Below are 57,671 nucleotides of genomic sequence, written 5' to 3'. Positions count from 1 at the left end.
TCTTATGCAGTTGCTTTTGCACAATAACAATCAGCTCGTCGGCTTGTTTAATTGGCAGGTTACGTATTTTCTTTAAAAACTCACTGCTAGGTGACTTCTTAAATAGCGGCACCAGTAATTTATTTAATGGCGCTATGATTTTGTTTTCGGCTAATACTTGGCAATAAGCAAATAATACTGTTTCTTGCTGTTTAACCTTACGGCCCAGCGCATGCCAATTATCATGCAAAGCTTTGCTATCATGCTGCTTGATACTGTCATTAAAGCTACCGTAATAGGCTTGTTGTTGCCAAGCTTGTACAGTCTCATCGGTAATGGTCTTGTCTTTACGTGCTGCTGATAGGTATTGTACCGCTTGTTCAAAGCGCTGTTCAATGATGCATAAATCGATTTCCAGCGCTAATAAGCGAGCATCATGCCCAATGTGTTTGTGGTTTTCATCAATGAGCTTACGAGCTTTAGCGTAGGTATCAGTCTTATTTTGATTCATTAATAATTTAATATTAACAATCACGCTTTCTAAACCGAGGTCTTTGATTTTAATGGTTTCTTTTTCTAGCAAGGCTAAATAATGATTAGTATTGCTATCAAGGTCGAGTTTGGCTGATGCTGAAGCAGCAAGTAGGTAAGCACTTTGTTTACGTTTTGATGGAATAGCACTCTTGGAGAACAACGCTTCAGCTTGGCTATAGTCTTCTAACATATAAGCGGCCAGACCTTTGTTAAAGTTGGCAATGCCACGACGTTGTCCGGCAAAGGCAATCTTATTCCAAGTACCAAAACTGAAGTTTAAACCGCCGCGCACCAGCTTTAAGCTAACAATTAAGGCAATGAATAACAGTGTTAACATAATACCGGCTGATAACACTGTTAATTCAATGGTGGTGTTACCCATGGCGATAAGGATGTAACCTTTTTCATCAATTAAAAAAGGACTTATTGCCATTACGCTAAGAAAAATGACTAAGGCAATGATAATGCGGATCATAACTGACCTCCGTCCATTTCATCACTTTTAGCTTGTGCAGCTTCTGTTGGTATAAGAGCTTGTTCAATATCCGTTGTGTCGGCATGTTTAGGTGCAGCTTGCTCAGTGTTGCTCTTGTCGAATTTAGGAGCTTGTCGCTGCGTTCCTTGTTTAGTGTCATTAAGTAAACGTTTCATTGCCGCTAACGAGCGTAAATCACTGGGATAATCATAATGGATAGTCTGTTGCTTTAGCTGCTCTATGGCTTGATAGAACCTTTGGTTTACCGGTAAGTCCATATCAAAAAATTCATTTAGCCATTGCTGAATATCAAGTAATGTTTGTTGATAAACCTCAGATTTTTGCTCGCTGGCTGCCCATTGCACAAGTTGTACTTTTAGGCTTAGATTTTGTTTTAAATGCTGCTGTTGCTCAGGTGCCATTAACGGCTCAACCATACCGGTTCTTCGGCGCACGGTAATAAAGTCGTTGAGGAATTTTTGCCAAGTTTTAGCGAGGTTTTCTTGCCAATCACCGATATCATCAGATAGAACGAAGTCTTCTTTGGTTTTATCTAGTGCTTCAGCTAAGTTCACGCCAGCAAGTTCTAATGTGGGCACCTGTTTATTAAGTGCCATCAAGGTTAAAACGGCTTCTTGATTTGTCAGTGTTGGCATTAATGCTAAGCTTTCAATATCTTCATTAATTAAAGCTCGCACAGGTAGGAACTTAGGCTGATCTAACTCTTTCAGGCGATTATCAGCATCGCGCAGTAAACCAATTGCCGCTTTCGTATCACGTTCTAGCCACATGGTACGCGCGGCTACGCGTACTAAATATTCTGCTTCATGTATTAACCAATCACTTGGCTGGCGCTGACTTACTTGTTGCTCCAGCTGCTGTATTTGAGTCGTTAATCGTTGGATCTGAGCATCACTATCCAAGTGTGCTTTTTGAGCACTTTGTTGTGATTGGTTACTCGCACTATGTTGTTGTTGCAATTGGCGGTTAAATTCTGCGCTTAAGTTACTTTTTAACTGTGCTTGGCTTTGTTGTATTGCTTGCTGATTTTGTTGGCTCAAGCTTAATAGTTGCGCGTTAGTTTGCTGCTGTTGCCAAATATAATGGCCAATAGAAGCGAAAATACTTATCGAGGCAAGTACAAGGGCAATAGTTGCGGTTTTATTCGAGGCTTTGTTAGTTGCTGGAGCCGTCTTTGCTGTGGCTGATTGCTTAGTTTTCGAGCTTGCAACTGATTTTTTTAGCTCAGCTTTTGCCGGCGTGGCCTTGGCATTACTGCCAGATGAAAGTTTAGCTGCCTCTTGCTGCTCGGTGTCGCCCTTTGCAGATAGTTTGTTTTCAGAGACTTCTTTATCCGACATGATTTTATATTCCATCGTTATTTACTTTAGTTATCTGCTTTATTTCTTTACTTTAGTTATGGGCTTACGAACAAGAGAGTGCTTGCAAGGTATCGCTAAGCACTTTCGAATTAGCACTATGGGTATTAAGTACCCGTGTTAAACCTAAGTCTTTGGCATTTTTTTCAATTCGGTCACTGACCACTAGCCACAAACATTGGCATTGCCAATAATTATCTCTGTTATCTGTAGCACTGGCTAGGTATTTTATTAAGGCTAATAATATATCGTTACTGGTAACGACAATACAGTTAATTTGTTGAGCTCGCCATTGCTCAGCGATATTTATCGGTAATGTTCGCCATACACGTTGGTAACTCTCGATATAACTAACCTTAGCACCACGTTGCCTTAAACTATTGGCAATATGTTCTCGTCCACCATTGCCGCGAAAAATCACTACTGCCTTACCACTAACATTAGCCAGTTTAGGCAAATTCAATAAACCTTCGCTGTGCTCTTGCTGAGAAGGGGGCGTTATAACACAAGTAATACCTATTGCTTGTAGCGCTTTTTGCGTGGCATTACCGACAGCAAAATAGCTGTGTTGTTGGCTTTCTCTAAGAGAATAGCAGGCGTGAGCAAATTCTACGGCGGCAACACTAACAAAGATCAGTATATCAGCGTGTTGTAGCACTGTGGCTATGTCGTTAGCGCTGGCATTGCTTTGGTAATCGAATAGGGTTTGGCTGGTATTGGCTATGCCTTGTTGATCAAGTAACAAGGCGAGTTGTTGGGCTTTAGCTTTGGGCCTAGTAATTAAGACCTTGAGTGGCTTACTTGGCATAAGTAAAGCTGGCTCAGATGTAGGCGTCTCAAGTGCGGTCACTTGAGACGCTGCTTTTATTTTTTGCGTAACGGTTTTAGCTATTTTCGTCATTATTATCTGAATAAACTTGCTGTAAAATTTTATCTGCGCCACGGCTAAGTAACTCTTGCGCAAGTTTATTACCAAGCGCTTCACCTTCGGCAACTGGGCCTGTGATGTCACTTTCAATCATTTCACTACCGTCAACCGCACCGACTAAACCACGCAAGTGGATTTCTTTGCCATCAGCTGAAATGACACCGTAGCTAGCAATAGGTACCTGACAACCACCTTCAAGGGCTTTATTCATCGCGCGTTCTGCTAAAACACGAATACGGGTAGTTGCACATTCTAATGGTGCTAATAAGGCTTTAATAGTTTCATCATCGTTGCGGCACTCTATGCCTACAGCGCCTTGGCCATTTGCCGGTAGCATTTCTTCTGGTTCGATAAACTGGGCAATACGCTCAGGCATTGCTAAACGAATTAAGCCAGCAGCCGCTAAGATGATGGCATCGTATTGACCTTCGTCTAGTTTTCTTAAGCGGGTGTTTACATTGCCACGTAAATCACGAATATCTAAATCGGGACGGCTGGCTTTCAATTGACACTGACGACGTAAGCTTGAGGTGCCAACAATAGCGCCTTGCGGTAAATCGGCTAATGTTTTGATGGTATTAGAAACAAAAGCATCGCGGGGGTCTTCACGCGGGCATATCACTTCTAATCCTAAGCCTTCAGGGAAGTCTACCGGAACATCTTTCATTGAATGAACAGCAATATCAGCACGACCGTCAAGCATGGCTACTTCAAGCTCTTTAACAAATAAGCCTTTACCACCGACCTTGGCTAATGGCGTGTCTAAAATGATATCGCCCTTAGTTGTCATAGGTACTAGTTCAACCTTAATGCCCTCATGAAAATGCTCAAGTTGAGCTTTAACATATTCAGCTTGCCATAAGGCGAGAGCGCTTTTTCGTGTAGCAATTCGTACTGTAGTGTTAGTCATTCAATTTATCCAAATATATAATATTTACTGTGCCGAAAGTGTTATTTCAGTATCAGCTTGTTTGCTGACTGCATTTGATAAAAACTGCCAAAACTCATCGCCACTGCGCTTATCTGTCCAACTCTCGTTGTTAAAGGTAAAGTGGTGACCATTGAATTTTGTTGCTACCCATATTTCATGTAAGGGTGCTTGTTTGTTTATTATTACTTTGCTGGTATTTAGAAAAGTCAGCGTTAATAATCCGCCAACTCCTTCGTAATCTATATCGACACCAGAGTCTTCAATCGCTTCTTCTATCGCGAGAAGAAGTTCATCGGCGATCAAGTTGTATTGGCTATCGTTCATTGCCTATCCTTTAAATATCATTATTTGTCTAAGTGAGTATTATTGTAGAGAAGCATGTGAGTATAATAGCAATCAGACAAAATAAATATAGATATAGAGCGGTTAAGTTAGGCTAAAAAGCTTGATTTAAACGACTTTCATGGCAAAAAAACATCATGCGCACCAATAGACTCAGATACCTACAACAAAAGTTACATCGTACTTTACATATCAAATCGATTTTACTGGCTATACTCGCCGCTATTTTGTTCTCAGCATGTGGTATTAAAGGTGACTTGTATCAAACTCCTGAGCAAGAAGTTACCGAGCAAAGTAGCGAACAAGATAAAGTGACAAAACAGCGTGATGAAAGCTATGAGAAACCAGTAACAACGCTCGATGAAGCAGAGAAAAATCCAGCTGTTCAGCAGCCGATAGCACAAGCTACTATTCCCGCAGTTAAACAGTCAACAGAGCAAATTAAAGAGTAATCCTAATGTTAGTCAATTTTTCTAAAATGCATGGTTTAGGTAATGACTTTTTAGTGCTTGATAATGTCACGCAGAACGTTTTTTTATCGCCAGAACAAATCGCTAAATTTGCTGACAGAAACTTCGGTGTCGGTTTTGATCAACTGTTAGTGGTTGAACCTCCCTATGATCCAGATTTAGACTTTCATTACCGTATTTATAATGCCGATGGTAGTGAAGTAGGACAGTGTGGTAATGGTGCGCGCTGTTTTGCGAAGTTCGTTCGTATGAAAGGTTTATGTAATAAACATAAAATTAAAGTCTCGACCAGTACCGGCAAGATGAATCTACATATAGAGCGTGATGGTAATATTTCCGTCACTATGCCAGTACCACAGTTTGAGCCGAAACAAATCCCTTTTAATGCCCAGAAAATGGAAGGTACCTATATTCTGCGTAGTGAAAGTGAAACTGTTTTATGTGGCGTGGTATCAATGGGTAATCCACATTGCGTCGTTACCGTTGATAATGTAGCTGAAGCGAAAGTTGCCTCACTCGGCCAAGAATTATCAACCCATGAACGTTTCCCTAAAGATGCCAATGTCGGCTTTATGGAAATAGTCTCACCTAATTATATTAAATTAAGAGTCTATGAGCGCGGCGCAGCAGAAACTTTAGCTTGTGGTAGTGGTGCTTGTGCGGCGGTTGTTGTTGGCTATATGCAGAAAAAACTAGCTAAACAAGTAACCGTAGAGTTGCCTGGTGGTAAGTTACGCATATTTTGGCAAGGACCGGGTCACCCGGTGAAAATGTCAGGACCAGCTACACACGTTTTTGATGGTCAAATATCTATATAAGCCGCTATTCTCCTTAACCACATTATCAATGGCATCCCATGAAAAAAGAATCTAATAAAATGAATGATGTACAACAAGCTATCAATAGCGAAGATCTGCCATTAACCGATGAGTTAGTGGTAAGTTATTTACAAGATAACCCCGAGTTTTTTAATCGTAATAATAGTTTAATGACCAGTTTACGTTTAAATGATGTGCAACGTGGCACTGTCTCTTTAGTCGAGCGTCAGCAGCAGCAACTTCGCCAAAAAGTGCATGGCTTAGAAGATGAAATTACTCAGTTAATGTCGGTGGCTAATCATAATGAGCAGTTGTTTGTGCTTTATAGTGATCTCTATTTACGCCTACTTGATTGCCAATCAGCGGCAGAACTGCTCGATTGTTTACATCAAGCGACTACTGAGTTGTTATCTCTATCCGCGTTCAAATTGTGGTTAGTGCCGACAAATAACATCGCGCTTGCTCACCACTGCATATCAAGCAATGATTGTGCTGGTGTAATGCAAAATCGGTTAACTAATGATGAATACTATTTTGGTCGCTTACAAGAAAGTGAACAAAAGCTCATTTTCTCTAAGCCGTGTTCAGGCTCAGTGGTATTGATTAAGTTAACTCATGAAGAGCAAGTGCTTGGTTTTATCGCTATTAGTAGTGAAGATGCCCATCATTTTGATCCACGTATGGATACCTTGTTACTTAATCAATTCAAGCGGCTAGTGGCAAAATTGTTACAGCAACAGTTGGCGTTATAAGTATTATTAGGGTTATTTAAGACTATGCAATTTTACCGACGTTTAACCACGATTAAGGCCATCAGCTTTGATTTAGATGACACCTTATATAATAACCGTCCGGTAATGCTGGCCATTGAAAAACAGATGGTGCATTACTTTACTGAAAAGTTTGCCACATTGTTACCAGATAAAGCACCGGAGCTAGTGCCTGAGCCAAAACAGGTTTTTAATCGACGTTTCTGGGCACCATATCGTCAGCAAGCCATAGCTACCACACCTGAGCTTGCACATGATGTTGTTAGAGTTCGTTATGAGACTTATCGTTTAGGTTTGCTGGCGCAAAGTATTCCTGCAGCAGAGGCAGTGAAAGAAGCGCAAGCGGGCTTAGATTATTTTATTAGCTTACGTAGTGACTTTATCGTACCGAAAGCGAGTCATGAACTGTTAGCTGCTTTAAGCAAGAAATACCCATTAGTGGCAATCAGTAACGGTAATGTAGATACCAAAGCTTTAGGCATTGATCACTATTTCCAGCATATATACCATGCGGGTTTTCAAACTGGCTATGGTGATGATAAAAGTGAATACCAGCTAAGACAAAAACCGGCCCCAGATATGTTCACTTTGGTTTGTGCTCAGTTAGCCATTCCTGCTGAGCAACTATTGCATGTTGGTGATTGTGGCTTTGCTGATATTCACGGTGCGTTAAATGCAGGTTGCCAAACCGCTTGGTTACCGCAATACGGTGTTGGTAAAGCTTTGCAACAAATACCTCATATTGAATTACTTCAAGTAAGTGAACTGTCGCAACTACTACTGAAAAAACCTCTTAGTCTTTAAAAACTTAATCAGTTAGTTAAGCACCACGGAGTGAATCGCTATTCGCTAAGCCAGATAATGTTATATTAGCTGGTAAGCTTCAGTCTTGTATAACATTGGCATAGTAATAGTAAAGCCAGTGCCTTGCTGGCTCGGCTGAGTATATTTAATTGAACCCTGTAATTTTTGCGTTACTTGGTTATAGACAATAGGCATACCTAAGCCAGTGCAGTTGCTATTGCGCTTAGTGGTATAAAACAGATCAAACATCTTATCTTTTGCTTCATAACTTAAACCTAAACCATTATCAAAGTAATCAATAATTAACTGATCATTACTAGTACTAACTTGTATGGTGATACATGGGCTGTCAGTGTCATTAAAGGCATGGGTTAGTGAATTCTCAATGAGCTGCGTCAGTACATCGATGATAACGTCTTTATAACTCATCACCATAACTTCATCCTTAAAAGCCAAGGTTAATTGCGTATTGTGGCTCTTTAGCACACTTTGGTAGGAGTCGCTTAATGTTTGAATGAGCTTATTAGCAGAGAATTTTTTAGCTTGTCCTGGTTCACCGTATGTTGATAGTGATTTAAAATTATTAATAAGCCTAATTGATTTATTTAAACTGCTATTGAGTAGTTCTACCCCTAATCGACAGGCTTGCTCACAACGTAGTAATTCACTGCGGGTTATTTTCTGCGACTTTATTTTAATAAAGAGCTTTTCTATTTCATTTTCTATTTGGCTTATGGACGTGACCATAATCCCTAACGGGGTATTGAGTTCATGAGCAACGCCAGTAACTAAACTGACCATAGAAGCCATTTTCTCTGAAGCGATCAATTTTTCTTGGGTGTTTTTTAAATTAAGCAGTGCTAATTCAAGTTCTTTATTGGAGGCGGCTAATGCTTGTGTTCTATCAATAACCTTATCTTCTAGGCTGAGGTTGAGTTCATTTAGCTGTTGTGTTTTTTCGGAAACTTTGGCGTTATAACGTTGAAAGCGATTTTTAATATTATTAGCAAACGCTATCGAGATGAAAAAAAGTAGCAGGGAAATGGTGGCGCCTATGGCAAGTGCTTGTACCAACTCTTGTTGGTTTTTTTTGTTTAAAGCCTGTTTTTTTGCCAGTATGACATTTTCAATATCATCTAAGTAAGCGCCGGAGCCAATGGCCCAGTGCCAATCTTTAAATCCTTTGATAAAGGATGTTTTTTGTGCGGGTAAGCCAGTGTTTTTCTCAGTGGAGCCGATGTATGACAGGTAACCTTCACCGTTATGGGCCGCTTTGATAATTTCTTGGGTAATAAAAACGCCATTACCGTCGATCAGATCCAGCCTATTTTTACCGACATGTTCTTGTACCACATGGCTAAGAACAACCCCTGCTTTATTAACGACAAAAATATAGCCATCATTACCGTATTCAACTCGACTAATACGTTCTAGTATTTCTTTTTTAAGCTCATTTTCATAATCGATTACATAGTCACCGGTGCCAATAAACCAGTTAAAAGGGGCGAAGTATTTGCTGTAACCAATCTTTTCATATTCTGTTTTAGTGTCTGCGGGTTTTTTCCACCACCAGCGTAAGAAACCCTCCCCTTGACTGGTGGCAATAGTACTAAGATCGCGGATAACATAGCTGCCGTTTACATCTTTAAAATCCCACAGCTGGGTATTTTGCAGATGTGGCAAGATAGGATGCATTACCGATAAACCATCGGTTTGATAAATAAAGAAGTAGCCTCGACCTTTACTAAAACGTATATCCCTTAGTGCATCACTAATAAGTAATTTTATCTCTTGGGCACTTTTATCTTGGTTGTTTCTATATATGGAGCTGGCGATTGCATGGGCTTCATGTACTCTTTCTTGCAGCTTGGTCTTTATTTTTTTAATTGATTGGGCTTTTTCACTTTTGATCAGATCATGAACTTTCAACACTTCATTTTTAATGAGCATGGTTCTTTCAAGAATAGAGTCAGCTCTTATTCGGTCGACTTCAAGATTAAAGTGGCTGTTGTTATGCTGAAAAATAGAGACGATGGCAATCAATGACAGCACTAAGATAAACAACGGTGCTAGCTTAACCGTACGAAGAATCTTAATTTCATCTTTATTTAGCATGAATTTTCTCAGTACTAAAAATAGAGTTAAAACTAAAACTAAAACTAAATATATATATAAGGTGAGTACTTACTGGGAATTTCATCATAGTATATTGAAAAAAAACCGCAGTTGAACGGTCTAAGGCCTCTGTTTTATATGCTTATTTATCCTTGTTATTAGGTATTCATTCCATGAATATAGACAATCAGTGTAGCGAAATTGAGCAGTAGTAGCGAGCGATATTGTGCCTTAATAGCACTGTAAAAATAAACAGCGGATAACAACAACTAGCCCTTAATGGTGGTATACTTTTGCTTCTTATTTAGCACCACTATCTATTTCATTAGATAATGCCACCGCAAGAAAGGCTTTTAACCCTATGGACGTTTCAGAATTACTCGACTCTCTTAATGATAAGCAACGTGAAGTTGTTGCTGCCCCTAAGCAAAATATGCTTATTTTGGCTGGCGCAGGTAGTGGTAAAACTCGAGTCTTAGTGCAGCGTATAGCCTGGTTAATGCAGGTCGAAGGGGTTTCCTCACACAGCATATTAGCGGTAACCTTTACCAATAAAGCGGCGGCCGAAATGCGTGCTCGTGTTGAGCAGGTAGTCGATGGCAATACCCATGGTATGTGGATTGGTACCTTCCATGGTTTAGCGCATCGTTTGTTACGCATGCATTTTCAAGAAGCTAATTTACCGCAAAGCTTTCAAGTATTAGACAGTGATGATCAATTACGTCTAATCAAAAGAATCGTTAGGTCGCTAGAACTGGATGAGAAAAAATGGCCACCCAAGCAATTTGTTTGGTATATCAATGGCAAGAAAGATGAAGGGCTACGCCCACAGCATATAGATGCCCAGTTTGACCCAACAGAAGAATTGTTTGTTAAAGTTTATAAAGCTTATCAAGAGACCTGTGATCGTGCTGGCTTAGTCGATTTTGCTGAACTATTACTACGCGCTCATGAATTATGGTTGAAAAACCCTGAGTTGTTAGAGCATTACCAACAACGCTTTGGTCATATTTTGGTGGACGAATTTCAAGATACCAACGCCATTCAATATGCTTGGCTAACCATGCTAGGTAAAGCGCGCAGTAAGGTAATGATTGTTGGTGATGATGATCAATCTATTTATGGCTGGCGTGGTGCGAAAATAGAAAATATCGAGCGATTCTTAAAAGAATATGAAGGTGCTAAAACTATTCGTCTCGAGCAAAATTATCGCTCAACCGCCAATATCTTAACTGCTGCCAACCAATTGATTAGCAACAATACTAACCGTATGGGTAAAGAGTTGTGGACCGATGGTGAGGCCGGTGAAAAGATCTCAATTTATACAGCTTTTAATGAAATAGATGAAGCGCGCTTTATCGCCGGACGTATTAAACAATGGCGTGATGATGGCGGCAAGCTTGATGAAATAGCGATACTGTATCGCTCTAATGCGCAATCACGTTTACTTGAGGAAGCATTATTACAAGGGCAATTGCCATATCGTATCTATGGTGGTCAACGATTCTTCGATCGACAAGAAATCAAAGATGCCCTTGCTTACCTGCGGATTATTAATAACCGTGATGATGATGCTGCCTTTGAGCGTATTATTAATACGCCAACGCGTGGCATTGGTAATCAAACCTTATCTTTAGTTAGAGATGCTGCCCGGGGTATGGAAGTAACAATGTGGCAGGCATGTCAGCAAATGTTAAAAGCAGAGCAGCTTAAGGGCAGAGGCGCTAAAACGATTACTGCCTTTATCCAGCTTATTGAGCAATTAGAAGATGATACCGAGAATTTAGATCTTGATCAGCAAGCTAACTTTATCATTAATAATAGTGGCTTAAAGGCCATGTACCAAGCTGAAAAGGGTGAGCGTGCCGCGCAACGCATAGAAAACTTGAATGAGCTGGTTACCGCCTGTCAAACCTTTGAAAGTGATCCTGAGTTAGTCGAAGAGCAAACACCATTAACCGCTTTTCTAACCCATGCTGCATTAGAGTCAGGTGAGTCACAAGCCGACGAATTTGAAGCAGCAGTACAGTTAATGACTATGCATTCGGCCAAGGGGCTAGAATTTCCTTTAGTCTTTATAGCCGGTCTTGAAGAAGGTATGTTCCCATCGCAACAATCGGTTGAAGAAATAGGACGTTTAGAAGAAGAGCGCCGTTTGTGTTATGTCGGCATGACAAGAGCAATGCGTAAGCTATACTTATGCCATGCGGAAAGTCGTCGCTTATATGGACAAGAAAAAAACCATAAAGCCAGTCGATTCTTACGTGAATTACCTGAAGATTGTATTGAAGAAATTCGTATGCAGTCGCAAGTGAAACGCCCAAGTAAAGTCGGTAGATTCTCTAACACATTTACCCTTGAAACCTTTGAAAATACTGGATTTAAGTTGGGTCAACAGGTTAAACATGCTAAGTTTGGTGAAGGTGTAGTACTTAACTATGAAGGTAGTGGTGCTCAGTCGCGTATTCAGGTGAATTTTGCCGATGTTGGTAGCAAGTGGCTAGTAGTGGAATATGCCAATTTACAAACTGTCTAAGGGAGTCTTATTGAACTTAGTCTTGGCTAACTTGGTAGTGAGTTAGCTTAGTGCTTAACCTTAATGAATATTCAGCATTGAACCTAATTTCTATAATGTAGCCGATTTAAACTCGAAGGTATTGTAATGTCTCAGAGACTATTAGTAATAGAAGACAGTAAACCTATAGCGACCGTTATCAAACAGATAGCTCGCTCATTGAAATTTGAAGTGGTCATAGCTACCACCTTGGCCGAAGTAGAAAGTATTCTATCTGTTGATACCGGTTTTTTTGCCGCGACCATAGACTACGCTCTACCTGATGCACTTGATGGTGAAGCCATAGCTTGTGTGTTATCTCACGGTATTCCTGGCATAGTTATGACAGGTAAAATGGACGATGAAACTCGGCAGAAAATATTATCGCAGCCGGTTATTGATTATATTCCCAAAGAGAATAGCCAAGCTTTTCTGTATTTAAAGCGCATTTTACATTGGCAGCAAACTAACCATCAAAATACTATTTTAGTGGTTGATGACTCATCGGCAGCGCGTAATCATATTGTTGAATTATTAAAACGTCGTAACTTTACTGTGGTAACGGCGAATCATGGTGTTCAAGCATTAGAGAAGCTAGCTCAGCATAAAAATATTAAAATGGTCATTACCGATTTAGAAATGCCGGTAATGGATGGTATTGAGCTAACCAATGAAATTCGCCGTATTTACACGCGCGAGCAATTAGCGGTAATCGGTATTTCCGGTGCGAGTAACGGTATTCATTCAGCCCGTTTTATAAAAAATGGTGCCGATGACTTTTTACGCAAACCCTTCTGCCCAGAAGAATTTTATTGTCGTATTACTCAAAACATCGAAAGTTTGAATAATATTGCTAAAATTCAGCATGCCGCCAATACGGATTATTTAACAGAGCTTGCTAATCGCCGAGCTTTCTTCCGTAGTGCTGAATTACGTATTAAAGAATATGTCAGTAAAAAAGTACCTTACTGTTTAGCTATGATAGATATCGACTTCTTTAAGAAAGTGAATGATAGCTACGGCCATGATGCCGGTGACCAGGTATTAAAAGTAGTGGCACTTTATATGCGCAAGCATTTTGGCGCTGGCTTGACCGCACGTTTGGGTGGTGAAGAGTTTGCGGTGTTATTACATGGCTTAGATACAGACAACTTATATAACAAGTTAGATGACTTTAGACGAGAAATTGCCGTATCAACTATTCCGGTAGGTGATACACCAATAGCAATAACCTTAAGTTTAGGTGTTGTTTTTGATAGTCATGATGAGTTCGCTAAACAATTGAATGAAGCGGATAATGCGCTATATTTAGCAAAAGAAAATGGTCGTAACCAAGTGGTTATCTCAGGCGCTGAACTCGAAGATTAGTTAGTCGCTCAGAAACTGTATATTTCAAAAAAACGCTTATTCTCCTACTGAGAATGAGCGTTTTTTTTGCTGGTAATTATTGTTGGTAATTGCTGCTGGTAATTAAAGTGCTAGCGTTAAGCTCGTTTTCTCAATGAATCCACGCTATAGAGTATTAAGGCTGCCCAGATGAAAACAAAGGTGATCAGTTCAGCACTTTTCATGGTTTCCTGATAATAAAAAGTTGCCAATAAAAACATAATACTGGGTCCCAAATATTGAAAAAATCCTAAAGTCGATAAAGCTAATCGTTTTGCTGCCGCAGTAAAAAACAGTAAAGGCGCGGTAGTGACTACGCCGGCCATGATCAAAGTGAAATTCAAGTCAGTGGTATTTAATGCCATATTACTGGTACTGCTTTCAACAAAGAAAAACCAATAAATTAAGGCTATGGGCAGCATTAACAGTGACTCAATAAATAAGCCAATAAATGAATTTACCGGCAATTTCTTTCTTATTAAGCCATAAATGGCAAACGTACTGGCAAGAGCCAATGAAATCATGGGCAGAGTACCTAATGCGACCAGTTGCACCAATACGCCAGTAAAGGCTAAACCAACGGCGATTAATTGATTTCTACGTAAACGTTCGTGAAAAAACAACATGCCGAGGACAACATTGAAGAGAGGGTTAATGTAGTAACCTAAGCTGGCATCAAGCAAATGGTTATTGTTAATGGCCCAGATAAAAAGAAACCAATTCACTGCGAGAAAGCTAGCCGATAAAGACAGTAACAGTAATACCTTTGGCTGACGGAAAACAGCAACCAGCTGCGACCATTTCTTCATAGCGATAATCATCACCAGCAAAAATAATGCGGACCAAATAACCCTATGCATTAATATTTCACCGGGCTCAATTTCGCTGAGTAATTTAAAATAAATCGGTGCAAAGCCCCATAGCAGATATGCGCATAACGCACTTACGGCGCCGTTACGATTGCTATTGGCTTCAAGTTGAGCGGAAGTTGTTGTACTCATGAGTTATTCATTCCAGGGGCAAGATATAGGAAATGCTGGATAATAACATGACCTGAAGTGGAGTCAGTAGTAAAAGCTCAGTAGTCACTGCTCGCACTGTAAACTTGTCAATACTACTATTGTAAGCTTTTCTATTAGGAACATAGGATTGCAGCCAAGTTAAAAATATATTTTTCAGTACTAGGTTTTCACTGCACCGCTGAGTTAAAATGGCGTTATTACTCCTAAGAAAATTAGTCGATACCTTATTGAATTCCCCAGTAGCAAATACAGCAGCCAGTGCAGAAATCAGCAGCCAAGCTAATACAGAAAATAATGCATTATTGCTTGAAACCTTAAAACACCATTTTGGTTATGAGAGTTTTCGTGCCGGGCAAGCTGAAATTATAAATAACCTGCTACAAGGGCGAGACTCATTGGTATTAATGCCAACGGGTGGTGGTAAGTCGTTATGTTACCAACTGCCGGCAATATTATTACCCGGTGTTACTATCGTTGTGTCGCCGTTAATTGCCTTGATGAAAGATCAAGTCGACGGCTTAACTCACCAAGGCATATCGGCGGCGTTTATCAACTCTAGCTTAGAGCAAAGCGAGATCAGTGATATATTTGCTCGCTTAGGGCGAGGGGAAATCAAGTTACTGTATGTAGCACCGGAACGTTTAACTAATTATTATTTTTTACAAAGCTTAAACCAACTGCCATTAAGCTTATTTGCCATTGATGAGGCGCACTGTATTTCTCAGTGGGGCCATGACTTCAGACCTGCTTATACAAAATTACAGTGTTTAAAACAGAACTTCCCGACAGTACCCGTGATGGCATTAACTGCTACGGCAGATGTCACTACTCGTAAAGATATTTTAAACCAGTTAGCGCTGCCTAATCCTTATATTCACCTTGATAGCTTCGATCGACCTAATATCCGCTTTACCTTAGCGCCGAAATATAACGGCGAAAAGCAGCTATTGGGTTATATCAAGAAAAGGGCAGAAGATAGCGGTATTATTTATTGTAATAGTCGTTGGCAAGTAGAGAAATTGTCGAAGTATTTGGCCGCTTGTGGCATTAATTGTGCCGCCTACCATGCCGGTTTAGAAAACGAAATTCGCTCGATAGTACAAGAAGGCTTTACCAAAGATAATATTCAAATAGTGATCGCTACCGTTGCCTTTGGCTTGGGTATTAATAAACCTAATGTGCGTTATGTAATCCATTATGAGCCACCACGTACTTTAGAGTCTTATTATCAAGAAATTGGCCGAGCTGGGCGCGATGGTTTAGACGCCGAAGCGTTATTTTTGGTTGATGAGAAAGATGTCGCTCGCATTAAAAAACGCATTAGTGAAGGTGATAACCCTGAGCGAGTGAATGTTGAAATGCAACGTTTTGCCGCTATGGATGCTTTTATTGACGCACAAACTTGTCGCCGACAAGTGGTACTGAATTATTTTGCTGAATATACCGAAAAAGGCTGTGGCAACTGCGATATTTGTCTCGATCCACCTAGTCAATTTGATGGCACTATAGAAGCACAAAAAGTATTGTCATGTGTTTATCGTATCAAGCAACAAGGTGATATTAACCATGTTATTGCGGTATTACGCGGCGAGCTTTCCGATAAAATTAAACAATTAGGCCACGATAAAGTTTCTACTTTTGGTTTAGGCAAGGGTAAAACAGCCGGTTATTGGTACTCAATTATTGGTCAGCTAATACACTTGGGCTATTTGCAGCAAGATATCGAACAACAATCAATTTTATGTTTAACACAAGCTTCAGGTGTTGTGTTAAAAGCGCAAGAGCCATTGATGCTAGCGAGTCCACGTCTGCAAAAAGCTAGTTATTGGCAACAAAAAAGCCCACAAAAAAGTTATGACCGCGCTTTATTCGCCAAATTGCGAGAATTGCGCAAAGGTATTGCTGATGGCGAAGATATTGCGCCTTTCATTGTCTTCAATGATGCCACCTTATCTGAATTGGCGCGGGTAAAACCGAAAACTTCAAGGGAAATGCTCAGTATTAGTGGTATAGGGGAAGTGAAATTATCCCGTTATGGCCAGCCATTTTTGGCCTTAATTAAAGAACATAACTAAGCGGTATCGCTAAGGAACATAGCTAAGACATTAGCTAGATCACTTGAAGTATTTATGAATAAAATTTTACTAACCTTATTGTTAACCTTGATAACAACTAATCTCAGTGCAAAAACTAATAATTATGGCAATGCCACAGTTGCCGAAGTAACCAGTATTTATGATGGTGATACTTTTAGAGCCAACATTATCGGCTTCCCAACGATTGTCGGTGAACATATGTCGATCCGAATTAACGGTATAGATACCCCTGAATTACGCGGTAAATGTCCTCGAGAGAAAGCGCAAGCAAAGCTCGCTAAGCAATTTACCGTTAAGCACTTACGATCGGCTAAACGCATCACCCTTAAAAATATCAAGCGTGGTAAATATTTTCGCTTAATTGCCGATGTGTATGTTGATGGTGTTAACTTAGCTGAACAGTTAATTAAGAATAATCATGCGGTTGAATACCAAGGTAAAACGAAAAAGAACTGGTGTAATTAACCTGAGTTCTGGATAAATTGTTACTAGTAAAAGAGCATAAAAAAGCCACTGAACTTAAATAAGTTAGTGGCTTAGTATTATAGAAAACTGAGCGAGCCCAGGACAAAAAAGAAAACTACTCTTTTTCAGCTGCTTCAGTTTTCTCAGATGATTTTTCGTTAGCTTGAGCTTGTTCTTGCTCTTTTTTTTCATCATGGCCTTCGCCACCACAACCACCACAACAACCCATAATTTACTCCAGTTATTAAAATAGAAATCAATTAGTATTGTTGAATAGTACCTGAGTGATTTACTCAGGTACTTGATCGAGATCAGCTTTACTCATATAAGATAAAGGTTAACTAAAACCTTATTACTTAGGTAAAGCAGTAAAACCCATGTTGAACAGGGTAAAAGCATAGATATCAGCGTACTGCTCAATAGTTTTAGATACTGGCGTACCTGCACCATGTCCGGCATTTGTTTCAATGCGGATTAATGTCGGCGCATTACCAGCTTGTTTGGCTTGTAACTCTGCAACAAACTTAAATGAATGTGCAGGCACTACTCGGTCATCATGATCACCTGTAGTTACCATAGTTGCAGGGTAGCTAACACCGGCTTTAACATTATGAACTGGTGAGTAACCCTGTAAGTACTTGAACATTTCTTCACTTTGCTCAGCAGTACCGTAATCGTATGCCCAACCTGCGCCCGCAGTGAAGGTATGATATCTAAGCATATCTAATACACCAACGGCTGGTAAGGCTACCTTCATTAGATCAGGACGCTGCGTCATAACAGCACCGACTAATAAACCACCATTTGAGCCACCATTAATGGCTAAGTAATCACTCGAAGTATAATCTTGCGAAATTAAGTATTCACCCGCAGCAATAAAGTCATCAAAAACATTTTGTTTGTCTAACTGAGTACCTGCTTTATGCCACTTCTTACCGTATTCACCACCGCCACGTAAGTTAGCAACCGCATAGATACCACCTTGCTCTAACCATACTGCGCGAGAAACACTAAATCGTGGTGTTAAGCTAACGTTGAAGCCACCGTAACCATATAAAATAGTTGGGTTTTTACCATTCAGTTCAAGACCTTTTTTATAGGTAATGATCATAGGTACCTTGGTACCATCTTTTGAAGGGTAGAATACTTGTTTTGACTCATAAGCTGCACTATCAAATTTAGCGCCAGACTTACGATAAACATCACTATTACCTTTGTCTATATTGTAGCTATAGATGGTGCCTGGGGTTTTGTAGTTACTAAATGAGTAATACAAGGTAGTTTCATCTTTACTGCCTTCAAGCGCTGAAGAGCTACCAACACCGGGTAAGTTGATTTCACGTACTTGTTTACCTTGATAGTCATATTGGTAAACTTTCGAAATGGCATCAACCATATACTCAGTAAAGAAGTAACCACCGCCTGTTGAAGCGCTTAATACGTATTCTGTTTCAGCAATAAAGTCAGTCCAGTTTTTGCTTGCTGGCGCTTTAGCATTTACCGTAACAATTTTCTTATTCGGCGCATTTAAGTTAGTCACTAAAAATAGCTTGTCACCTTCATTTTCAAGCACATAGGTATCAGCATCAAAGTTATCGATAATGGTGACTAATGGGCTATTTGGCTTGGTTAAATCTTTAAGGTAAAGATCATTACCGGATGTTGATTTTGCACCTGAGATCAGTAAGAAGCGGTTATCTTCGGTAACGGTACCACCAACGTAACGACGCTTTTGCTCTGCAGTATTACCAAAAATAATTTTATCGCTTTTCTGCGCTTGACCTAAAACATGGTAATAAAGCTTATGTTGATCGGTTTTGGCTGATAACTCACTGCCTTTAGGCTTGTCATAACTTGAGTAGTAAAAGCCTTCATTTTTAAACCACGAGATGCCAGAGAATTTAACGTCAACTAGTGGTGCTTCTAGCACTTGCTTAGTTTCAACATCAATAATGATGATTTTACGCCAGTCACTACCGCCTTCAGAAATAGCATAAGCGGCAATTGAACCATCTTTTGAGAAGCTAAGCTGTCCCATAGAGGTAGTACCGTCTTCACTGAAGGTATTAGGATCTAAAAATACTTCCGCTTCGCCACCGTCTTTTTGACGATAAACAACATATTGATTTTGTAGGCCATCATTTTTATAAAAATAGGTATAGTTACCTTCTTTAAAAGGAGCTCCTACTTTTTCGTAGTTCCATAATTCAGCTAAACGAGACTTAAGCTCATCGCGGTAGGGTATTTGTGCTAAGTAATCAAAAGTTACTTTGTTTTCAGCTTCTACCCAAGCACCGGTTTCTTCACTACGATCATCTTCTAACCAACGGTATGGGTCAGCAACATCAGTACCGAAGTAATTATCAACTACGTCACCTTTTTGAGTGGTAGGGTAAGTGACTTTTTGTTGTGCTGCGGCAATAGTATCTGCCGACTTTTCGACACTGTTACCAGTACAACCTGCTAATACGCTAGTAACCAAGATACTGGTCATGAAAAGGCTATGTTTGTTCATTTGAGTCTCGCTTGTTGAAGTGAGTATTACGCAGCTACTACTGCTTATCAGGTTATTATTTGGTAATTACCTAATATTTCGCTAGTACTTAGCCACATATTGACATTTAGTTTACAAATCGCTTAGCAGTGTAGCAGAAGAGAGTTGAGCAAGACTATGGCTTACCTCATTGAAAGATGAGGCAAGCGGCAGCATTTTGTTACAGGGTGTTACTGGCTGCTGTTAGAGGATAAAACTAACGATTTTCTAGGCGATTAAAGTCGAGTAAACCGGCAGATTCTGGCTGGTTAGTTTTATACCAAAGATGTATTTCATCAGCATATTGCCAGAACTGTGGGTTGGTTCGGCGAATAGCAAATTTGCCTTTAAGTTTTTGATAATCTTGCTCGGTTTTTATCGCAGTAAAGCGGCTGACAAACTCAGTGAGTTGAGCTTGTTCAACCTTATAAAAAGCGTTGGGATAAGTACCAACAATACCGCGTAATACTGCAAGGGTGTCTTCTGCTGGCAGCCGTCTATTTTCTTCAGAAAATAAGTGCGCGACATTGCTGTGTGCGGAGTTATTGATCAAACTATAAACGTGTTTTTTATCGCCATTGGTTACCATTACATAACTTACTTGCGGTAATAAGGCGACGCTTGCTCCGGGCATACTTGCTAAGTCTGCTATCAGTTTATCGCTAGCACTTAGTGGCAATGACGTGAGGTTAAACTGGTTCACTTGGCGATTTTTGGTGTAATTAGCGACGAATTGAAAAAGCTCTTTTTTCGGGTTACTTGTTTGGTAGTTAAGCCCTGTTTCAGGTAACTGATAGAAATCGTCTGAAAAAATATAATCTTTAACTGTATCACTGGTGCCTCGATACCAATATTCATGCACTGATTTACGTTGTTCTTTCGGCAGTAAGCTAATGAAATTACTCTCAGCTTCCATACGTAAAAAGTCCATATAAAGACGAGTTTTTAATTGATGAGCAACATTGCCATAAACATCAAATCCAGCCACTAATAAATAATGAATACGCTCTAATAAGGGGTAAGTTATCAGCCAAGCCGTTTTAGGTGTTGGGCCAATAAAACCTTTTAACACCGAAGCACTGTCATAGTGTCTAAAGACCGTTAAGCTGGCGTTTGGGTTGCCTTTCCCTGACCAAATTAAATCGAGGTTTATATCGTTGGTTTGTAAGTTAAGCTCTTCTATATAAGCTAATTTATTTTTTACATATTCCTGCTGGCGATTAGCGTATTGGCGCCAGTACAGTAGCGACATGGCTTTATCACTGGTAGCCGCGGGTAATTGTAATAAATCAGTATTGGCCTTAATGAATTTTTCATTAGGGTAATTATCAAAACTATCTGGGTTAAGGAAGAATACCCAAAAGTTATCTTCAATCACGTTTAACGCAATTTGGCCTCGACATACTGGCCCCTTAATAAAGTTCATGATGGAGAACTGCGCTTGATCTAATAAAAATTGATAACGCAACTTATCGGGAATGGCTTGAAAGGTTTTAAAGGGATTTGAGGCATTAGCTAGCTGGTAATCAGGTAGCGAATTCACCACATAATCTGGCTGATAAAAAAGTTCATTAAGTCGGGAAAACTTTGCTGCGCCAAACGGGTAGGGCATATGGCGCTTGGCAATAATGCTATCGTTATGTTTAATCAGTCGATAAAACACCTCTGGCTTATCAACTACTGCATTAGTACGACCATCGGCATAAGGTGAATCAAAAGGTCGGCGGGTAGTAATAACCGCGATTTTTTCGCCACTGGCGGTAGTTGAGCGCACCAGTTTGAAATAACTTGTTTGTGCCTTATCAAAATATAAATTGGCTAGGTATAAATGCTCATATAAATAACGCGCAATGAGCTGTTCTTTTGCAGAACTACCATTAAGTAATTTTTCCCAACGGTTAATCATTTGTTGTTCTGCGCTAGTCGGCGGTGTTGTTGCTGGCATGATTGCGCCTTGGGCCAACCAAGTAGTTAGTTTGCTATGTTCTTGCGCTGATAATCCAGGCAAGGCATAAGGCATACCACCAAGCGGGAAGTTACTCTTGTATTGCTCAAATTCTTCAATGGTTGGGCACTGCTGGCTTCTATCGAGTGAAACATCGAAGCTGTCATTCAGTAATGCTTCGTTGGGCAGAGGATGCTGTTTCTTTAGCTGTACCATTTGATAGAGTAAACCGGCTTGAGTATTAGCCTGCTCAGTTTGTTGGCGCTCATTAAGTACCGAAAAAAAGCCTTGCTGGCGCAATGGCGCTAAGCTCTCGCGATTCAACTCAGTTAATTTGCTTAAACTGTCGCTAATGTTGGCGGTAAGTAAACGTTCACCACTATAAACTATGGCCTTATTGGCACCACGCTCAATACCGGCGCGGCTTTCCATTTTTAACTGGCAAGGAGCATCGTAACAGCCGTGACAAACAACACAGCGATTTTCGATAATAGGCTGTATTTGTTGATTAAAGTGTATTGCTTGCGCTGTGGTCGCCTTTGGCTGGCTTAGCCTATTGTCGACATGACTAGGGCCATATAACTTATCAAATTCCATTACGCCTAAAGTGGCACAACCGGAAAGAAATAGAAAAATAAATAGCCATTGGAACTTACCCATGAGAAACCTTAACTTGCAGAAATGTGTGCATATGTGGTTAAGTTTAAGCTATGTTGATGAATACTGTAAAGATTGTAACCAGTATTTATCAACATTGAATGGGCTTATCATTGCTGCTTAGTAGCGGTTTCTTAGCTCAGGCACATCAGTGTGATATTGCACAAATTCGACTTCATAACCATCTGCATCCAGGAAATAGATGTTTTCTCGATATTCATCAGGGGTACCGTCTTTATGAATGGGGAAGCCTGCTTGTGTTATCCGCGCTATGGTGCCTTTTAGGTCACTGGTGACATAAGCAAAATGCGCTAAGCCTACTTGATGACCGGTTAGATCTCTATTGTCACCAACGCCATTATCGGCCAAGGCAATGTATTGATAATCATCACCAAAATGTAACCAGTTTCTCGGCTTTCCTGACCATTCACCTTTGTCACCGCCACGTACATGCCAGTGTGGAAAAGCGGCGCGGTAAAAAGCTAAACTTTTTTCTATATCGCTAACAACTAAGTTAATGTGTTCTAAAGTGATCATTGTGCTCTCCTTTACGTTTTAAACGTATGCTTTTTATAGTAGTTTATTTGCTTATGCTTGGTATGTTTTATCAACTCGCCATGGTGGGTTTAAACGGTGCTCTCCGGCCCAATAGAGTTTTATTTTATTACCACTGGGATCATGTAATATCGCCTCGCGCCACAGGTAAGATTGCGCAATAGGCAATTGCTTAAATTCAATGCCTCGGCTCTTTATAGTCTCTACCCATTCGTCTAATTCTTGATGCTCAAAGTAAATAGTGGTACCGCTACTTAGCTTGTTTTGCTCAGTAGTTAGCGTATCAGCTTCTGTTAAGGTTAATGAAAACGTAGCGCCGTCATCAGGGCAAGCGAAACGAGCATAATGTGGCGTATCCACAATTTGAAGGAAACCTAAACGACGATAAAACTCAGTACTTTCGTCCATATTGATGACCGTAAGGGTGACTTGGTTTAAATTCATAATAACTCCTCGTTGTTTTAACTGATTCTTATTGTTTGTGCTTTATTTACATGCCGTATGGGTATAAGTGTTCATCGTTATAAGTGTTGCCTTGCAAGGTTTCACGTAAAGATTTCATCGCTTGGCTGTAATGCAGTAAAGTATGTAAACTATAACCAATGCGATGACGCATACTTTTATCTCGGCGAGTTATCGCTTCATCTTTTTGCTGATCATCTTTATTAATTGTATTTAGAATTTCTTCAACATTTCTAATAATTAGGTGATCGGGAATAGCAACTAACTTGTTATTGGAAAAGGCATTCATGCGTAATTCTGCAATAGGGTAAGCGCCACTTATGCCATTAACCACAGACACCAGCAGTACCGGTTTATGGCCGATATCAGTGGCTTGCGCCATCATCAATAAATTTTTTAATAACGGTGAGGCTGTGCCACCCCATTCTGGGGTAATAAGTATTAAGGCATCCATCGCTTGTAATTGAACATTAATGGCCAGCCAATCACTATCATCTTGTTGTTTACTCATCTCTTCACCATCCCACATGGGCAGGCGCTGTTTACATAATTCAATATGCCGAACGCTACTAAATTGACCGCTGTTGTCAGCTAGGTATTCAGCAACTTTAGCGCTTTGTGACTGAGTACGTTGACTGGCACTGATAATAACTAAATTCATCACAATTTTTTCCCGGTATTAAGTAAAGCTTTTCATTTATTTAATAAGGTAAACACTTTACTAAAGAAGATCAAGTAAAATATAAACAAAAAACTTTACTTAATATTGTACTAGACGATGAAATCATGGCGGAAATGGGTAATAATGGCGCTATACATAACCTTTCGGTCGGAGATCTAATGAAGACTCATGAAAAAATAATTCAGCTATTAAAGACCCAAGGGCCGTTAACGGCAAAAATATTGGCGAGTGAATTGGCTCTTACCACCATGGGGGTGCGTCAGCATGTACAAGGTTTGGAAGACTCGGGCGATGTGGTTTTTAAAGATGAAAAAGCAGCTCGTGGCAGACCAACACGTTATTGGTCATTAACAGATAAAGGCAATAGTCGCTTTGCTGATCGTCATGATGAATTAACCGTGCAGTTACTGGACTCTGTCATCACTTTATTTGGTGATGATGGTATGGAAAAATTGATCAGCCATCGAGAAGAAACGGCGATGGCCAATTATAGATTAGCCCTTGCCGATCGCTTTGGTATTGAAGAAAAGTTGCAAACCTTAGCTAAACTGCGCAGTGATGAAGGTTATATGGCAACAGTAGAGCAGCATGACGGCATATATTGGTTAATGGAAAACCATTGCCCGATTTGTGCGGCAGCCACTAAGTGCTTAAGTTTCTGCCGCTCAGAATTACAGATGTTTCAAACCTTAATGAGTGAAGTTGCCGAGGTCAGTCGCGAAGAACATATTGTCGATGGCGCAAGGCGTTGTGCTTATAAGGTAACTGCCACTTAACGTAGGCACTGACTTAGTTAACACTCCGGTGTTAATTTTCTGCTCATTTATCTGCAGGGTAAATAATACCTTGTTGTTTTCTTGCCTGTTCTATCACAGTTAATACCTGCTTCGAAAGCTGCCAGCTATTCACTGAAGATTCATTGTTACCACTTTCTATTAAATCGATAAAATGGCTAAGTTCGTAGGTCATTCTATTATCAGTTTGCGCCAATGTTAACGTTTGGCAACTCCCGTCATTTAAATGCAAAGAAACTTCATTGAACAATGATGAATGTTGCCACATTAAATAACCATTTTCGCCCTGGATTTCGCAAACATTGCTGCCATTACTCAGTTTCGAGTAACTTATATGTACTTGTAAAGCGGCTTGGTTATTATCTGTATCTGGGAAATCGTAATTCAATAATAGATCGCCATAACCATCAACCCCCGTTGGTAATTTATAACTATGACCTATTACCTCTGCCGGTAAACCAAACAAATCTATTGCCAAATATAAGGGATAAATACCAATATCCATTAAAGCACCATTGCCAAAATTTAAATTAAAGGTATTTGGATTTTCACCCCGTAAATACGCTGGATACCTAGACGAAAATTGACAAAATGATGCGCTATATTTTCGTATGTTGCCAAGTGCATTTAACTGTTTTTTTATTTGCTGGTAGTTAGGCAGAAAAGTCACCAGCATTGCTTCCATAAAAGTAACCTTGTTTGCTTTAGCGGCGGCAACCATTTGTGCAAGCTCAGCACAGGTAATTGCCACAGGTTTTTCACAGAGTACATGTTTACCGCCCTTAAGCATGGTAATACTTTGCTGTGCGTGAAAGTTGTTGGGTGAGGCAATATATACGGCATCAATAAGGTTGCTGTCTGCTAATAAGGCTAAATCAGTAAAACAATGTGCAATGTTATGCTTATTGGCAAAAGCTTGTGCCGTTGTTTGATGGCGAGAATAAACAGCCACTAAATTAAAGCGAGGATCTTGCCTTGCCGCCTCAATAAAAGCGTCAGAGATCTTACTGGTACCGATAACGGCAAAATTAATCATGTTAAAGCAGCCTTAAAAAACATATTTCGGGCTGAAAATTATTACATGCAGTGGTTGAAGAGTCTATCAAGCCACCTTGTTTGTTATTGACAAGGTGGCTTGGGTGGGAGTTATTAGGCACTTTCTTTATGATAGTGGCGCAGCGCATGCTCTTTTTGTCGGCCCTGGCTAAAGGAAGTAACCCGTTTTAAATAGCCAATAACCCGAGTACCGTGATCTATGTTGTCACTGCCGCAACTTGAACAGACATGCAAAGTGCGTTTATCAATTTTTTCACAGTCATTACAAATAGTAATCTTCACGTTGATGCAAAAATAATTACAGCCTGTAGCTGCGGCAACATTGAAGAGTTTTAAATAAGCCTCGGCAGATAAGGCCTCATCTAAGTTTAAATGTAGCGCTGAGCCACCATCAAGGTACTGAATCATTTCTTTGCCGTGCATAACAAACTTGTCGAGATGGTTGGTTTCATCATCCTCAACCACATAGAAGTACGAGTTATAACAATCACGTGCTACCTGATAGCCGTCCTTCTTATCCCATTTAGCATTTTTTATACCGAGGTTTTCCGCAGGGACAAACTCGGTATTAAACATATAGCCAAATTCTTTTTTCGCCGCTTGGTTAGCTTGATAAATCACTTTTAACTGTGCACTAACAAACTGTTTATATTCATCATTATTACCAACAACAAGGTTTGAAAATTCAGCGGCTTCTGCCATACCATTAATGCCTATGGTGAGAAATTGTTTATCTAAAGAGATAAAGCCAGCGTCATAGACCGATAAAGCGCCTTGCTCTTTGTACTCTTCCATCAACTTGCGATAAGCCACCTGATACTTTTGTATTTTTTCAATTTCTGTTTTTAAGTCACGACCGTCTTGCACTAAGCGGTTCATGTTAATGGTAATAACGTTAATTGAACCGGTAGCAACGCCACCTGCGCCTAGGGTATAGGAGAAAGTATTGTCGGATATTTCATTACGTAATCGACAGCACGAAGCCAATGAATCAGCACTATCAGATAAGTAGATAAAGAATGAATTACCCTCGGCTTTTTGCTGTGCTAATTTTTGCGCAAAGGCTTGATCTTTACATTGGCCATTTTTAGTTAACATAGCTGCAGTAACTACAGGGAAGGTGAGTACTGCTTGCTCTCGCTCTTTATTGAGCCAGCCTAAAAAGAAGTGTTGTAACTGATCAACGGTCTGCCAATTAGGTTTACTAAAGTCAGGGAAAACAAATTCACTGAACATTGAAGCAAAATAGTATTGATCAAATAATGAAACATTCCAAAATACACTCTGATAACCACGCGCTGCCGCGGGTTGATTAATGGCATAGACCACATGCTGTAAGTGATTTTCTATCTCAGATTTGTGCGTATTTAGGTAGTCATTACCGTATTCAAGGCGGGAAAAATAATCAAAATAAGTAAGGAACTCCACTGTGGCTACCGCACCAGCAAATTGTGCTGAAATCGCAAAAATAAGATTAACAAAAGAACCACAAAAAGACGCTAAATGTTTCGGTGCTTTCGACTCGCCGCCTAACTTAGTTAGTCCATCAAGCAAAAATGGATACATGCTAATAGAGGTGCAGTAAGGCTTTAAACTGGTTTCATCATGAACATAAATTTCATGATCTTCTATTTGACGTAGGTACTCTTTGGCTAAATCAGCATCAAAGGTATCGCGTATTTTGTCATGCACCAAGGCGCGGTTAATTTGCACAAAGCAGTCTTTTAATAATTCAGCTTCAAGCGTGGCAATGTTTTTATGGCTAACATTGGCATTGGCATCAATTTTAGAGCCATCAGCGGCATTTTTTGCCGAAAAATAGTCTTTAATGAAGTCTTTCTTATGAGTGATTTGTTCTTGGTTAAGCCGCAACATTGTTTGTTCCTTTTGTAGTGAGCAAGTTGAATTGATTTGCGTCGATATTATTTTTAGTGAATAAGTAATTTAATTTTTTACCCGTAGATAAATCACGGAAAATTTGATTGGTGGTACTGCTTGCTAAACCACCGAGTTCAGGTCGCCAGGCTCCTGTTTTTAAAAAATTAAGGTGTTGAGTAATTCTAAGATCAATATACTTTTCACCAGCTTCTTCACCTGAATAAAGGCAGGTCTTCAGGCCAAAGTTTTTAGCGATAAGCAGTTTTTCAATTAAGGCACTTGGTTGCCATTCACCGCCAAAAAAGACCACGCAGCTGATTAAACCTTGGTACTTTTTAAGGTATTGAATAAAGAGTTGATTGGTGAGCTTTAGGCCATTTTTCTGATCCCATAACTCGGTACTGTGACAACCCTTACAGCCAACTTTGCAACCAGTGATGCTAAAACATAAACTGATCTCATTAGGGACTTCTTGAAAAACGACACTGGGTGTTATGCAGTTAAAATCCATCTATTTACCTATATATAGGTGTTATTGTTTTGTTAGGCACAATATATAGTATTTGTTAGGTCTGCTTTATTGATCTAGAACATACAAATTAGGGTCAGTTTAGAAATAAACACAATATATAGTGTGTAAAGTTAAAGGCCACACACACTATGTGGGTTTTTAAGATGGAATATGCTTGCTAATTGATGAACTGATTGACTAAGTGATTGGATGAGAAAACCCTAGCTTGAGCGGCTAGGGTATTGCTGTGTCTTTACTTAGTATTTTAACTCAGAGTTGATGGGGCCCAACACTGTTAGTTTTTGCAAAATGCTGTAAAAGCTGCTGGTTCATTGGTAAAGTTTTGTTCTTTCGCTAATAGCCAAGGGCGCTCACATTGATTAGTGTTAGTACACCAAGCGTAGCCGGCGGAGCTTTTACAACCGTGCTGATCTTGGTCATCACCAACTAAATTCAATAGATTGAAAACAGTTTTACCTTCTTTAATGGTAGTTAGCACTTTATTATTTTTAATCTCTCTAACTTCCTGCTTTAACGGGTTATTTTCAACAATAACAAAGTCCGCTAATAAACCTTCCTTGATCATGCCTTTACGGTTTTCTTCAAAGAACTGATAGGCAGGACCTGTGGTTAAAGCTTGTAAGGCACTATAGGCATCAATACGTTGTTCAGCACCAATAATCGCGCCAGATCTTGATTCACGTGCCATGGCTGACCACATGATAAAAAATGGGTCTAATGGTGTAACATTAAAATCAGAATGGTTGGAAGTAATAAGCCCTGCCTCTTTGGCAGCCTTCATAGGGCTGATAAAATCTGCTTGTTTTTTACCAATATTTTTAACATGTACATCACCCCAAAAATAGGTGTGCATAGAAAAATATGAAGGTGTTAAACCTAGTTCGACATACTTAGCTAAGTGCTCTGGTCGTTGAAATTGAGAATGGACAATAACGGTGCGCCTGTCGTCTTTGGCGGTGATACCGGCGCTTTCGACGGATTTAATCATCATATCAATAGCGGCATCACCATTGGTATGTATTTGCAGCGGAATATTAGCAGCAAACATTTTTTTCGTTAAGGCATCAAGCTGTGTTTGGGTAATCGATGATTCACCGTGCCAATGTTCTTGACCCACAGGTCCGGTTGTTAAGTAAGGCTTTGAGACAAAAGCTGTTTTTCCTTGTGGGGAGCCATCTAAAGTAATTTTACAGGCTTGAAGTTTAAATTTGTTCTGATATTCACCAAACTTATATTTGGGATTATCAAACCATTTATCCATTTCAGTAAAAGCCGCTAATGAAGCAATATCAATGACTAACTTATCTTGCTGCGCCGCTTTTAATAAAAAATCTATATGTTTGGTGTGAGTAAAACCTTCGACCGCATGGGTGTAACCTTGGCTGGTATAATGCTCTTGTGCTTTTGCCATTAAATCAAACATTTCTGCTTCGCTGGGTTGCGGTAGCTTTTCAAAAACCGGTATATAAGCCATTTCCATAATTAAACCTGCTGGTTCATTACTGTTTGGCATTCTGGCAATAACACCACCTTTTGGCGTTTTAGTGTTTTTATCAATATTTGCCCAGGCAAGGGCGTTAGAGTTTAGTACCGCGCCATGCATAGAAACATGAATAACAATGACTTTATGATTTGGGAAAGCTGCATCTAGGTCGGTTTTGATGATATGTCGCTTTTCTTCGATAAGCTCTTGGTCATAGCCCCAACCAACAAGCCAACCTCCCTCGGCAATATTTTGCTCTTGCTGATAAGCGGCAAGTTTAGCGATGATTTGCGCAATATTGGTGGCGGTACCAACGGGCGGAGCGGCGACATTGACTTGATTGACCATCATCAGTGCCGACATAAAGTGGCTATGGGGGTCAATAAAGCCAGGTAACATGGTGTTACCTTGTAGATCCATTTGAGTCATGGCAGCAGGGTATTGTCTTAATGCCGACTCTTTATTGCCAACAAAAACGATTCTACCCTTATGCTCAACAACAGCTTCTGCATAGCTAGCTTGCTCACCTGCCATGGTGACAATATCGCCACCAAAATATAGTGTGTAAGCTGAATCTTCGTTAACTGGTGCTTTATCGGCAATACTTGCTGTTTCACAACCGGTAAGCAACATTAGCGCGGCAATTAAAATTCCTTTGTTGAGCATCATGAATCCCTCTCTTTTGATTAATTTGTTACTGTGACTCTAATATTTGGTGCAATAAAGCTGCCATTTGATTGTGGCAGCATGCAGGATATTACATTAGAGCCCGCTTTAGTCGCTTCAAAGTGGCCTTTACTACCGGGAGCATTGCTTATCGTACCTATATCATCAATTGAGTATTTAAAATTCCAGGTTGCTTGTTCGGTCATGTCGACCACAATTGGATCGCCACCTGCAGGAGGAAAGTCATAGGTGACCATACAGGTAATATCAATACTATCACCGACGGTAAGTGAGCTAGGGTCAGGGATAAACTCTGTCGAAAAATATGTGCGGTTATCAATGGTAAGGTTTGCTTGTCCACTAAGATCATTTAAGCGCGCGGTTACCTGACTATCTCCAACACTTTTACCTATTACTCGACCCTTGTTATTGATGGTGACAATATTGGGTTTGCTTACCGACCAGGTAACACTACTGGAAATATCTTTATCATCGCCATTATTGTAGTGAGCCATGGCCTTAAAGGTAAAAGCTTGATCTCTGGCAAGGGTTTTAGTGCTTGGGCTAACCGTAATAGACTCTAATACTAGTTCACTCACGGTAACTTGACCGTCAAAGTTACTACTGGTAACACCATTATAACTAGCAAAAACACGGGTTGTGCCAGCCTTTAAGCCAGTAACTAAACCACCACTGCTGCCAGTAGGCACTACATGAGCAAGGCTATCATCGGCCATAGTCCAAACGACATCATCGTTACAGTCACTTAGGGTAAAATCAACATGGATAATGGAACAGGTTAACTGCACTTTTTCATCCACGACAATGTGGTTAACATGTGGAAGTATTTGAATATTATCAATTCCTCCGCCTAGCAAGGCCACCGTTAATGTGGTTTCAGTAAAGATAGGGCCAAATGAGGCCTTGATGGTGGTGCTACCGTCACTAACTGCTTTCGCGAAGCCTAAGGTTTCTAAGTGAACGGCATCAATGGAGGCAACCGTTTTATTACTACTGTGCCAAGAAACGGTTTTGGTATAATCGACAACAGTGCCATCGGTCAAGGTTGCCATGGCAGTATATTGCTGACTACCCGGGAAATTGATTTCAGCATCCAGTGGACTTATCGATATTGACTCTACTGTCGCGTCAGTGACATCAACTTCTGCGGTTGCTGTTAAACCGGCATAACTGACTTCTACTATGCCGTTACCTATGGCAATTGAACTAACAAAGCCGCCATTAGTCGCAGTATTATCAACATGAATATTATCAGTGCCAGTGGCTAATACCCGCCAATTTGCATCATTGCTAATATCAGTTTTAGTGCCCGCACTGTTATAGGCATAAGCGATTAATTTAGTGCTTGTTCCTAAAGGTAACTGCCATGAGCTAGGTGATATTTCAAGATGATCTAGCGCCGGAGGCGTGACTTTAATTTCTGCCGTGGCTGAAATACTATCAATGCTGGCGGTAATGCTGGTTACCCCTTGGTTTTCACCTTTGGCTAAGCCAGTACTGTTAATGGTAGCAAAGCTGTCATTACCGGTTTGCCAATTAGCTGCGTTGGTTAGATCCTTAACAACTTTATCGCTGTATATGCCATCAGCTCGATATTGATAACTAGTTCCTTGTGGTACATCTGCGCTTGGCGGCGAAATAACTAAACTCTCTAATATGGCCTCAGTCACTGTTGCCGTTGTTGAACTGCTTTTCCCGAGGAATGTTGCAGTGATTACACTAACACCAATTTTATCAGCGCTGGCTTGGCCGCCAGCAATACCACTGGTAGTGATATGAACGATATTGTCATCAAGTGATGACCAAGTGGCACTGCTGCTGATGTCGGCAGCATAGCCATCGGTATAATAAGCTGTTGCGGTAAATTTCCCCTCGGTGCCCAGTGGCTCTTTCGGATCATTTGGTGTTACTTGTATACTTAACAACTCGGCGCCAGTAATTGTTAGGGTTGCAGCAGCTGACATGCCTTGGTAAGTACCGGTTATGGTCACTTTTCCTTCAACATAACTAGTGGCTAAGCCTAAGCTATCAATCGAGACTGTCGCTGGATCGCTTGATAGCCAGTCACTGCTCTTAGTAACATCAGTGCTACTTTTATCTGAGAATTCAGCCGTTAATGCATATTGCTGTGTTAAGCCGGCGGCAATAGTCTTAGTAATGGGGGTAATGCTAACCCTCTCTAACACTGCTGCTGTTACTGTGGTGGTATTTGTGGCAGTTTTACCAAAATAACTAGCAGTAACAGTCACCACTCCTTGGCTAATTCCTAAAACTTCGCCTGCATCTGTGCTGGTATTATCAACTGAGGCAATATCACCATCATCAAGGCTCCAAGTCGCAAGATAAGTAATATCGGTACTTGAACCATCAGTATAAATAGCGCGGGCTTGCAGCTGGCCTTTATGGCCAATAGCGACATCTTGTTCGCGAGGGCGGACTTGAATGTAGTCTAATAAACCGGCAGTAACGATTAATGATGCAGTAGCTTGCATACCATTATAACTGGCGGTAACTGTTATAGGATTGGCACCATCGTTATGGGCGGTAGCAAGACCATTACTGTCAATTGAAACTGAAGCATTATTGCTGGTTTGAAAACTAGCAAATGCTGTTAAGTCGTGATTTGTACCATCAGAAAACAGACCAAATAATTGATATTGCTGCGTGGTGCCAGCAGGAATTTCAGCGGTTGATGGCGATAAAGATAAGGAGCTAAGTGTCGCTGCAGTAACTGTTATTGGTGTGCTGACAATCTGACCATTAAAACTGGCGGTTAATTGATTTGAGCCTTCACTTAATGCTTTAGCATAGCCGCCAAATTCACCATTAGGAATAACTGCAGCGATACTGTAGTCATCAACTGTCCAGTTAGCGTTATGAGTAACATCGACAGTGGTATTATCTGAATAATAGGCAATAGCGGTAAATTGCCCTTCAATACCTACGGGCACGCTTGGGTTTAAAGGCGAAACCTGCAAGTTAGTCACTACCGCATTAGTCACGGTTAATGATGTGCTGGCCGCTAAGCCGTCATAATTAACTGAGATATTGGTGGTACCAATGGCAAGTGCATTGGCTATGCCAGATAAAGCACCAGTGAAACCGATAGCGGCGACACTCGATTCGCTACTTGACCAAGCTGCCAATGCGGTAATATTACGCTTAGTGCCGTCAGAATAGAGCGCATAGCCTTGATAAGCGAGTTGTGTACCAACCGGCGTAGTGGCATCAATTGGACTAATGCTTATCTTGATAGTTTTAGCCGTGGTTACTTCAACATTGGTTTGGCTAGTAAGTGCTTGAAATCTGGCACTAACCGCGGTTTTTCCTGGAGATAAAGCAACACTATCACCGGCAAAAATACCTGATTCAACAATAGTGCCTATGTTGGTATCTGCTACCTGCCAAGTAGTTTCTCGCGTTACATCAATAACATTACCATCAGCATAATGGGCATTGGCGCGATAGACACCAATTTTCCCCACAGGATATATGCCATCGACTGGCGTAATGGCAATAGTTTCAAGCTGAGCATTATTAACCGTTAAGGCAGAGCTTGCGGTTAAGGTGTTGTTGCTATGGACTATATCCGCGGTGATTTCGGTTGAACCTATTTTTGTAGTAGTTAGCCAGGCGCTATCATCAATAATGGCAATTGTTGAATCGACAATGTGCCAGTTAACGGTTTTAGAAACATCAATCACTTCGCCACTAGTGGTGGTCAAAAAGGCGTTATATTGTTTTGCTGTACCTAGTGGTATTACCGCACTTGCTGGTGTAATCACCAGCGTTTCGGCAGTACTATTGATGACTTTTAATTGAGCATCAATAGACCTACCACTATAACTGGCAGAGATAGTGACCAAGCCTTGACTTAAGCCTGTTGCGGTAACTAGGCTACCTGCACCATTAATGGTAGCAATAGCAATATTATCGCTTGCCCAATCAACTTGCTCTGTAATTTCTATTTGTACGCCATTAGGGAAAATGGCAAAGGCCTGATAATTTTGCTGCATATCAGTGAGTATGGTGGCAGTACTTGGCATGATATTAAAGGTAATAGTGCCAACAGAAAGTTGGGCACTGGCATTCATGTCACGATATTGTCCAGTAATAATAGCTACACCATCGGCAACGCCAGTAGCTACAACGCTACTACCATCTACCGCAATTGTGGCAATGGCTGCATTATCAACTGCCCAAGTGATACGCTCGCTAATATCAAGTTTGCTACCATCAGTTAAGGTCGCAATGGCTTGATACGTTTGGCTATCGCCAACAACAACGGCAGCGTTTTTTGGCGTGATGGTAAATTCACTGACACATAAGTTACCATCGCCACCACAATCGGCAGTAGGAAAACCTGAGTTACTGCCTTCACCACAAGCGGTTAAGAGCAAAAGTAATAATGACGAAATAAGATATTTAGCGCGAGATAAAAAAGTCATTCTTATTGCTCCTGCGGTGCTTTAACAAAGGTTTTAGGTAGCAATATTTTCACATTACGATTTAAGTGTCTGTGCTCTTCAGTGGTATTATCTGATACCGGATATTGCTCACCAAAATAATCAGTGGTTATTTGTTCTTTATTAACGCCAGCAGCTATCAGGTAATTGGCGATGCTATCAACACGTCGCTTAGACAGCGCTAAGTTGTAGGCACTACTGCCTTTATTGTCAGAGTAACCGTGTAAAATCACTTGGGTTTGACGGTATTTGGTTAAGCGATTAATAACCACGTTTAATGAATCGGTCAGTAATAAGTTGCTCTTATCAAAATCAAATAATAGTGGGAAGGTGACTTCTTCAAGCTCTATCGGGGCAAATTTCACCACGGTTTTAGTAACTATGCTTGGTCTAGTTCGACCAAATTGATAACTGATACCGATAGAGGTTAAGTGTGCATTGGTGCCACCAATAGTATCGTTACCTAAATTATTAAAGTATTGATACTCAAAGCGTGCTTGCCAAGCATCGTTTAGTTGATACGTTATGCCAGCGCCAACGGTTGTTGACCAATCATCGGCATTGGTTTTATTAAAAGGACCTTTATTTTCGCCGTGCCAATTAAAGATGCCAGCCTTAGCAAATGCAGCAATCTCTTCTGTGAGATAAAGTGAACCAAGTGCGGACAGCTCTAAGCCTTTCATGCTACCAGTATGTTGATAGACATTACCATTTTCTAAGTAGCTTGCTTTCGCGTCACCTAAATCTATGTAGGCAGCTTCCACAGCAAAGTTTTCATTAAACTGGTAACCGGTAAAAACTCCGGCAGCAAAGCTGTTTTTATCACAATCAAGGCTCCAAGCTTCACAGCCATGTTGATAATGGTTTACCCCTAATTTACCTCCGAGGTAGAAATAAGAAGAGGGTAAGGCAGCTTGTGCTTGCTGGTCGGTATTTTCAATATTTTGCTTGGTTTTTTGATCTTCCACCGCATGGGCATTAAAGCTAAAAAATAGCGCAATAGGAATCAATATACTTACTAGGGAGCTTAGGCGAGACTTTTGAAAGAGGAACATGTAAGAGCGTCCATGATATTTAGAAAAAACAACTGATTAAGGTGAATTATACAGAAGTCATAACTTAAAAGAAGTCGTTTAATTGATTATTTATTAGTCTTTTGTAATCGGTAATTAGATATAAAGCACACTAACATAGTGATGTTGGTGTGCTTTAAAATAGAGTTGTTAACTTTTATCTTTTTATTGTACGGTTAAACTAGAGCTACTTTCTTTACCACCATAACTACAGGTGATAGTGGTACTTCCTGTTTTATTCTGCGCGGTTACCGTTTGAGTGCTGCCATTATTACCAGCAATAACAGCTAGGCTGATATCGTTTGAGCTGAAACTTGCTAAACCAGTAACAAACTTCTCTGCTTGTTCGACACCATCAATGGCTGTCCTTGCTGAACATAAATAACTTAGCGAAGCTCCTTTAGATAAAATTGACGATGGTGCGGGCTGAATACTCACTGATAACACTTCTTCGTTAGTTACCGTAACGTTGACAGGCATTGCTGATAAGCTTTGATAATCGGCATTGATTGTTGTTGACCCAAGCTTTTTAGCTAATGCAATACCGTCTTTTTTACCGATGGATACTATTTTGTTATCGCTACTTGACCACTTTGCCGCATTGTTTTGCGTTAGCTGTGCGGTACAGCCATTCGACCATAACCCATAAAGAGTGTACTGCATTTCAGTATTTAAACTGATCACTGCATTTTCAGGAAGTATGTAGATGCTATCAGGCTTGCCTGTGCCACAACTGGCATCAATGGTTAAACTGGTCGATGCACTGATACCATTAAATGTCGCTTGAATTGTTGTTGTTCCAGCAGATATACCTGACGCTAAACCGACATAAGTATTATTATCGATAGCAGCAATAGCTAGCTCAGTACTAAGCCAGTTTGCTTGCTCAGTAATATTTACTTCAGAACCATCACTATATTGTGCTCTTGCCTGATATTGGAGGGTTGAGCCAAGTGAAATAGTTTCATCCAAAGGAGTGATAGTAATTGAAGCTAACGTGGCCGGTAATATTACAATATTAGCAGTAGCACTTAAGCTCTGATAATTAGCTTGTACAACAGCATTACCACTAGTGATACCTTCTACTTTAACTAACGAGTCTTCTTGATAAATTATTGCTAGTTCGGCTGTTCCGGTTGCACTCTTAAGCACGTCTTTAGTAACATTCTCAGTAGTGCCGTCAGATAATATCGCGACAACAGTATAATCTACCGTCGAATGCACAGCCATTTCATGATAGCTAGGTGTGATCGTTAAGCTAGTTGCTACCGCATCGGTAACTACAACTGCTTGGTCGTCACTCTTTCCCTGAAAATAAATGTTAATATTGGTTTCACCAATGTTAACGCCATATACGAAACCTTTTGCCGTCACTACAGTGCTAGTATTATCACTTTTCCAAGTGGCATCTCGGGTTATTTCGACAACACTTTCATCGTTATAGGTAGCAAATGCGGTGTAATGTTTGATCGTACCTTCAGGGAAACTGGCATTATCCTCGATGACAATTTCAATGGATAGCAACTCTATTGCTAGTACAGTTACCTCAGCGGTATTACTATTTACGCCCTCAAAGCTAGCGCTAATGGTAGTGGTACCTGCGCTAGTAGCCAGGGCAAAACCAGCATCTTCTCCATTCGGCACAATGTTCACAATATTAGTGTTGTTAGATAACCATAATGCTTGGCTGGTAACATCCTTATTGGTGCCATCAGCATAATGCAATGTTGCCGTGTAACGAACAATGGTACTTTGTGGTACTTCAATGTTGGCTGGCGATACTTCAAGTGTTGGTGGTGTAGGAGCTGGAGCAAAAACGTGTAAAAACTCTCTTTCACTTACCATGCCTTGATAGGTAACAGTAAGCTCTCCATCACCAATTCCAACAGCTGTCATTAGGTTATTTTCATCAAAGACGGCAATAGCTGGATTTTTACTTTGAATTTGTGTAACAGCGGTAACATCTTTACTACTATAATCATCATAAATAGCTCGGACAAAATACTGTGCAGTTTCCCCAACTTTATAGCTTTTATTGTTAGGTGTTATTTGCACGTTATCAAGGGTCTTACCTATGACGGTAATCTTTGCGCTATTACTGGTTATGTTATCCATCACCGCGGTAATATTTGCTTCTCCTACTGCTATGGAATAAGCAAAACCGGCATTATCACCGGTAGTAGTAACGTTTACCACATCGCTATTATCTGAAAGCCATGTGGCTTTAGATGTGATATCAGCATCTGAGCCATCAGAATAATAAGCGATGGCAGCCAACTGATCTTGAGCACCTACGGCGACAGTCGCAGTGGCAGGCGTTACTTGAATAGAAGTAATAACTACAGGGATTACTTTCGGTGCCACCTTTAATATTGCCGCATTACTAACAATATCACCAACACTAGCAGTGATTGTTACTGACCCGCCATCGATTCCTGTGGCCCATGCGGTGGTTGGACCGGTAATTTGAATGGTAGCAACTTCAGTATTTGAACTTTGCCATATACCATTGCTTGGTAAATTATGTAATGAGCCATCACTAAATTTGCAAATCGCGTTATAGCTAACTTTATCTCCAATATCGATAGCACTATTTACTGGGTTAATGTAAATGTCGGTTAATATCGCAGCAGTTACCGTGGCATTGGTTGTTGCTGATAATCCAGAAAAACTAGCGGTTATTTCACTTATACCAATTTTGTCTGCACTAGCTAAGCCAGCACTTGCTCCACTGGCATTTATTTGTACCACATCAGATTGACTTGAGGTCCAAGTGGTACTCTCTGTAACATTCGCAGCATAGCCATCTGTGTAAAATACGGTCGCTACAAAGTTACCTACAGTGCCTAGTGGTTTACTTGGATTAGGGGGGGTTATTTGTAAAATACTTGCTACGGCGCTGGTAATGGTTAAATTTGAGCTAGCACTTAAACCCTGATAGGTGCCTGTTATTACGGTTTGCCATTCTTGATAAGTAGTGGCTAAGCCATTGCTATCAATAGAAGCACCAGTAGGGTCTGCAGACTGCCAGTCACTAACCAGAGTAACTTCACGGCTGGTATTATCTGAAAATATTGCAAACAATCGGTACTGTTGAGTTAAGCCCGCTGCAATCGTTGTAGAGATAGGCGATATGGTGACGCTTTCTAATACAGCGGCAGTCACAGTGGTGATACCGGCAGCTTGTTCACCTGAAAAACTTGCCGTTACCGTTACTATTCCCTCACTAATACCAAGCACACTACCTGCATCTGCTTGAGTATTATCTACCGAAGCGACATCACCATCATCGACACTCCAAGTGGCCAGTTCGGTAATATCTTTATTTATACCACCGGTATAAAAGGCTCTCGCTTCTAAGCGACCTTTATGACCAACAGCGATAGTCTGATCCGCAGGCTCAAGTGTAATGTATTCAAGTATTCCTGCAGAAACGGATAATGAAGCAGTGGTTTGCATGCCATTATAAGTGGTGGTAATCGTTACCGAGCTGGTCGAGTTGATATGAGCACTTGCTAAGGCTGTGGTATCTATGGAGGCGATACTAGGTTTGCTACTTTGATAGCTAGCAAAAAGAGTCAGATCATGATTAGTGCCATCAGAGAAAACACCAAATAATTGATATTGCTGCGTGGTGCCAACGGGAATGGTTATTTGAGCAGGCGATAAAGACAGTGATTCTAATACTGCTGGTGATACCGTAATTATAGTACTGCTGCTTTGACCTTTAAAAGTTGCGGTTAATTGAGTCGTTCCTTGAGATAACGCTTTGGCATAGCCAGAAAAATCACCCGTAGGTACAATTGCAGCAACAGTATAATCGTCCACTAACCAATTAGTCATGGCGGTGACATCAGCGGTCGTCTTATCTGAATAATAGGCGATAGCAGTAAACTGACCTTCAATGCCGACAGGCACACTAGGATCTAATGGTGATATTTGTAATTTTGTTACCACAGCATTACTAACGGTAAGTGAGGTGGATTTTGTTATGCCATCAAAACTAATAGCAATATCAGTGGTACCAACAGTAAAAGCAGTCGCTTGCCCTGATTTTGCGCCAACAAAGTCGATGGCAGCAACACTGGGTTCGCTACTTGACCAAGCGCCAAGTTGGGTAATATTACGTTTACTGCCATCTGAATAAAAAGCATACGCTTGATAGTTAATAGCAGTGCCAACGGGTGTAGTGGCATCTTGTGGACTCAAGCTAATAGCCTTTATTTCAGCTGCTGTTACTTCAACATTGGTACTATCGCTAACCGAAAATAAAGTTGCGCTAATCGAGGTTTTTCCAGGTAATAAAGCAATACTATCGCCGGCGAAAACACCAGAGCCAACAATGCGGCCAATAGTTTCATCAGCTACTTGCCATGAAGCCTCACGTGTTACATCTATGACGCTACCATCTGAAAAATAAGCCGCGGCACGATAAACACCCATTTTACCAACAGGAAATTTACCATTCTCTGGACTAATAACTAAGCTGCTAAGAGCGGCATTGTTAACAGATAAAGCCGCAGTATTACTTAGAGTTACGCCATCATGAACAATGGATGCTTGTACTTGAGTATCACCGGTAGTGTTAGCTGTTAGCCAGGCGTTAACATCAATGCTGGCAATACTTGTATCGACTACCGTCCAAGTTGAGCTGGCGGTTACATCAATTACTTCGTTATCAGTAGTGGTTAAATAAGCATTATATTGTTGACTAGTGCCGGCAGGAAGTGTGCTGCTAGCAGGAGTGATAACCAATGATTCTGGTGTGGCGCTTATCACGGTAAGCTGAGCAAAAATGCTATTACCATTATAGGTTGCAGAGATAGTATCTAGCCCGCTAGTAAGGCCTGTAACTTCAATAGTGGCACCATCGGCATTGAGGCTAGCAATGATAGGATTAATTGATGTCCAAGTTGCTTGCTCTGTTACCTCTATTTGCACGCCACTGGGTAAAATAGCGAAGGCTTTATAAGACTGCACCATACCAGTTAAAATACTGGCTTCAATTGGGCTGATGGTAAAAGTAATTGCGCCAACGGAAAGCTGAGCGGTAACATCTATACCTCGATAGCTGGCTAAAATATTTACTGTACCTTCGGCTAAGCCTGTGGCAATAACTGAACTACCGTCTACCACTATTACCGCTTTTTCCTGGTCATCAACAGACCAAGTCACTAACTCGGTGATATCACGTTCACTGCCGTCGGTTAAGGTTGCTATGGCTTGATATGTTTGTGTACCACCAAGCAGAATGGCAGCTTTATCAGGGTTAATAACAAATGAGTTAATGCAAAGGTTACCAGCATTACCACACTCAGCAGTTGGGAAGCCTGAATTACTGCCTTCGCCACAGGCGGTTAGCAATAAAAGCAATGAAGAGATAAACAAATATTTAATTGAAGTGAAAAGCTGCATTATTTTTGCTCCTGCGTGGTGTTAATAAATACGCTAGGTAGCAATATCTGTACATGTCGGTTTAAGTGTCGGTGTTCTTCGGTAAGATTATCTGAAATAGGATTCTTTTCACCGTAATACTCAGAAGTTATCTGCTGTTCTTGCACGCCTTTGGCGATAAGGTAACTTGCTATTTTATCTGTTCGTCGTTGAGATAAGGCTAAGTTATATGCATCGCTACCTTTGGAGTCTGAGTAACCACGTAAAATTACGTTCGCCTGAGGGTATTTCGTTAATCGCTGAACAATGACGGCTAATGAATCAACCAACAAAAGCTCACTACTATCAAAATCAAATAAGAGTGGAAAGGTGACTTCTTCAAGCTTTATTGGCGCTGGCTTCATTACAGTTTTAGTGACTATGGTTGGCCTTGTGCGACCAAATTGATAACTGATACCGATGGATGTTAAGTGGGCATTGGTGCCACCGATAGTATCGTTACCTAAGTGATGAAAGTACTGATATTCAAAACGTGCTTGCCATGAATCATTTAATTGATATGACACACCGGCACCAGCCGATGGTGCCCAATCATCTGCTTTGCTTGTTGAGAAAGGCCCTTTATTTTCGCCATACCAGTTAAATACACCGGCTTTAGCAAATAGCGCTAAATCTTCAAGTAAGTAAATTGAGCCAACAGCAGATAGGTTTAAGCCTTTCATTGTGCCCTTATAAATATGTTCATTTACTGAGTCGAGGTAAGTTGCTTTTGCTGCACCTAAATCTATATAGGCAGCTTCAAAAGCAAACGTTTCATTAAATTGGTAACCAGCGAAAAGACCTGCGGCAACACTGTTTTTGTCACAATCAAGGCTCCATGCTTCACAACCATGCTGATAATGATTAAGACCTAACTTGCCGCCAAGGTAGAAATAAGCAGAAGGTAGGGCTCCTTCTAGGTGCTGATTCTCATTTACAGTATCTGGTTTAGTAGTTAGAACTTCTGTCGCAAAGCTAATAGAGCTAAAGGATAACATTAGCGGGATTAGTATATTGGCTAGAGTACTCAGGCGAGGCTTTTGAAAGGAAAGCATGTGTCAACGTCCATGATATTTAAGTAAAACTATCGATTAACATGGATTATACAGAGAACATAAATCATTACAAAATAAATTTATCCGTTGTATTTACTCTTATTTTCTTTAAATTTATAGTGAAAACACGCACCAGAGCTAGTGTTTTTTAACTCGATAGAGCCATTAATCTTTTGGTTAATTAAGTTAAATACAATAGACATACCTAAACCTATGCCACCTTGATTGCGTGCTGTGGTAAAGAAGGGCTCAAAAACATGTTGCTGGGCTTCTTTAGATAAACCACAACCATTGTCACTGTAAATAACTTCGACTTCATCAGCGGTTAACTGTTTAATTTCAATTGTTATTTTATTTTCTTGGTTGATGTTGTCAGTATCTGTACTGGCTTCTTTGTTGTTGACAAAGCCATGTTTAACACTGTTATTGATTAAGTTAGTTAATATCTGGGCATGAACTCCGGGGTAAGTGGCTAACATTATGGTGTCTTGGCAGTTAATTTCTAAAGTCACGTTCTGAGGTTTAAGCATTGAGCGTAGGGTAGAAATTACTTTTTGATAATATTGGCCAATATCTAGCGTTTCTATTTCTAATTGGTGCTGATCTGCGGCGGTTTTTTTGAAGTTCTCGATTAATTTTTTAGCTCTGTTTAAGTTTTCCCCTTGCATAGTTAAAGCACTATCGGAATTATTACGGAAGTTTTCCATATCTTTCATACTGAGGCTGTTGCTATCCAGTTTATCTTTCAATTTTTTTAATTCATCGGCCATGATACTGTGCGTGGTTATCGCTATACCTAAAGGCGTATTCACCTCGTGGGAAACACCCGCCACTAAGTTACCCAGAGCAGACATTTTTTCAGACTCTACTAATTGCTTTTGTGTTTGTTGTAACTGAGTTATTGTGTTCGATAACTCTTTAGTGCGTGTTGATATTTTTTCTTCAAGAGAATGCTCATAATCAAGACGCTCTAATTCGGCGGCAATACGGCCGGAAAATAGCTGAAAAAGCGCGGTGGTTTCTTGCTCTGTATTATGTTCAGTTTCGAATAAAGCGACAATTAAGCCGATGACTTCCTGCTTAGAATCAATTAGTGGTGTGCCGATATAGGCCTGAATTTTCATATCAATTAATAATTGGTCTTCAGGGTAAAAATTACCGACATCTTTTGCATAAAAACATACTGAGTTATTGGCGACATTTGCACATGGAGTGTTCTTCAACGAGTATTGAAAATTTTCAGCAACTTTTCCCTTGGCAACTAATCGCTCTGTTTTGCAGCTATAGGTCTCCGAGTTTATTCGAGCAATAAAAGTATAATCAGCGGAAATTACCTTGTTGAGCGCTAATGTGATTTTAGTAAAGAATTCATCGCCATAGCTGTTGGATACGCTGTCAATAATTTCTTGAATATGAGTTAACATGCTGACTCCGATATATTTCTATAACTTAACTATGGCATAAGCCTTTTTATTTTTCATGACTTATATTAGTCACTGTCTGTTAAAGACAATTTAACTTAATGGTGAATAATGTTATTGGGCTTATGTACTAACTTTAGTGAAAGTTACTCGTATTTACTTTACTTTTCTTTTAGTTGATTATAGAAAAATAAAATTATTCTAGGAGATAACTATGTTGCATTATCAATATTTACATAGACGTTCATTTGTTAGAGACGGACTCTGGCTATTGGCAATAAATGTCGTTTTGTTTTTTTTATTTGCTCAATATGATGTATTAGAGCTTATTATTGGTTTGGTAAAAGAGCATGAACATTTGGAGCTTGATGAGTTTTTGCCTTTAGGAGTAACGCTAACTTTCAGTTTGATGATTTTTATCTATCGTCGTTTGGCCGAACTAGGACGAGTAACGCAAGCTTTTGAAGAACTTGCTAAGCAAGATCCACTTACCCATGCTTTTAATCGGCGTGCAGGCCAGGCTATATTGCATAATTTTTATGTGAAAGCTGAACGTGATGGTGAGGGTTTTAGTTTATTGCAGCTAAATATTGATAATTTTAAGCGTATTAATGATTCCTATGGCCCGAGTGTTGGTGATGATATTTTGATCAACTTGGTTAATATCATTCAGAAAAACATCGCGGCTAACAGCCAACTGATTCATTGGCACAGTGATAACTTTATTGTAGTTTTACCTGGAGAAGTCACTTCTCCCTATGAATTTTCTAATAAGCTTAGAGAAACTATAGCTCAACAATTGTTTACCACAGATACTATCACTTGCAGTATGGGAGTGACGTCATGGCGAAAAGGCCTTTCTTTACAGGATGTACTACACAATGTTGAAGATGCTTTGCTTGATGCTAAAGCGGCTAATAAGAATATCGTTAAGGTCGCTTAACGATATTTAGTTAGGATGGTTAAAACTCGCATCCAGATTACAATATCAGCGAGATATAGTATTTTTCTAGCTCAAGGTAGTCATCCATATCAATCTCTAATATAGCTAAAATATCAGCTTTTACTTGGCCCCAGTCAGGGGCTTCACTATGGCGCTTATTTCGGTAAACCAAATTTTCTGCAAGCTTTAATGTTGCGTAACTTAATTTCTCATGTGTGTTGGCGGTAGTCGATAGAAAGTTGATATCGTGGTGATGGAGTATGATGTTGCATACCTGCTCAGGTAAATGCCAAGACATGGCAATTAAATAACCGACCGTGGCATGATTCACTTCATATTTATTTTCTTCTAAGGAAGTAGAGTTTTCTTCAGCTCTATTTGCTTTGATAAGGGTTTCTCTATAATCAGAAAATTTATGTGAAAAGGCTGGAATACCGCAATCATGAAAGAGCCCTATGGTATATAAATCACCACCGGATAATGGTGACAGCAATTGTTGATTAATGAACGTCATCGCATAAGCGATATCTTTTGAATCGTCCCAAAACCTTTCTAATGATAAACAACAGTCAAGCTCAGTAAAGGAGCGCTTAAATAATATTGCTGTAGCGAGCGAATTAATTGCATCTTTCCCGATGAAAAACACGGCGTGTTGAATATCAGTAATTTTTGTTTCTAAAGAAAAAAGCGCAGAGTTTACATTCATAAGTACTTCAGCGGATAAACTAACGTCCTTAGAAATAACCTTAGCAAAGTCGGCAAGTATGGCTTCATTATCACGCATTAGGCGTTGTAATTGAGTGAGTATTTTAGGCTTTATTGGGATGTAAAAACCATGCGGTAACTCATTGATAGCCTTTTCTTTAATATTGAGCATCTATTTTTAGCTTTTAATGGGCTACAGAATTTTAAAGTATAGTGTTTATCGGGTATTGGGCAAATGAAGAAGCTTGTTTCGCTGCTAAGGCGGCAAATAAAAATATCGTTAAGTAAGCTTAACGATATTTTTATTAAGGAGTTACCTTGTCAACGCTAGATCCTGTATGCGAGGGTACTGGCGCGAATACTTTAGTCTACTTCCGTAATTGATAAATATTAGGCTTGTTGGCGTTTTTGTTGCTCAATCAGATGTATATCTTGTTGCGGGAATGGAATCGTGATTTTTTCTTGCTCAAAAGCTAAATAAATCGCTTTATAGGCACTATATTTGGCTGCGTATAAATTTGTTGTTGGTATCCAAAGTCTTATGCCAATAGTGATGGCGCTATCTGCAAAGCCATCAATACCTACTTGCATACGTACTTCATCAGTATAAATATCAAGCTTTGCTAAAGTGCGCTCCACAAGTTGCACTACTTCGATAGGGTTATCTTGATACGAAATACCAACAGAGAGTTTTAATAACGTATCTTTTCTTGAATTAAGCACTACTTCACCAACAATATGTTTATTGGGAATAGTGATCTCCGCGCAATTTTCATCTTCGAGGATGGTAAAAGCTAATTGCACCTCTTTAACTATGCCTGTTACCCCTTGTACTTCAATGGTATCACCGACGACAAATGGGCGAATAATTATGATATTAAAGCCAGCAGCATAATTGGCTAATAAACCCTGTAAAGCTAAACCAGCACCTAATGAAATTGCGCCTATGGCGGCAATAAAAGGGGTGACACTAATACCAATTTTACTTAAGGCTATAATACTGACCATTATCATCACTAGCATTTTGGTGGTACTGGCTAGGAAGCGACTTAAGGTGACATCAAGTTTTTGTTTCTCACAAAGGTGTAATACCGCTTTAGCGACTTTGCCGGCAACAGCATAACCCAATAAAAATATCAGTAAGCCACCTACTAGTTGAAAACTATAGTTGCTGAAGAAATCTATTATTATTTGGTAAAGTGCCGAGGCTTGCTCTATTTCTGTGCGTAATAATTCCGCCGGCAGATCAGTGGCACCTTGCGCACTTTCGGTAATGTTAGCGGTAAAATTTTCTGTGCTGTTGGTGGTTGGCTCTGACATCTGAGTTTCCTTTGAAAAATATAGCTAAGGGCTTATTTAGGCCAGGTTTTATTTAGAAGCGATAACCAAGTTGCATCATAAATTGCTGTCTATCACTAAAAGCGAAGTTGGTTTCGGCAATGACTGCCCATTCTTCAGTAATGTTCCATTGTGCGCCAATAAGGTAATTAACCGGAGAGCTAGTATGCTGATCGATAAGTACAGTGACTCTATTGCCTGGAGTAGCAACTGCTATCTGCTGTTCAATATCTTGTTTCATGGCTCCTACCCATATTTGCCCCTGATAAACGCCAATACTGCCATTCCAACCTAAACGGGTTGAATAAACTGTTTGCTGAGTTTTTTTAATGGCGATATTGATATCGGCTTCGGTGTAATTAACATCAAACATACCAAAAAAATCACCGTAACCGCCGGCTACGGTAGTCCCGTAGCCAAGTACTGTGCCATTAAAATGTAAAGTAGTTGCTATGCCCTCAACAGCAACTAAGCAATGACCGGGTGCAGGACCTTGGAATGGCAAATTGATGCTAGTACAGCGTTTGTCATTATAACCACTACCAATACCGGTAGCGGCTAATAATAAGGTTGGTAGCTCTAGATTAACGTCTAATTCAAGCTCAGCTTTACCGTTAGTTTTACCGACTAAGCCGTAAACATTCCAAAAGGGGAGAATCCAAGCATCAAAACGTAAGTTGTAGGTGGTGTCTGATACTTTAAGGTTTTTAGCGGTAATGGTGTCATCAATGAAGTCATTAATAATGTCACTTTGTTGACCATCAATTTCCAAGCCTATTTTAGATACCTTAAAGGGCTGCTCTTGGGTCAAGCCGACGATTGAAATACCAAAAGGTAATGGCAATAAATAACCAGCTTCGCGGGCTTCTTTGCCCAAAATAGGTAAAAAATCAGACCAGCGATTTCTTGGCGGTAAAGCTTCAGGTATAACTAACTCATAAGCAACACTCGAAGCAGGGTTTTGTCTATTATGGACTTGTTGTGTATAACTATCGTCAGTCTGTGCAGCACTACAATATTGCGCACACTGACTTTTTTGTTGCTCAGTAAGGATTATTGCTGACTCATTACTTATTTGGCTTGCTTGAGCCGCTTTGTCTTTTGGCTTAATAAGAGCATTTAACTTATTTTCAGTTGGCTGTTCATTGCCTTGTGCGCTAAAGGTAAGTAAAGAGCAGCATAAAAAACTTAGTAGCAGTAAGTAGTTAGCCATAAAGCTGTTTTCCGTAAAGATATGTGATTTTGTTGGCTATTTTATACTGTTCTGTGTTGCGCGGACAGATTAAATCTATTTTTCAAAAGCATAAGCTCAGTTTGTCGCAGCTTTTAATAAGAAAAAAGCACCGAACTTAGCGTAGGATGCTTACTTTTTTCTTACTAAGACTATGCAAACTAAATCATCAATCATTCACTGTCTAATAGCTCAGTTAATCTAGCCATTTGCTCTGTTAATGCAGCAACTTGTAACTCTAACTCTATTACCCTTTGAGCTAATTGAGCTTTATCTTCTGAGGAGGTTGGCTTGATTTGAGTGTCGGCGGCTTGAATAAAGCTTGTTTCATCAAAATCGGATAGCAAATGCACGTAGCGTGAATCACGCTTTCCTGGTTCACGGGCAAGTTTTTTAACTAATACTTGTCCGTTTAACTCTTGCAGTTCGTTTAAGGTCGCTTCTACTTCACTAACATCGGAAAAATCCGCTAGGCGATTGGTGCGAGTTCTTAATTCACCAGGCGTTTGAGGGCCCCGCAGCAATAACACACAAATAATTGCTCTTTGTTGGGGAGTGAATTGTAAACTCCCAAATTCGGTATTACAGAAACGATGGAAGTATTTATTCACCCGACTTGATGCTTTTTGATCGACCATCAATTGATTCATTTGCACCAATTCATCGATAAGGTTTTGAATATCTCCTTCAGAAAGAGACATGACCGGCTCACGATTGCTTTTTTGATTACAACCGATAAGAATGCCGTTTGGCGAAAGTGGATATTGCTCGGGCGTAGTGGTTTCTTTCTCTAGCATTACGCCGATAATTCGGCATTGCTCTGCGGATAGTGTAATCATATTGAAGGCATCCTAATAAAAATCTTTACTGATGTTATAGCAAGCAACTTACACCATTACTACACTAATCTACTTGATTGTTAAGTGAAAAGAGCCTCTTTGCTGATGGATCAAAAAAGCCATAGTTAAGCTCAAAGCTAACTATGGCTTTTTAAGATAAATATTTTCTTAAAAATTATTCTATATTCGCAATCTGCTTGTTGATTTAAATTGCATAACTGTTATAAATCAATGTGATGGGGTTTGTTTATAACGGGGTTGGTTTTTTGCCCACCATATTGCCCACCATTAGGTAGGCGCTAATTAGCTAAATTTTTCAATCTTTAGAACAATTACCTTTCTCTAAAAGTCTTCTGGAGTTGAAAGTATAGAACTTAATTGATTGAATATGGTACTTTAAATCAACCCTAAGGCATTGATTATAAATTATTTATATGTAACTATGCTTTTGGTTTATGGGCAGATTTTTCGTTCGCGTTTCGCGAACAGTGAAACAATGATCCGTCAGGATTGCATCATGTAGTATTTCGAAGTTGTATCTTCAGTATGTTAGTGCCAAGGAGTGCCCATAAGCCACCACTCATACATGGACTTCTCGATGTCAAGACTTGAACACTTAAAATCAATTACAACAAGACCAAGTTTTGCCAAAGCATTAGGCGTCAACCCTAGTTTTTTGACTCGCTGTCTTTACATCATCAGACCTGAAAATCAATATCACCAATTCGAAATTAAGAAAAAATCGGGTGGTAAACGTATTATAAAAGCACCATCAGTTGACTTAAAAAGCTTACAAAAAAAGTTATCTGATTTGCTTTTAGATTGTATTGATGAAATTAATGCTTCCAAATTTCCAAAATCTCAGCTTGCTTCGCCCAAAATGCGAAACAAAAAAGATCTAGACTATGCTGCTAAAGTTTTGAAAATTAAGATTCCAGGAGCTGAATCTAAGCAACCCTCTTTATCTCATGGCTTTGTTAGGGATCGCTCAATCATAACTAATGCGATGATGCATCTAGGTAAAAAAAATGTACTCAATATAGATTTAGAAAATTTTTTTGACAGCTTTAGTTTTGGCCGTGTATGTGCCTTTTTTATGACAAATAGAAATTTTAATTTAAATAAAAAGATTGCAACGGTAATTGCACAAATAGCTTGTTACGAAAGAAAGCTCCCTCAAGGAAGTCCTTGCTCCCCAGTTATTACAAACTTAATTACACATAGCTTAGATATTCGTTTGGCTGTAATAGCTAAAAAGTACAAGTGTACCTATTCTAGATATGCCGACGATATTACATTCTCTACCAATAAATCAACTTTCCCTTATCAAATAATGAATCAATATGCGGATGCTTACATACCGGGTAAAGAATTAATCTGGGAAATTGAGCGTGCAGGTTTTTCAATAAATGATAAAAAAACTCGCATCCAATATAAAGATTCAAGGCAGGATGTTACAGGGCTTATCGTTAATAAAAAACCGAATACTAAAAAAGAGTATTGGCGAACTGCACGAGCAAAATGTAACTCTCTATTTAAAAAAGGTAAATTTACTTCAATTAAAGATAATGTTGAAACTGACGGAAATATAAATGAGTTAGAAGGACAGCTTAACTTTATCGATCAAGTTGATCATTACAACCGTATGCGACAAAAAGCACCATTTATTCCAGAATATACCATTAAAAATCATGGGAAAAATACTAAATTGTTACTTTCGGCTAGGGAAAAGACCTTTAGTCATTTTTTATTTTATCGTTTATTTTATGGAAACGATAAACCAACTATTTTATGCGAAGGTAAAACTGATAACGTTTATTTAAAATCTGCCATAAGTGAATTACAAGCTAACTATCCTTCTTTAGCCACTATCAAAGACAAAAAATATAAATTATTACTTCGCTTTGTTGAATACTCTAAACGGACTCGATTTTTATTAGAGTTATTCGGTGGTGCGGATTACTTAAGAGGCTTTATTGACAACTTTGAGAAAAATACAAAACAATTTGAAGCACCTAAGCCACAGCACCCCGTTATTATTTTTTTAGATAATGACGAAGGGCCACAGCAAATTGTAAACTTGTTGCAGTCTAAAAGTTTTCACAACAAGATATCTTTATTTCCTGATGGATTAGATCCTAAAAAAGACATTAGAAAAGCAACTTTCTTACATATAACTTTAAATCTTTACGTTATTTTTACCCCTTTAAATAGCTCAGGTAAAGAAACAGATATAGAGTATTTCTTCGATAGAAAAACTAGACTTATGAAGCATTCGAACGGTAAATGTTTTAACACGGTACGAAAAAGAAATTCAAGAACTGATTTAAGTAAAGATGCTTTTGCGACACATATTGTAAAAGCACAAAAGAAGCGTATTAACTTTAAGAAATTCAAATCGTTATTAGATCCGATTACTAAGGTTATTGAGCATTACAAGACCCTTAAATAAGTAACAGGTTATTAATCTGTTACTTATTTAGTCGAACATAAAGAAGTGAGCTTTATAACAAATAAATATTTAATTAATCATTATCTTAGATGAACTCGAGATCAGAATCTTTTTTGACCCTAGCTACTTTCCACCCCATAGCCTTTAAGCTTTCAAAGTCTTCTTCCGTCCAAGACACGGGGGCTTTCGCTCTGGCATATTTCTTATGACTTTCAGGTATAGCCAAACATATAAGATGAGTAGGTCTAGTTAGCCCTACATATAAGGTGTTGAGCCAAGATCTCTTATTACCTTTAGAGTCCTTAGCTTCGTCATTGCCTAATAGGTAACTTTTCAGTTGCCCTAAAATTGGACCTCTATTGGTACTTTCAAGTAATAGACTTGCGGTATGTGTCTGTCCTTTTACTGAATGTATCGTTCCTAACTTAATGTCTATGGTTTTCGACTCATCTCCTTTAATTTGATGGCGATATATATTACCTTTCTCTATCCCTGTCCAATGTTCGTCTTTTTGACTTTCATAAGCTTCATCTTCTTCTTTCCATTTAAGGAATTTATTTTCATCCAATTTTATATTTTTTTGTGAAAGTAAGAAATTGACAACTTTACAAACGACCATTAAAAATTCCCTCCAACTTGTTTCGATTATTTTAGAGTTCAGCAATAAGAAACCTATTGCTTTTTCACTATATGAATAAAAATCGATCTCATTAATTTCATTGGAGATAGCACGATGCTTATTATTTAGAGATTTAATTCTAAAAAAGGGAGAACCAATCGTAGAAGAAGAGACTTCTTCATTAAGTATTAAGCAAAGCTTATATATACCTTCTGCTATTTTATCGACTCCTATCTTAATATCTTTTGTTTCTTTAACAAGAAAGCGAGCATGACGGACATAATCAATAAAATACTTGTGTTGTTGATACTCCTTGGTCATATTCTCAGCAATATATGGCGAATAATAATCTTGAATAGTCCTTGCGAACTCCTCACCCGAAGGTTTGTCATCCTTTGCTTTATGTATATGGGAGCAGACCCTAATTTGAGAGTCTTGTATATTTTGGTTAAGAAGTTCTTTCAAGGCATATTCTGCGAAGCTTGGTATAACTTGGTTTCTGGTTTCTTCGTTGAAAATTAAAATGCAATGATTTTTACCTTCAGCAACCTCTTTTCTCATGCCTCGCATTGGTATTTGTAATGGGTTAGTTTCAAATGTTGATGCAATTGCTGCAATACTTTGATCGAAGCGATGACTTACTGGTATTGTAAGTTTAGCTATATATGGTGAAGGGTAGGGGTCAACTCCATCTCTTGCCATAGGTTTTTCGAAAGTATAAATTGTCTGGTTAGCATCGCCAAAGCGCTGCCGAATCACTTTCTCATTGTTAGAACCCTTATCAGCCAAAAATAAATCATAGATTATTTCTGCTTGAGAGCAGGAAGTATCTTGAGCTTCATCAATGAGTAATAGTGGAAAACGTGTTCGTATTATATTGAAAATCACCACTGACGATTTCATTAAAGCTTTTGAGTAAAGAAAAATATCACTAAACCCAAAAATTCCTTTATCGACTACCTCTTTAATTACATTCCTCAATATGGGAAGGAGACTGTCAGGTAAGTCTAATGGCTGACCTTGAACAGTTGAAACATTATATACTGTATCTATCATTCGCCAGTGGACAGGAATTCCTAAACGTTGTTCTTCGAGCGTTTCCTCATCTTTGTTTTTTAGCCATGCCTTGGCGTCGGCGTATTTTTGAGTTGTCGGATTATTATTTTCAATTATATCAGTGCGTTTTTTTCTTTGTTCAGCTAAAAGATGATCTGTCAGAATTAAATAAGGTTTTTTTTGGAGTGTTTTAAGCCTTTGTGACCGAGAAAAATCATCATCAATACTTACAATAGCCATCCCGTTAGAATTTAAATATGGTTTGGCTAAAAATTCACTAAAAAAACTATGTATGGTCCCAATAAAATGCGGAGGGTGCAATAATATTTGCCCCTCGGCTGTCCCCCCAAGTCTTTCTTGTATTTCATCTCTGGCAGCATTTGTCATGGATAATACACATATCCCTTGATTAATTGGCTTCCAATAACGAGCTAATAAAGCGAGCTTAGCTACTAGTACAGTTGTTTTTCCGCTACCAGGACATGCTTCAACATCTAGGTTATCTATATTCTGTAATACATCGAGCTGATGCTTATCAAAACCGTGATTTAACCCTAAAATTGACTCCACCCACTTAATATCTGTATCTGAAAAAGGCTTGCTGGATAAGGCTGAGTCACAAGATAAAAAAGAATGAATGCTACTCATCACAGTCAACTTTAGATGGGGCTGTAGGTGAATAAGTTGGGGTTACATGAAATACAGCATCGACCACAGAATCGGGTAGAACATTTTTCCAATGTTTAATACGATCTCGTTCTGTCTGATTTGATTCTTTCATTTTGGTGTCTATGTCTTCAAGCAATACACCTAAAATTTGACCTGCAGCAGCTTTTGATGCTTCTTTCTTCAGAATAAGTTTAGCTGACTCTTCTGCAGGAAGTGCATCAAAAATACTGATAGGACTGAGAAATAACTCATAAACTTTACCTGCAATAATAGCTTGGTCAGCATAATGTTTTTTTAGGTACTCATAGTATTTTTTAGCAATATTACTTATTACTTGATGCTTAGACGGATCATATTGTGCGGACTTCTCAGCTTTTGCTAAACAGGCAGCTATTGTCAGCTCCTCACCTAAACCGTGATATGCAAGAGAGTACTCCAATGTCCAAGGTTTTGAATAAAAACCTTTAACGCTATCTCCTTTGTAACAGTTACTACTCTCTGCCTTTTCTAATTTTTTAGCAGAAAAAGGATCGTCTGTGAGTCCAGAAATTATATTAAGAGGTAACAATTCATTTAAAGTTGAAAACTCGAGGCCTTCTGTAGCACCAATAGATTCTTTAGCCTTATTCCAAGCTGATTGAATAGTATCTTCATCTGTTCCACAGACACAATTCAATGCGAGTTCTTTTGCAACAGAATATTCGATTAAATCTAAGTCATGTAGGCATGCCACATTTATTCCAGGGTTCGGATATTGATCAGTTCCAGAGAATAAATTTGCGAAGCGACTAAGGCCAGTATGGCCAACGTTTACAATAGAGACACCTGTAGTAGTAAAATCGACCCCCAATATTTTAGATAGTGAAGGCATTAGTAAGTTTTCAGCATCACCTTCTACAATCAATAAGCCACGACAAAAAAACAGATTAGATTTAGTAGCGTCTATAAAGCGCTCTAAGAAGGTAATATTATTATCATGTAAATTTGCAGCCCTCAAAGGAAGAACTTTACCTTTGTGCACGATACACATACATTTAATAGGGAGTTTTGATGCTAATGTTGGGCTATGAGTAGACACTATAATTTGGAGATGTACGTTATGTTCAGCATGATGACTTTTTATTCGCTCTTGCAAATATTGTATTAACTTCAATTGACGCTGAGGATGTAAGTGAGCCTCGGGTTCTTCTATAATTAATAATGCTGGCTCATCTTGAGAATCTGCTAACAGCAGCATCTCACAAGCAATATATAATAGATTATTTGAACCTAAACCGCGTTTACCACCAATTCCTTCAAGTGTAATACCTATTTTTTCCAACATTTGCCGCTTAAGAGCTTCATCATCTGCATCTGGTCCAATACCAAGTCTTGCAGTTAAATTGTCACCATCCATTTGAAGAGGCTGAAGAAAGTTATCATTTAAGTTTTTGGTCGTATTGTTTATAGCAGGTTGTTGTTCCAATAATTGATTAATTAAACGGGCAATCCCAACAATCCCCAGTTTGTTTATTACATCACTAAACTTTTCGTCCGCTACATCTACGAGGTCTATTAGTTTTTCACCAGCATCTATATTTGATTGTTTTTTCAGAATTTTAGATATTCGTGAGTTTCTACCTACATCCATTTCTTTTTCAGCATCGCGTAGTGGGCGTAGGTAGGTAACTCTAATCTTTTCTCTTGTTTTTAGGTCCAGCTCCTTGAGGCCATGGGGTCCAGTATGAAGTCCTGCATAAACTACCGTTCTCATTTTTTCATTTATCAAAGATGACTTCAATGTAATATGAAGAACTGCAGGGTTGTCTTCATCATCAGCTTGATATGTTAAGTAGTCCGGAAAGTTGGCTCGTTCTCTAGATGATAATTCAGAAAACACAGCCTCAATTGTAAAATTTTGAGCCTGTGTTGTTGAATTCAGATAATGGAAGTCACTAACTTGAGGTCGTATAGTTTCTTGATCTCTAGTTCCCAATAGCATCCTTAATGCATCAATAATTGCCGTTTTCCCAGCATCATTTTCACCAACTAAGGTATTCAAACCAGATAACAAAGGAAGCTTTAATTTATCTTTTTTACTACCAAAGCATCTAAAATTTTCGATTGTAAGGTTACTTATGTACATAGTTATTTCTTCCACATCCTTGTTAATATAGTTAGCATCTTATACCTACTCTCGGTATGAATACAGCACTAATAGTTTATATTTCAAGGGTCTTTTGGATCATGTTGATCAGAAATTACTGTTTTCAGCCATACATAATTCAAAGATGTTTTTCATGATTCCTGAAGACTTAAATAATCTTATATGACAGAATATTTTTTTAAAAAATAAACCCATTCAAATGAATCAATATAAATACTTATCACCTGAATTACATGACTTAATCAAAATCGACATTGATAATGTTTTAAATAAGCATTCTGATGATACTGAAGCAGCAATTGAAAAATTAAAGCTGTCAGAAGAAGAAAGTATCCAACTAATTATTAATGGTGTTCAGCAAATGCAGCAACACATTAATATTAATAAAGAGATGCCTGTTAGTGAACTCATAGAACGTTTACAAAACATTAATTGTGTAGCGAAAGAACAAGAGTCTGTAGACTTAAATGATTTATCATTAGCCTTTGCAGCATTTCTTTTGACTATTGATTGTGATTTTTTAGGCTATAAATTTCACACTGAAAATATACTACTTGATTGCAGAGCAATGTTTGAAAGAGCTCAACAAAGTTTGAAGCTGCTTATTTCCGTAAAGGAGCTGCAAGGCCAAGCAGGAGCAACTGGAATGAGAGAGAGGTATAAAGGCCAAGATGAGTTAATCGTGACGGTTGTAGTTAAGTGGCTGCAACTGGGTAAGCCTAATATTTTTAAATTTAACCAAGAACATTTTCAAGAGTTTTATTACTTATCCGGCCCGATGAATGCAAAAATTAATAATGAAGGTCACATGCATTCAAGAATAGAGTTATGGTTAGGAGACTTCAACAAGCTAATTAAGGGTGAAAAAGTACATAAGCCAAGAAAAGTAATAAAAGAATTAGCTGAAAACCACCCCTCTACAGCCCAGTAAAAACGTTGGAGTACTAGTACTCCGGCTCCTACTACTACTCCACACGTGTCATTTCACCAAAGATCATTAAAAATTCACCTCGTTCAAATTCGAACATAATTTTTTAAGGTGAATAAAATGACTGCTTGTATCACTGGTTTCAATACTGGAATCAATTCAACTAATCGCTTCGTTCGAGAAGCCGAATGCAAACTAATAACCGGACTTTCAAGAACCCGTCGTTGGGAACTTGAAAAAGAAGGTAAGTTTCCAAAAAGAATAAAACTGTCAGAACGAGCGATCGCCTGGGATTTGAAATCACTCTTAAAATGGATGGAGGAGCGTTGTAATGCTAATTAATCCATTAACAGAGCGGGTTCAAACAACCCCTAAGATCATCAATAAGGCATTCGACATGACAACCTTCTCTACTAATCGTAATAAAACTCATCGATCAGAAGAGAACGTCACAGATCAAACAAGGATTACAGATTGTGTTCATTTAACGCATCATCAGATTAAAAGTAGAATTGATTATTTAACTATTCAATTAAAACCAACAACGGATCTTGAGTTTCAGTTATCAAGTGAAGTGTTAGTAAATTGGTTAAACAAGATAGGTCTTAAAGCTGTATTAACAGAGCCTAACTTAAAGTACTTTGATCAAGGCTGCTTGCTTCAAACAATAGACGCTACTCAAAAGTTTTGTGGCGCTATTAAATGGAATGATACTCATGATCTTATTCAGTTGGAATTAACCGGTGTAGGTTGTACTTACGCTAATACCCATATCGATTATTTTTTTATATTTGAAGCTTTTGCTAAATCAATGGAAGTACAAATAAAAAGAATCGATATCGCGGTTGATACCTTTGAAAAAAAGCATGGATTACGGTTTATGCAACAAGCGTACAGCCGAGGATTATATTCAGCAAATACAGGAGTAAAACCACAAAGAGGGGATATTTCAAGTGACAGTGGCA

At 39.3% G+C, this 57,671-nt stretch carries 41 protein-coding genes (2 of these 41 cut by a window edge); 14 read left to right on the top strand and 27 right to left on the bottom strand.

Features of this window, described 5'->3' with window-relative positions:
- The 5 genes in view from HRT55_RS14325 to cyaY are tightly spaced (at most 49 nt apart) and all read right to left on the bottom strand, a layout consistent with a single transcriptional unit that may run on beyond the window.
- On the bottom strand, positions 1-988 hold the 5' portion of the coding sequence (locus HRT55_RS14325; protein WP_291622312.1) for a heme biosynthesis HemY N-terminal domain-containing protein. It extends 224 nt beyond the left edge of the window; 988 of the gene's 1,212 nt are visible here — the first part of the coding sequence; the start codon lies at positions 986-988; its stop codon lies off the left edge, out of view.
- Positions 985-2,364: a uroporphyrinogen-III C-methyltransferase gene (locus HRT55_RS14320; RefSeq protein WP_291622310.1), complete on the bottom strand. Its 1,380-nt coding sequence runs from the start codon at positions 2,362-2,364 to the stop codon at positions 985-987. The genes HRT55_RS14325 and HRT55_RS14320 overlap by 4 nt, the downstream gene beginning before the upstream one ends.
- A 49-nt stretch (positions 2,365-2,413) precedes the next feature.
- Positions 2,414-3,268 carry a uroporphyrinogen-III synthase gene (locus HRT55_RS14315; protein ID WP_291622309.1) on the bottom strand — a complete coding sequence of 285 codons (855 nt, stop codon included), beginning with the start codon at positions 3,266-3,268 and terminating at the stop codon, positions 2,414-2,416.
- Positions 3,252-4,205 (bottom strand): hydroxymethylbilane synthase, encoded by a 954-nt coding sequence (gene hemC, locus HRT55_RS14310; RefSeq protein ID WP_291622307.1) that lies wholly within the window; start codon positions 4,203-4,205, stop codon positions 3,252-3,254. The genes HRT55_RS14315 and hemC overlap by 17 nt, the downstream gene beginning before the upstream one ends.
- 24 nt (positions 4,206-4,229) lie before the next feature.
- A complete protein-coding gene (cyaY, locus tag HRT55_RS14305; RefSeq protein WP_291622305.1) occupies positions 4,230-4,550 on the bottom strand; it encodes an iron donor protein CyaY in 321 nt (106 codons plus the stop codon).
- Positions 4,551-4,705: 155 nt separating this feature from the next.
- Between cyaY and HRT55_RS14300 the strand changes: the two genes are divergently transcribed.
- From HRT55_RS14300 to HRT55_RS14285, 4 genes are read left to right on the top strand one after another with little or no spacing between them, the layout of a single operon-like run.
- A complete protein-coding gene (locus tag HRT55_RS14300; RefSeq protein ID WP_291622304.1) occupies positions 4,706-5,020 on the top strand; it encodes a lipoprotein in 315 nt (104 codons plus the stop codon).
- Positions 5,021-5,025: 5 nt separating this feature from the next.
- Positions 5,026-5,856, top strand: a complete 831-nt coding sequence (gene dapF, locus HRT55_RS14295) for a diaminopimelate epimerase (protein WP_291615599.1) — start codon at positions 5,026-5,028, stop codon at positions 5,854-5,856.
- Positions 5,857-5,894: 38 nt separating this feature from the next.
- The gene (locus tag HRT55_RS14290; protein ID WP_291622302.1) at positions 5,895-6,608 is read left to right on the top strand and encodes a DUF484 family protein; all 714 of its coding nucleotides are present in this window, start codon (positions 5,895-5,897) and stop codon (positions 6,606-6,608) included.
- A 24-nt stretch (positions 6,609-6,632) separates the two neighbouring features.
- Positions 6,633-7,430 carry an HAD-IA family hydrolase gene (locus tag HRT55_RS14285; protein ID WP_291622300.1) on the top strand — a complete coding sequence of 266 codons (798 nt, stop codon included), beginning with the start codon at positions 6,633-6,635 and terminating at the stop codon, positions 7,428-7,430.
- Positions 7,431-7,490: 60 nt separating this feature from the next.
- On the opposite strand, the gene HRT55_RS14280 is transcribed toward HRT55_RS14285, so the two are convergent.
- Positions 7,491-9,545: a cache domain-containing protein gene (locus HRT55_RS14280; RefSeq protein WP_291622299.1), complete on the bottom strand. Its 2,055-nt coding sequence runs from the start codon at positions 9,543-9,545 to the stop codon at positions 7,491-7,493.
- 361 nt (positions 9,546-9,906) lie between these two features.
- Between HRT55_RS14280 and uvrD the strand changes: the two genes are divergently transcribed.
- Complete coding sequence (gene uvrD / locus HRT55_RS14275) at positions 9,907-12,081, top strand: DNA helicase II (RefSeq protein WP_291622296.1); 2,175 nt, start codon at positions 9,907-9,909, stop codon at positions 12,079-12,081.
- A 126-nt stretch (positions 12,082-12,207) separates the two neighbouring features.
- Positions 12,208-13,467, top strand: a complete 1,260-nt coding sequence (locus tag HRT55_RS14270) for a diguanylate cyclase (RefSeq protein ID WP_291622293.1) — start codon at positions 12,208-12,210, stop codon at positions 13,465-13,467.
- Positions 13,468-13,583: 116 nt separating this feature from the next.
- Here the strand turns inward: HRT55_RS14270 and rarD are convergent, their stop codons facing one another.
- Positions 13,584-14,486 carry an EamA family transporter RarD gene (gene rarD / locus HRT55_RS14265; protein ID WP_291622292.1) on the bottom strand — a complete coding sequence of 301 codons (903 nt, stop codon included), beginning with the start codon at positions 14,484-14,486 and terminating at the stop codon, positions 13,584-13,586.
- A gap of 209 nt (positions 14,487-14,695) precedes the next feature.
- Between rarD and recQ the strand changes: the two genes are divergently transcribed.
- Complete coding sequence (gene recQ / locus HRT55_RS14260) at positions 14,696-16,582, top strand: DNA helicase RecQ (RefSeq protein WP_291622290.1); 1,887 nt, start codon at positions 14,696-14,698, stop codon at positions 16,580-16,582.
- A gap of 54 nt (positions 16,583-16,636) precedes the next feature.
- Positions 16,637-17,068: a thermonuclease family protein gene (locus tag HRT55_RS14255; RefSeq protein WP_291622287.1), complete on the top strand. Its 432-nt coding sequence runs from the start codon at positions 16,637-16,639 to the stop codon at positions 17,066-17,068.
- Between the two features lie 352 nt (positions 17,069-17,420).
- On the opposite strand, the gene HRT55_RS14250 is transcribed toward HRT55_RS14255, so the two are convergent.
- The 5 genes from HRT55_RS14250 to HRT55_RS14230 form a co-directional block, all read right to left on the bottom strand.
- Positions 17,421-19,583: a prolyl oligopeptidase family serine peptidase gene (locus tag HRT55_RS14250; protein ID WP_291622285.1), complete on the bottom strand. Its 2,163-nt coding sequence runs from the start codon at positions 19,581-19,583 to the stop codon at positions 17,421-17,423.
- A gap of 235 nt (positions 19,584-19,818) precedes the next feature.
- The gene (locus HRT55_RS14245; protein WP_291622283.1) at positions 19,819-22,206 is read right to left on the bottom strand and encodes a fatty acid cis/trans isomerase; all 2,388 of its coding nucleotides are present in this window, start codon (positions 22,204-22,206) and stop codon (positions 19,819-19,821) included.
- Positions 22,207-22,323: 117 nt separating this feature from the next.
- Complete coding sequence (locus HRT55_RS14240; RefSeq protein WP_291622280.1) at positions 22,324-22,740, bottom strand: VOC family protein; 417 nt, start codon at positions 22,738-22,740, stop codon at positions 22,324-22,326.
- Positions 22,741-22,791: 51 nt separating this feature from the next.
- Positions 22,792-23,202, bottom strand: a complete 411-nt coding sequence (locus HRT55_RS14235) for a VOC family protein (protein WP_291622278.1) — start codon at positions 23,200-23,202, stop codon at positions 22,792-22,794.
- A 46-nt stretch (positions 23,203-23,248) separates the two neighbouring features.
- Entirely contained in the window at positions 23,249-23,881 is a 633-nt protein-coding gene (locus HRT55_RS14230) for an NAD(P)H-dependent oxidoreductase (RefSeq protein ID WP_291622369.1), read from the bottom strand.
- Between the two features lie 179 nt (positions 23,882-24,060).
- On the opposite strand from HRT55_RS14230, the gene HRT55_RS14225 reads away from it, so the two are divergent.
- Positions 24,061-24,678 carry a metalloregulator ArsR/SmtB family transcription factor gene (locus HRT55_RS14225; protein WP_291622276.1) on the top strand — a complete coding sequence of 206 codons (618 nt, stop codon included), beginning with the start codon at positions 24,061-24,063 and terminating at the stop codon, positions 24,676-24,678.
- A gap of 43 nt (positions 24,679-24,721) precedes the next feature.
- Here the strand turns inward: HRT55_RS14225 and HRT55_RS14220 are convergent, their stop codons facing one another.
- The 9 genes from HRT55_RS14220 to HRT55_RS14180 form a co-directional block, all read right to left on the bottom strand.
- Positions 24,722-25,732 (bottom strand): Gfo/Idh/MocA family oxidoreductase, encoded by a 1,011-nt coding sequence (locus tag HRT55_RS14220; RefSeq protein ID WP_291622274.1) that lies wholly within the window; start codon positions 25,730-25,732, stop codon positions 24,722-24,724.
- A 113-nt stretch (positions 25,733-25,845) separates the two neighbouring features.
- Positions 25,846-27,627: an anaerobic ribonucleoside-triphosphate reductase gene (gene nrdD, locus HRT55_RS14215; protein WP_291622272.1), complete on the bottom strand. Its 1,782-nt coding sequence runs from the start codon at positions 27,625-27,627 to the stop codon at positions 25,846-25,848.
- The gene (gene nrdG, locus HRT55_RS14210; protein ID WP_291622271.1) at positions 27,614-28,141 is read right to left on the bottom strand and encodes an anaerobic ribonucleoside-triphosphate reductase activating protein; all 528 of its coding nucleotides are present in this window, start codon (positions 28,139-28,141) and stop codon (positions 27,614-27,616) included. The genes nrdD and nrdG overlap by 14 nt, the downstream gene beginning before the upstream one ends.
- Before the next feature lie 295 nt (positions 28,142-28,436).
- Positions 28,437-30,314: an amidohydrolase gene (locus HRT55_RS14205; RefSeq protein ID WP_291622270.1), complete on the bottom strand. Its 1,878-nt coding sequence runs from the start codon at positions 30,312-30,314 to the stop codon at positions 28,437-28,439.
- Positions 30,315-30,331: 17 nt separating this feature from the next.
- The gene (locus tag HRT55_RS14200) at positions 30,332-34,780 is read right to left on the bottom strand and encodes an Ig-like domain-containing protein (protein ID WP_291622268.1); all 4,449 of its coding nucleotides are present in this window, start codon (positions 34,778-34,780) and stop codon (positions 30,332-30,334) included.
- Between the two features lie 2 nt (positions 34,781-34,782).
- Positions 34,783-35,853 carry an OmpA family protein gene (locus HRT55_RS14195; protein ID WP_291622266.1) on the bottom strand — a complete coding sequence of 357 codons (1,071 nt, stop codon included), beginning with the start codon at positions 35,851-35,853 and terminating at the stop codon, positions 34,783-34,785.
- A 183-nt stretch (positions 35,854-36,036) separates the two neighbouring features.
- Positions 36,037-41,286: an Ig-like domain-containing protein gene (locus HRT55_RS14190; RefSeq protein ID WP_291622264.1), complete on the bottom strand. Its 5,250-nt coding sequence runs from the start codon at positions 41,284-41,286 to the stop codon at positions 36,037-36,039.
- Positions 41,286-42,359 carry an OmpA family protein gene (locus HRT55_RS14185; protein ID WP_291622262.1) on the bottom strand — a complete coding sequence of 358 codons (1,074 nt, stop codon included), beginning with the start codon at positions 42,357-42,359 and terminating at the stop codon, positions 41,286-41,288. Before HRT55_RS14185 ends, HRT55_RS14190 begins: the two co-directional genes overlap by 1 nt.
- 80 nt (positions 42,360-42,439) lie before the next feature.
- Positions 42,440-43,783 (bottom strand): GAF domain-containing sensor histidine kinase, encoded by a 1,344-nt coding sequence (locus HRT55_RS14180; RefSeq protein ID WP_291622260.1) that lies wholly within the window; start codon positions 43,781-43,783, stop codon positions 42,440-42,442.
- A gap of 211 nt (positions 43,784-43,994) precedes the next feature.
- On the opposite strand from HRT55_RS14180, the gene HRT55_RS14175 reads away from it, so the two are divergent.
- A complete protein-coding gene (locus HRT55_RS14175) occupies positions 43,995-44,723 on the top strand; it encodes a GGDEF domain-containing protein (RefSeq protein ID WP_291622258.1) in 729 nt (242 codons plus the stop codon).
- 37 nt (positions 44,724-44,760) lie between these two features.
- Here HRT55_RS14175 and HRT55_RS14170 read toward each other — a convergent pair whose 3' ends face one another.
- The 4 genes from HRT55_RS14170 to HRT55_RS14155 form a co-directional block, all read right to left on the bottom strand.
- Entirely contained in the window at positions 44,761-45,600 is an 840-nt protein-coding gene (locus HRT55_RS14170; RefSeq protein WP_291622257.1) for an HDOD domain-containing protein, read from the bottom strand.
- A 218-nt stretch (positions 45,601-45,818) separates the two neighbouring features.
- Positions 45,819-46,748, bottom strand: coding sequence for a mechanosensitive ion channel family protein (locus HRT55_RS14165; protein ID WP_291622255.1), 930 nt, complete (start codon positions 46,746-46,748; stop codon positions 45,819-45,821).
- Between the two features lie 52 nt (positions 46,749-46,800).
- Entirely contained in the window at positions 46,801-47,979 is a 1,179-nt protein-coding gene (locus tag HRT55_RS14160; RefSeq protein WP_291622253.1) for a hypothetical protein, read from the bottom strand.
- 191 nt (positions 47,980-48,170) lie between these two features.
- Positions 48,171-48,836, bottom strand: a complete 666-nt coding sequence (locus HRT55_RS14155; RefSeq protein WP_291622251.1) for a DUF480 domain-containing protein — start codon at positions 48,834-48,836, stop codon at positions 48,171-48,173.
- A 598-nt stretch (positions 48,837-49,434) separates the two neighbouring features.
- Here HRT55_RS14155 and HRT55_RS14150 point away from each other — a divergent pair.
- A complete protein-coding gene (locus tag HRT55_RS14150; RefSeq protein ID WP_287204335.1) occupies positions 49,435-51,288 on the top strand; it encodes a retron Ec67 family RNA-directed DNA polymerase/endonuclease in 1,854 nt (617 codons plus the stop codon).
- A gap of 85 nt (positions 51,289-51,373) precedes the next feature.
- Here the strand turns inward: HRT55_RS14150 and HRT55_RS14145 are convergent, their stop codons facing one another.
- Positions 51,374-53,611, bottom strand: a complete 2,238-nt coding sequence (locus HRT55_RS14145; RefSeq protein ID WP_287204336.1) for a UvrD-helicase domain-containing protein — start codon at positions 53,609-53,611, stop codon at positions 51,374-51,376.
- Positions 53,604-55,757: an AAA family ATPase gene (locus HRT55_RS14140; RefSeq protein WP_291622248.1), complete on the bottom strand. Its 2,154-nt coding sequence runs from the start codon at positions 55,755-55,757 to the stop codon at positions 53,604-53,606. The genes HRT55_RS14145 and HRT55_RS14140 overlap by 8 nt, the downstream gene beginning before the upstream one ends.
- A gap of 220 nt (positions 55,758-55,977) precedes the next feature.
- Here HRT55_RS14140 and HRT55_RS14135 point away from each other — a divergent pair, with 220 nt between their 5' ends.
- The 3 genes from HRT55_RS14135 to HRT55_RS14125 all read left to right on the top strand — a co-directional run.
- Complete coding sequence (locus HRT55_RS14135) at positions 55,978-56,709, top strand: hypothetical protein (RefSeq protein WP_287204338.1); 732 nt, start codon at positions 55,978-55,980, stop codon at positions 56,707-56,709.
- Between the two features lie 117 nt (positions 56,710-56,826).
- Positions 56,827-57,048, top strand: a complete 222-nt coding sequence (locus HRT55_RS14130) for an AlpA family transcriptional regulator (protein WP_287204339.1) — start codon at positions 56,827-56,829, stop codon at positions 57,046-57,048.
- Positions 57,038-57,671: the 5' portion of a replication initiation factor domain-containing protein gene (locus HRT55_RS14125; RefSeq protein WP_287204340.1), read on the top strand. The gene runs 458 nt beyond the window's last position; the window shows 634 of its 1,092 coding nt (coding positions 1-634); it begins with the start codon at positions 57,038-57,040; its stop codon lies beyond the right edge, outside the window. Before HRT55_RS14130 ends, HRT55_RS14125 begins: the two co-directional genes overlap by 11 nt.

It is taken from the genome of Colwellia sp., assembly GCF_013214175.1.
GTDB lineage: Bacteria > Pseudomonadota > Gammaproteobacteria > Enterobacterales > Alteromonadaceae > Colwellia.
The sequence above is the reverse complement of the archived record's forward strand: the minus strand, read 5'-3'. Positions and strand labels throughout refer to the sequence as shown.

Excerpts from the sequence above, each read along its gene's own strand:
- HRT55_RS14320 (WP_291622310.1), bottom strand. The coding sequence starts at position 2,364 with ATGGAATATAAAATCATGTCGGATAAAGAAGTCTCTGAAAACAAACTA.
- HRT55_RS14315 (WP_291622309.1), bottom strand. The coding sequence starts at position 3,268 with ATGACGAAAATAGCTAAAACCGTTACGCAAAAAATAAAAGCAGCGTCT.
- hemC (WP_291622307.1), bottom strand. The coding sequence starts at position 4,205 with ATGACTAACACTACAGTACGAATTGCTACACGAAAAAGCGCTCTCGCC.
- cyaY (WP_291622305.1), bottom strand. The coding sequence starts at position 4,550 with ATGAACGATAGCCAATACAACTTGATCGCCGATGAACTTCTTCTCGCG.
- HRT55_RS14300 (WP_291622304.1), top strand. The coding sequence starts at position 4,706 with ATGCGCACCAATAGACTCAGATACCTACAACAAAAGTTACATCGTACT.
- dapF (WP_291615599.1), top strand. The coding sequence starts at position 5,026 with ATGTTAGTCAATTTTTCTAAAATGCATGGTTTAGGTAATGACTTTTTA.
- HRT55_RS14290 (WP_291622302.1), top strand. The coding sequence starts at position 5,895 with ATGAAAAAAGAATCTAATAAAATGAATGATGTACAACAAGCTATCAAT.
- HRT55_RS14285 (WP_291622300.1), top strand. The coding sequence starts at position 6,633 with ATGCAATTTTACCGACGTTTAACCACGATTAAGGCCATCAGCTTTGAT.
- HRT55_RS14280 (WP_291622299.1), bottom strand. The coding sequence starts at position 9,545 with ATGCTAAATAAAGATGAAATTAAGATTCTTCGTACGGTTAAGCTAGCA.
- uvrD (WP_291622296.1), top strand. The coding sequence starts at position 9,907 with ATGGACGTTTCAGAATTACTCGACTCTCTTAATGATAAGCAACGTGAA.
- HRT55_RS14270 (WP_291622293.1), top strand. The coding sequence starts at position 12,208 with ATGTCTCAGAGACTATTAGTAATAGAAGACAGTAAACCTATAGCGACC.
- rarD (WP_291622292.1), bottom strand. The coding sequence starts at position 14,486 with ATGAGTACAACAACTTCCGCTCAACTTGAAGCCAATAGCAATCGTAAC.
- recQ (WP_291622290.1), top strand. The coding sequence starts at position 14,696 with ATGGCGTTATTACTCCTAAGAAAATTAGTCGATACCTTATTGAATTCC.
- HRT55_RS14255 (WP_291622287.1), top strand. The coding sequence starts at position 16,637 with ATGAATAAAATTTTACTAACCTTATTGTTAACCTTGATAACAACTAAT.
- HRT55_RS14250 (WP_291622285.1), bottom strand. The coding sequence starts at position 19,583 with ATGAACAAACATAGCCTTTTCATGACCAGTATCTTGGTTACTAGCGTA.
- HRT55_RS14245 (WP_291622283.1), bottom strand. The coding sequence starts at position 22,206 with ATGGGTAAGTTCCAATGGCTATTTATTTTTCTATTTCTTTCCGGTTGT.
- HRT55_RS14240 (WP_291622280.1), bottom strand. The coding sequence starts at position 22,740 with ATGATCACTTTAGAACACATTAACTTAGTTGTTAGCGATATAGAAAAA.
- HRT55_RS14235 (WP_291622278.1), bottom strand. The coding sequence starts at position 23,202 with ATGAATTTAAACCAAGTCACCCTTACGGTCATCAATATGGACGAAAGT.
- HRT55_RS14230 (WP_291622369.1), bottom strand. The coding sequence starts at position 23,881 with ATGAATTTAGTTATTATCAGTGCCAGTCAACGTACTCAGTCACAAAGC.
- HRT55_RS14225 (WP_291622276.1), top strand. The coding sequence starts at position 24,061 with ATGAAGACTCATGAAAAAATAATTCAGCTATTAAAGACCCAAGGGCCG.
- HRT55_RS14220 (WP_291622274.1), bottom strand. The coding sequence starts at position 25,732 with ATGATTAATTTTGCCGTTATCGGTACCAGTAAGATCTCTGACGCTTTT.
- nrdD (WP_291622272.1), bottom strand. The coding sequence starts at position 27,627 with ATGTTGCGGCTTAACCAAGAACAAATCACTCATAAGAAAGACTTCATT.
- nrdG (WP_291622271.1), bottom strand. The coding sequence starts at position 28,141 with ATGGATTTTAACTGCATAACACCCAGTGTCGTTTTTCAAGAAGTCCCT.
- HRT55_RS14205 (WP_291622270.1), bottom strand. The coding sequence starts at position 30,314 with ATGATGCTCAACAAAGGAATTTTAATTGCCGCGCTAATGTTGCTTACC.
- HRT55_RS14200 (WP_291622268.1), bottom strand. The coding sequence starts at position 34,780 with ATGACTTTTTTATCTCGCGCTAAATATCTTATTTCGTCATTATTACTT.
- HRT55_RS14195 (WP_291622266.1), bottom strand. The coding sequence starts at position 35,853 with ATGTTCCTCTTTCAAAAGTCTCGCCTAAGCTCCCTAGTAAGTATATTG.
- HRT55_RS14190 (WP_291622264.1), bottom strand. The coding sequence starts at position 41,286 with ATGCAGCTTTTCACTTCAATTAAATATTTGTTTATCTCTTCATTGCTT.
- HRT55_RS14185 (WP_291622262.1), bottom strand. The coding sequence starts at position 42,359 with ATGCTTTCCTTTCAAAAGCCTCGCCTGAGTACTCTAGCCAATATACTA.
- HRT55_RS14180 (WP_291622260.1), bottom strand. The coding sequence starts at position 43,783 with ATGTTAACTCATATTCAAGAAATTATTGACAGCGTATCCAACAGCTAT.
- HRT55_RS14175 (WP_291622258.1), top strand. The coding sequence starts at position 43,995 with ATGTTGCATTATCAATATTTACATAGACGTTCATTTGTTAGAGACGGA.
- HRT55_RS14170 (WP_291622257.1), bottom strand. The coding sequence starts at position 45,600 with ATGCTCAATATTAAAGAAAAGGCTATCAATGAGTTACCGCATGGTTTT.
- HRT55_RS14165 (WP_291622255.1), bottom strand. The coding sequence starts at position 46,748 with ATGTCAGAGCCAACCACCAACAGCACAGAAAATTTTACCGCTAACATT.
- HRT55_RS14160 (WP_291622253.1), bottom strand. The coding sequence starts at position 47,979 with ATGGCTAACTACTTACTGCTACTAAGTTTTTTATGCTGCTCTTTACTT.
- HRT55_RS14155 (WP_291622251.1), bottom strand. The coding sequence starts at position 48,836 with ATGATTACACTATCCGCAGAGCAATGCCGAATTATCGGCGTAATGCTA.
- HRT55_RS14150 (WP_287204335.1), top strand. The coding sequence starts at position 49,435 with ATGTCAAGACTTGAACACTTAAAATCAATTACAACAAGACCAAGTTTT.
- HRT55_RS14145 (WP_287204336.1), bottom strand. The coding sequence starts at position 53,611 with ATGAGTAGCATTCATTCTTTTTTATCTTGTGACTCAGCCTTATCCAGC.
- HRT55_RS14140 (WP_291622248.1), bottom strand. The coding sequence starts at position 55,757 with ATGTACATAAGTAACCTTACAATCGAAAATTTTAGATGCTTTGGTAGT.
- HRT55_RS14135 (WP_287204338.1), top strand. The coding sequence starts at position 55,978 with ATGAATCAATATAAATACTTATCACCTGAATTACATGACTTAATCAAA.
- HRT55_RS14130 (WP_287204339.1), top strand. The coding sequence starts at position 56,827 with ATGACTGCTTGTATCACTGGTTTCAATACTGGAATCAATTCAACTAAT.